The sequence below is a fragment of the Kosakonia sp. MUSA4 genome, from assembly GCF_013085925.1.
GTDB lineage: Bacteria > Pseudomonadota > Gammaproteobacteria > Enterobacterales > Enterobacteriaceae > Kosakonia > Kosakonia sacchari_B.
In genome coordinates, this window is the sequence record NZ_CP025697.1 from 5,345,115 (window position 1) to 5,401,222 (window position 56,108).

The window sequence follows — 56,108 nt, forward strand, 5'->3', positions numbered from 1 at the left end:
CTACGACCATTCGTTTCAGAGCATCCTGTATCAAAACACTATCACCGGTTGAAGCAAATCCAGAAAGATCACATCAGCATGAATTTAATGGCGTTAAGGAATTAAAGAATTTGTTAGGTCCAAATTCATTTCAATGTGACGCCAGATTTTCTATTCGAGGAACACAAATAGAAAAATTAGCACAAGTCACTTGGTATGATGCGCGTGCATCACATCCATCAAGATCAGAGCATCGGCTATACTTTACCCCAAATGAAGTAATGAATAATGCAATTGCGGGCGATAATATAATTGTAGGGTATGATAATAGCGATAACCTACAAATCATACTAATAAAAATTGGTACCCCATCCCATGAGGGGATAATTGAAAACTGGCGAAGAAATTAGTTATGCCTGGTTTTATTTACTGATGCCAGTATAAACCTGGCATCAGACATTATCTCTAATGAGTTTCCTGACAATATCCGCATGATTAACAATCAGTTAAAATAACCGCCAAAAATATAATTAATGTTTATTATTTTTTGAAATATTGTAGGCATCTTAAAAAGATTAATTTATAAAAAATCTGGTAATAATATTTTGATACTATGTTTTCTGGAATTTTTTAATTCTTTAAAGATAAGAACAGGGAATTTATTCTTCTTTTCCCTGTTTCATCTCCAAACGCATCCTACAAGCCTCTTTCACCCACTTACTAAAATTCCCTTTTCCGGCTGCTTTCTCAATCTGCTCCAAAAGCTCGTCCTCAAAGCGGATGTTCTTCATCGTGCTTTTAGATCGATCAAAATTCAGCTTTTTCTTCTCTTGCATGGTAGGTACCATTTCGGTTAAGTTATATTCACGTGGTACCTACCACATGAAACCGGACTTCATAAACAACGCCCCGATGTGCAGCAACACAACCGGAGCGTCTAACCATCCCCAACTATCAAGGAGTTGATAATGGCTGATCCGCATTCTACCCCAGACTTTACGCCCACCGGAACCGAGCACAGTGTAATTGTGCGCTATCGCCCGAATCAGGGCGACACCAGTACGCCGTGCATTATGATTTCCGGCAAGTGGCTGCGCGATGCCGGGTTTGATACCGGGCAACATCTGCTGGTGAAAGTGATGCAGGGTTGCATTGTGCTAATCAAACACAGCGAGAAGGAAGAGTGGCTGGCAAGCGAGCTGGATAAAACCCGCAGGCAACTCAGGGAAGTGAAAAGCGTCATGAAAAACGCCTATCTGCAATCAAAGCCTAACTGAGCGCCCTTTCTCCTTTATCTTCATAGTGGTTGCACTAATGAAATGCAGTATGAGTATCTGGCATACTGCATAGCTTATTCAGCAACAGAACGCATATCGCGGAGGCGGCATGGCAGATGAACGCTTAACCCAATCCCCGGCAGGTGAATTTATCATGTTCGCCAGCGGTGACGGGAAAGTACGCGTTACATGCCGCTTCGAGCATGAAACCTTGTGGCTCCCGCGGCGTCCATTGCCGCACTTTACCAGGTCACCCCGCAAGCTATAACCCAACATATCAAAGCCATTTATGAAGAGGGACAAAACGCAACCTGTAAGCCTTACTTACAAGTTCAACAGGAAGGGACACGGCAGGTAAGTCGCAACACTCTTCACTACAGTTTGCCAGTCATACTCGCTATCGGCTATCGCGTTCGCTCCGTCCGCGGCACACAGTTCCGCCAGTGGGCAACCCAGACGCTCCAGGAATACCTGATTAAAGGTTTTGTGATGGATGACGAGCGGCTGAAAAACCCGCCAGTCGGTTCTTCTGCTGTGCCTGATTATTTCGATGAGATGCTGGAACGCATCCGCGATATTCGGGCCAGTGAGCGCCGGGTATATTTACGGGTTCGGGAGATCTTTGCGTTAGCCGCCGATTACCAGCCGTCACTCAAAGAAACGACGCTATTTTTTCAGACTATCCAGAACAAATTACATTTTGCCTGTACCGGCCTTACCGCTGCTGAGCTTATTCATCAACGGGCTGATGCTCGTCAGCCCAATATAGGGTTAAGTAAAAAATTGCATAAAGGCGACGTTTATATATTATAAAATTGATTTTTATTTTTAACACTCGCGATTGTCAATGGGGATATAGAATACCCCCGAAATGTTATGATTCATCAGTTTTTTATAATCACGACCGCATTTTTTTCAAGCGCATAAAAACATGACCATCCCAGCGCAGATCATATTTTATGTTTCCGATACCGGATAAGCCAAGGTTATTGGCGATAATATTAAAAACAGCCTCGCACGAACAGGCATTATTTTTTCTCAGCCTGTAAACCCCTTCATTAACATCAAATAAATAAACTGACCCGCCACAATTTAGCAATGCCGTAGAATGTGAAAAGCTGGAAGGGGTATGTTCAAGGGGATGCAGGATCCTTTCGCTTAATGCTGTGGATATAACAATGGCTGTATTATTATATGCAGGGACATTGTTCAGAATACATTCCATGTGAAATCTCGCAGCAGTATCGCCCGCCAACTCATAATGTAATCTGTAGCCGGCTCGCTTTGCTAATAAATCCTCCTGCCTGTTTAGCGTTTGCAGAAGTTGTATACGCCCCTCTGTTGTTCTGTGCATTTTTATGGCAGCATTTTGTACATAGTTACCAAAATCAAAAAAACGCCGTTTGTCATTAATGGCAAATCCAACTGTATTTTTATCATTGGCAATTTCTCGCAGCGCATCAGAAGTCCAGTACAGCGAAGAACCGAAGCAAATTCCATTAAGCTGATGTTTATCAAGATAATTATTATAATCTCTATTAATATCGACGCACTTCTCAAATCCATTTAGTATTTCAGTCATTTGCATTGCACCTTAATTTTATAACTTATTAATCCGTTAAAGAAGACATTCAGATCGAATTGCATGGCTGAAAACTATATAATCATGCACTGTAAGAATCTTCTAAAAACGCTTTAAATAAGAATTACAATAAACACTAACGTGCTTAACACAATGATTTCCATTTCATGATTTGTTATTTGCGTTACGACGCAGTGCAAACAGCATTAACAATGCAATACAGTATTTTCCCTTCACCTCTAATGAGAACACCCTGTATTTGCAAGGGGAACGATAATAATTGAGGATGAAGAAAATATTACCGCATTCGCCAAACGCGCCCGGCCAGAAAGACACACTCCGTAGCATAAACCTCACCAACGTTACCCGCGCAGAAAACAACCAATATCGGGCACCACCGTGATTTATCACTCAGGGCGTTCAGGAGTAACATAGGCACTCCAAAAACCAATAGATAACCACCAACAGACAACAACCGATGAAACGCTCACTTTTTATCGTCGCCACCGTTTTTTACTTCAACACCACTTTTGCCGCAGCGCCGTTACCGAAAGATGTCAGTGATTTCCGCACGCTTGCTGAGCAGTGTGAACATTTTGCCAGTGAACAGGACAGCGATCTCGATGAGCAACAGCAAAAAGCGCTGGATGCCAACCTTGAAGCTACCTGCGGCAAAGCCGTGGCTCAGCTCAAAACGTTACGGGAAAAGTATAAAAACGACGAGGGATTAATGAAGATCATTAATGCCTATGATTTCTGATCGCCTCTGCGGGTGTGACTACATCATGAAAGGTGCCAACAGAATCTCCTGGTGCATTATAGCGGTAGTGCGCCAGGCGACCTGAACGGTTTTGCGAAGAAGGCTTATTGCGTATGCATTAACAAATGTCGGGTAGGGGGAACAGGGAGAGTGTAGCGCGTCGGGGACCTGACCATTTTCAACTCGTTGCTGTCTTTACGCTCCTGAAAGGTAGCCTCCGGTACAACTTTGCCGGCAATACAGCAAAAACAGTCATTCCAGTTATTGTAGATCTGGATCAGTTCCGCGACACTGTTTAACCCGAGTTTCCGCAGGATCGCGTTTTTGTAATTACTGACGATTTTCTTATCCAAACCGAGCGCTTGCGCAATGTCATCACCCGCCTGGTAATCCAGCAGCATGAGTAAAATCTTATGTTCCGTTTTATTCAGGTGAATTTCCCGGGTGATATCAAATTTTGTTTTTCCTTTCAATAGCTTAATGGTTTTCTTAAGCTCATGCTTCAGAAAAGACAAAGAGGAAGATTTATCCACTTTTATGAATCGTGAACATATAAACGAAGGAAAACTTTTTTCTTCACTCAGGATTAAAATGAGTTTATCAACACTAAAGAATAATATTTGTTCATCCCCACGATCGTACGCAATCAATGTATGTGTTGCGCAAGGATTAATCGCTTTGAGCAGTATATCCATGCCCATCACAAAGTAACTATCCTTTGAGATGATATACATATTCAGCCTCCCGATAAGGTTATTTCTCGCCTCGTCCACATGACTGATACGTTTGTCAGAGTAATGTTAACGTTTGCCGCAGGATTTATCTTTCACATTGAAAAATAAAGGTTTTCAACCCATCACATTATTAATAAATAATGCCTTTAGGTATTCTGATCTACCGTCTCGCCTGCACCATCCGAGTTGTTAATAATACATTATATTTCCGTTAAAAACTTCGCAAGCTAATCGGTAAAATAAAACGAAAAAAATAACTGGAATATATCAAGGCAATGCACTATGAGAACTGAAACACTTATTCATACGGAATTTTGTAACACCGTATTAATTAACAGGTTGATTAACATATCTTAATTATTAAAAAAGAAAAAAAAGGATGAAGGGAAAATTTTATTTTCTAATTTTTGCTACCTGTCGAATAGTCACCTACTAAAATTAGTTATCTTTTTCTTAATAGCAAGAATACCGATCATGTTTTAGGATTTTTCATGTGGCAAGTCAGTGATTAAGAAATTAATTAACAATTGCAGATTACACAAAGCTGACAAACGCCGTTGTTAACCTGCTTCTTAAATTTCCCCTGTAATATTAATGTAATATAAAAAGCGAACTGTGCTGCACAGTGCCAGATCAAAGATTGCACCGCCCGGAGAGAACGCTTACATTCGAAAGACATGCCTTGCTTTTCAAACTGTTATTGTTCGGGGAGTGTTATGTCTTTCGCTGATCCTACAGTTATCACTGTCACTCATCCGGAGTGCTGCTGATGGCGATGCCCAAACTGCGTAACGGGTTGCCGCTGCTTATCCTCTCACTGCTCTTTGTCGCCATGATGGAGCTGGTCCATCTGCCCGCTGCGCTCCTGCTGGGGCCGATGTTTGCCGGGATTATTCTCGCCATCCTTAACCGGCCTGTGGTGGTAAGCAAAACCAGTTTCGGCGTTGCGCAGGCGGTGGTCGGCGCGATGATCGCTCATGCCATTCCCCCTTCGGTGTTCGGTCGCATTGCTGCCGACTGGCCGCTGTTTATCAGTTGTATTGTCTCGGTGATTTTCGCCAGCGCCATTCTCGGCTGGATTATGGCGAAACTACAGGTTTTTCCAGGCTCCACGGCAATCTGGGGTTCGTCGCCGGGCGCGGCAGCAGCCATGACCATTATGGCGGAGAGTTTCGGTGCCGATGTCCGCCTGGTGGCATTTATGCAGTATCTGCGGGTAATGATTGTGGCGCTGGTCGCGGTGCTGGTAACCCGCATATGGATGGGCGCGACCAGCCCGGATCACGCGGTCGCGACATTTACTCTGTTCGGTCCGGTACGCTGGCTGCCGTTTGTCGGTACGTTGCTGGTAATCGCGGTAGGTTATCTGATCGCCCGGCGAGTAAAACTTCCCTCCGGCCCGATGCTGATAACGTTAATACTGGGAACCATTATCGAAGATACCGGGGTGCTGTCGCTGGAATTGCCGCCGTGGCTGCTGGCGCTCTCCTACGCGGTGATTGGCTGGAGCATTGGGCTGCGCTTTACGCGGGAGATTGTCTGGTACGCCGCCCGCGCACTGCCGCGCGTGCTGCTGTCGGTGCTGACACTGGTGGCTGTGTGCTGCGGCTTTGCATTTTTGCTGGTGCAGTTCGCTGGTATCGATCCGCTCACCGCCTATCTCGCCACCAGCCCCGGCGGAGCAGATACGGTGGCGATCATCGCCTCTTCAAGTCACGTTGATATCTCGTTTGTGATGGCGATGCAGACCGGGCGCTTTATTCTGGTGCTGATCACCGGCCCGGCGATTTCACGCTTTGTGGCAAAGAGGCTGGGAGCATAACCCCGGCAAGAACGTCAATGCCGGGACGACAATCACTCCGCAGCCAGACGCAGCCTTTCGATCACCTCAGCCACTTCACGGCGCGCGTCGCCTTGCAGCGTCTGTAATGGCGGTGGCAGACACGGTGCCGCTACCACGCCCAGCAATTCGGCAGCAGTTGCGATCACGCGCATGCTGCCGCCATAACGATTGAACAGATCCCACAGCGCCGCCAGCGCGTCGGAATGCGCCCGTGCCAGCGCCATGTCGCCGGCCTGCGCCGCGCGGGAGATGGCCAGCGCCGCTTGCGGGAACAGTCCGCCCAGCACCGAATACCAGATCCCGCAACCGGCGCTCAGGCCGTCAACCGCGATGGCATCGCCGCTGATGCCGAGCGTAATATGTGCCGGAATGAGCCCCCGCAGCGCTGCAATCCGCTCCAGCGCGGCAATGGGAGGAATTTTGATCGAGCCGACATTGGGTAACTGGGCGATGCGGGCAAGCAGCGCATCGCTGAAGGTGAAATGCGTTGCACGAGGATTATCGTAAACGCAGAGCGGCACCGACAATTCGCGAGTCACCGCCGCGTACAGGCCAAAGACTTCCTCTTCGGTTAACGCGTGATAGGAAACCGGCGCCAGCAGCACCGCGCTAACACCCGCTTTTTGCGCATCCTCCGCCAGCCACAGCACATCGCGGGTACGCAGTGCGCCAATCCCGGCAATCACCGGCACCGCGCCGGAGTGTTCCGTCGCCAGGCGCAGCGCGGCGGCGCGTTCATTACGGCTGAAATAGGGATAGCAACCCGTCGATCCTAACGCGCCAATCGAATCCACCCCGGCCACGCGGAGCCTCTCGATCAGTCGAACGTATGCCGCTTCATCCAGCCGCTCGTCAACCAGCGGCGTCAGCGGAAATGCGCTCAGTCCCGTGAAATCCATGCTTTACCCCCTTCAGAGTCAGAAACCCAGCGCTGTTTTCTCACAGCAACAGCCTGGCATCATACGTTGCAACCCGGCGATCGGTTCGTCGCCTGCCTCACATAATGCGGCCAGCGGCATCTCCGGCAGACTTTCGAGGATGAACCACCGTTTTCGCCGCCAACCGGAACAGCGTAGCGCAGGCTGATAGCGTTGTAGAGATCCACCTCCCGGTCAATGGCCGGTACCACGCTGTGGCGCAAACCGATATCCCGCACCACTATGCCAACGACAGCGCGCAGCCGGTGGTCTTTACCATGACGGTCAGCGAACGCCATTCATGAATCCCGCTCATAACGTCATTATGATTTAATGACGTTATCATTTGTGTCGCTCTGATTAAGATAACGTTCCGCCTTTGTCGGCACCCTCCTCGTTACTGAATCAGGATCCTATGACCAACAAGATACACGGGCCGCTATTCCTCGCGATCCTCAGCGCGCTGATGGCCTTTACTTCTCTGTCGACAGATATCTATCTGCCCGCTATGCCGCTGATGGCCAGCGAGCTGCAAGGGGATATCGAACTGACCATTACCGGTTTCTTAATCGGCTTCGCGCTGGCGCAACTGGTATGGGGGCCGATCAGCGACGCCATTGGCCGCCGTCGGCCGCTGTTTATCGGTATGCTGCTGTTTATTATCGGTTCCGCTGGCTGCGCCCTGTCGACGGACATTCAGCAAATTGTCTTCTGGCGCGTATTCCAGGCCTTTGGCGCCTGTACCGGGCCGATGCTGGCGCGAGCGATGATCCGCGATCTGTTCGCCCGCACCCGCGCTGCGCATATGCTCTCTACGCTGACCATCATTATGGCTATCGCCCCGATTATCGGGCCGCTGGCGGGCGGGCAAATCATTAAGATCACCAGCTGGCACGCCATTTTCTGGCTGCTGGCGGTGATTGGCGGGCTGATGTTTCTCTCCCTCTATGCGCTGCCGGAAACCCTGCCGCCGGAAAAACGGGTCAACACCTCGCTGGCGGGCGCGTTTACCAACTATTTCTCGCTGCTGCGCAATCGCGCCTTTATGCGTTTTACGCTGTGCCTGACCTTTTTCTACGTTTCCGCGTACGCGTTTATTGCCGGGTCGCCGTTCGTCTATATCCGCTATTACGGTATCGATCCGCAATATTACGGCTGGCTGTTCGCCATCAATATTGTGGGGCTGATGGGGATGAGCATGGTGAACCGGCGGCTGGTGCAGCGCCATCCGCTGGAACGGCTGCTGAAAATCGCCGTGGCGGGCGCGGCTGTTGCAGCCGTCGCACTGGCGCTGGTGGTGAAACTGCAACTGGGCGGCATTGCTGCGGTCGTTATCTGCGTGTTCCTGTTCTTCTCGATGAACGGCATCATCGCCGCAACCTCCACCGCCGCGGCGCTTGATGCCGTGCCAACCATTGCCGGGTCAGCCGCCGCATTAATGGGTTCCTTGCAGTACGGCAGCGGCATCATTTCCTCACTGCTGCTGGCGTGGTTTCGCGACGGCACGCCGTGGACAATGGCGTGGATCATGGCACTCTTCACGCTCGCCAGCGCGGCGATAGTGCTGCGCCGCCATTCATGATTCAAGCTCATAAGCTCATGCCGATTTCCCCCGATAGTCGCAGGTCATTGGCAGGGCTATGATCGCTGTTCCCGGAAAACGAGCGGAGCGTCAATCACGCCAGCCACCACCGATTTTCCGCCCGGTGAGTAAACTTAACGATAAGACCCACACTGGAGAAGACCATGAAGATCACCCGCAATGCTTCCGTTCCTTCCGCGCAAGGCCCGCAGGAATATTTCACTGGCCGCGTGCGGATCGACGCGCCGTTTAAGGCCGAAGAACCTGCCCGCGTAGGCGGCGCAACCGTAACGTTTGAGCCGGGCGCGCGCACCGCATGGCATACCCATCCGCTCGGCCAGACGCTGATCGTCACCCACGGCAAAGGCTGGATCCAGTGCGAAGGCGAAGCCATTCAGGAGATGAACCCGGGCGATATCGTCTGGATCCCTGAGGATGTTAAACACTGGCACGGCGCGACGGCGGATACTGCCATGACCCATATCGCCATCGCCGAGTCGTTAAATGGCAGCCCGGTGACCTGGCTCGAACAGGTTACCGACGAGCAATATCGCGGCCGCTATACGGCGTGAAAACGGGTATGTAAATCCTGTTCAAATTGCTCGCGCAGCGAGGCGGGAGAAAGAATGCCGATGTCCGGCAGCCAATAGCGCAGCCAGCGAAACAGCGTATGCGGATCGCCGATCGCCGTAGAGAGCGTCAGGCTGCCGTCGTCGTGGTGTTCAATAATGCGTTGCGCGGGGAACAGCGCCCGGCGGGTGACATATTCCGCGGCATGCGCCGATACGCTCAGTACCGTCTCCACCCGCGAGCCAAAGCGAATACCGGCATGACTTTCCAGCTCGGCGACCACGTCAGCGAGCAGTTCAAAGCGCTGGTCGGTGCTGGTTAGCCGCTCAATACGCGCCACTTCGAACGCCTTTAACTGCCCTTTTTCCATCGCCGCCAGGTACCACAAGCCGTACTGGTTAATCAGCCGGTAAGGCTGCGCGCGCCGGGCTTTGTCGCGGTAGCAATATTCCACTTCTGTACGCTGGCTAATGGCCTGATTTAACTGGTTAAGCAACGGCTCAAGCTGCTGATTTTGCCGGCTGCTCGGTGCGTGAAAGGCAATATTGCTGCGCTGTTTCATGCTGTTACGCAGCGATTGTCCATCCTGGCGCGGGAAGAGATGCGCCACGCCGGTAAAGTCGGCGAATTCCACCAGATGACCGCTGTGTAATGTCGGAAGAAGGTGGGCGCTGAGTTTATAGCGTCCTGGCGAAACCTGATCGAGGATATGTCCCAGCCGCGCAAGGTCGCGGTAAGCCGTGCGTTCCGTTATGCCGAATTTATCGCACAGCCACGCCTTATCGATGGTTTTGCCCTGATAGAGCGCAGCGAAAATTTCGCACAGCCGCTCAATCAACGGGTCGTGTTTTCTGTCGTGACTTTCCTTCATTGCTGCGGGTTCCGGAATAAAGTCTCACAAGACGTTAAAAGTACAGCCTGACCATCGCGCCACGGCCCGAAGTTTCAGGTAAGACCTTGTTTTTGTTCATAGGGATTAACGGCAAAAAACAGGAAAACTAAAATGAAATTTCCGCGTGCTATGCAATTCCCTGATTCTATTAAGGGAAAGATAAATGTCCTCGCAGAGAGGAGATGCCAGTGCAGGGTAATTGCCGCCTGCCGCTTCGCTAACTTCAACAAACCATCAACGAATCTGCCGCTTACGTTGTTCATTCCCCGTGCGGAAAAGATAATCGTTATTTACTTTGGTATATAACGAGAAGCATGATGAAAACAATGGCAGGCAAGTATGCAGCGGTAATGGCGCTGGCGGCGTTTAGCGCTACGCCCGTTCTGGCAAAAGATATTCGCGTCACTTATGCCGGTTCGATGGGTAAAGTGATGGATCAGGGGCTGGGGCCGGTGTTTGCGAAAGCGGAAAATGGCGCCTGGCAGGGCCAGGGACAGGGCGCTTACGGTATGGCGCGTTTGCTGGCGAGCCATAAACTGACGGCAGACGTGTTTGTCTCCATCAACCCTGGCCCCATGCAGATCCTGAAAGATGCAGGCTTAATCGATGATGCCGTCCCGGTCGCCAGCACCAGCATGGTGATAGCGTACAGCCCGAAAGGCAAATATGCCGCGCAGTTTGCCGAATCCAGTAAACAGCATGATGCCGGCTGGCTGAAGCTGCTGGCGCAGAAAGATATTCACTTTGGTCGCACCGATCCTTATGTCGATCCGAAAGGGCAGAACATTGTCTTTACCCTACTGCTGGCGGAAAAATATTACCACCAGCCGGGCATGGCGCAGAAAGTGCTGGGCGACCTGCAAAACCCGGAACAGACTCACCAGGAAGGCGGCCTGCTGGCGCGCCTCGAGAGCGGCCAGATTGATGCCGCAGCCGGTTACGAAAGCGAAGTGCGTTCCGCCCATCTGCCGTATGTTGCGCTACCGGATGAGATCAACCTCAGCAACCCGGCGCTGGCGAAACAGTGGTATGACACCGTCAGTTTCACCATTAAAGACAGCGCAGGCAAAGATCAAACCCTGCACACGCAGCCGATGGTGTTCTACGCGGCAGTGCTAAAGAACGCGCCAAACGGCACCGATCAGGCGAAGAAATTCGTTGAATTTATGCAAAGCGCGCAGGGGCAGCAGATCCTTAATCAATATGGTTACGCCGCGCCGAAAGGCGACGCGCTGTACCGCTGATGCACCAGGCCGGGCGTATGGCGGGCTGGTTGTCGCTTCCCGCATTACTGCTGTTGTGCATTCCGTTTGTTACTCTGCTGCATGAAACGCCGTGGGGCCACTTCCGCCTTGCCTGGCGGGATAACAATGCGATTGCCGTGTCGCTCGGCCTTGGGCTGCTGGCGCTGTGCCTGATTATCCTGATCGGCCTGCCGGTGGCCTGGTGGCTGGCGCGGGCTACCGGGCGCAAACGTCTGATCGCCGAGCTGCTGGTGATGGTTCCGCTGCTGACACCGCCGCTGTCGATGGGCATTTTGCTGGTTTCCGCATGGGGGCCGTACGGCCTGTTTGGTCAGTGGCTGTCGCAGGTCGGCATGACGCTGGTCAATAATCCTGCCGCCTTTGTGCTGGCGCAGCTTTACGGTGCGCTTCCCTATTTTATTGTGGTGGCGCGCAGCGCTTTTAGTACCGTACCGAAAACGATCCTTGAAGCCGGGCAGACGCTTGGCGCGGGCGGCTGGCAGCGCTTTCGCTATCTGGCGCTGCCAATGGCAATGCCAGGGCTGGCTTCGGCGGTCGCGCTGGCCTGGGTGCGGGCGGTTGGCGAGTTCGGCATTGTGATGATCTTCGCTTACTTTCCGCAGGGTATTCCGGTCAAGCTCTACACCAACCTGCAAAATGACGGCGTTGATTCCGTTTATACCCTGCTGTGGCTGCTGCTGATCGTCACGCTGCCGCTACCGATGGTCTGTATGGCGCTGGGTAGACGGGCGCAGGTGAATCAGCTTTGAGATAAGCTAACTCTTGCCGCATTAGCGCAACCTGTTCGCATTACCATGGAACGGAGAGGGTAAAAAAATAAGGCTCCCTGTGGGGGCCTTACCTCTCTACGTAAAACTTATCAGGCGGTTTTGGCGAATTTCGCCTTCTTTGTCAGCCCTACAATATCCATCTCTTTGTTATTTTTACCGAATTTCGCAAGCTTGTTACTATCAATGGCGGACCAAAAATCTTCAGAGCGTTTGGCTGCGGCCATCGCTTTTACGGAATCGATTTTTTTCTTTTGCGTGATCATAACGCCTCCTGTCCGGCTTTCAGCCATGACGCAATACTATCTTATCCCTGCTCACTTAACAAACAACCGGCTCGGCACATAACGGTACCCGTTACTCTTCGTCAGCAACGATTCCATTCATTTTCCGTCGAATAGTATCAAGTATATCAATTACTTCCGCTGACATTCTGTTATGAGCGTTTGCAACATGCGCAAAACCATATGCTCTATAATGTGGCTGAGCTGCAACGATCGGATCCTGAAGGTAAACCTCTTCAATACCCACCATGTCGCAAAAAGTTGTTGAGTAAATAAGCGCGATTACCAGCACATTGCCTGTTAAAACCGTGTCTTCATGAGCAATAAAGTTTTCGAGCATACAAATAGCAAATTCGTTACGTCGAAAATCATATTTGCAAATAATAACGGCGTGCAGCGAATCAGGAGCGACCCAATCGGCAATTTTTAAATGAATGTCCAGGATCCCATCATCGGCAAAGCCTCTGTAGTGCTGCATTGCCCACGTCCAGTTGAGGACACTTGAGTCAATCTTCTTTTCAAGGCGAGCCCTGTCATCTTCACTCAATACCCCAACAGAAAGCGTATCCCACCCGAAGCCGTTAATAATTTTCTGGGTCGTCTCAAGGCAGAAATTATGAATCTCTTGAATCGATAAATCGCTCACCCGTCCATCCTTATTAGCAATGCGTCCTGGAGGGCATCATAAATGAGCGTCGTTCATATGTTAACCAGGTGACGGTCAAAAACCGGCCCGGCACGCTTTCCGTCGCCGGGCCGCTGAGGATCAATCACCCGCTTTGGTCAGGGTTGCCAATTCATCAGCAGAGAGGTTTAACGCTACGGCAGTGACAAAGCTTTCAACGTGGGCAATGTTGGTGGCGCTGGCGATCGGCGCGGTGACGCCCGGCTGGTTAATCAGCCAGGCGAGCGCGACTTCGGCCGGTTTTACGTTGTGTTTTGCGGCAATGGTTTCCAGCGCATCAACAATGGCGAAACCGCGTGGATTCAGGTATTTGGCAATGCCCTGCCCACGCTGGCTCTGGCTGAGATCCTTTTCGCTGCGGTACTTCCCGGAGAGGAAACCGGAAGCGAGGCTGTAGTAAGTCACCACGCCGATATTCTCCCGCACTGTTAAGTTCTGCAACGCGCCTTCAAAACCGGAACGATCGTAAAGATTGTATTCCGGTTGCAGCACCTGGTAACGCGGCAGCCCTTTCGCATCCGCCACTTTTAGCGATTCCGCCAGTTGCTCCGCATTGAGGTTCGACGCGCCGACGGCGCGGATTTTCCCCGCTTTCAGCAGCTTCTCATACGCGCCAAGGGTTTCCTCATACGGCGTGTCGTTATCCGGCCAGTGAGAGAAGTAGAGATCGATATAGTCGGTTTGCAGACGGCGCAGTGAATCCTCAACCGCCTGCGCTATCCAGCGGGCGGAAAGCCCTTTTTTACCCGGTTCGCGCAGATCGGCACCCACTTTGGTAAAGAGCGTCACTTTGTCGCGCGCGCCTGGATGCGCCGCCAGCCATTTGCCGATAATGGTTTCTGATTCGCCGCCTTTGTTGCCCGGCGCCCATGCCGAATAGACATCGGCGGTATCAATCGCGGTAAAGCCGCGTTCGAAAAGCGCGTCCAGCAGGCTGAAGCTCTGCTTTTCATCTACCGTCCAGCCAAAAACATTACCGCCGAAAACCAGTGCGGGGATCTGTAAACCAGTCGTACCCAGTGAACGTAAAGCCATTTGCTCCTACCTCCGTGAAATAGCGTATCTGTTTACGCAAAGACTTTAATCCTGGTCTGCTGAGCCGTACGTTTTTTGGTCATCCGTGCGGTTTAAACACCGGATGCGTCTGCAACAGCGCGGTGATCGGTCGCAGATTCTCGCGCAGTACGCTATGCAGGTGGCGGATGGCCGGGTTGAACTGTTTGCGGTGCGGGCACACCAGATTCAGCGGCGCGGCTTCGCCAGCATGCTGCGGCAGCAGCACTTCCAGCCGGCCTGCCAGCACATCCGCGCTGATGTCGATCCAGGATTTATAGACGATGCCCATTCCGTCCAGCGCCCAGCGGCGGGCAATATCCGCGTCATCACACAGCATACGGCTTTTAACAATAAGCTGACGCCGCATGCCGTTTTCCGGAAAGCTCCATTTGTCATACACCTGGTTGTTCATGGTGAATAACAGACAGTGGTGATTTACGACTTCATCCAACGTTTTTGGGCGACCGTGTTGCGCCAGATAATCAGGGGAAGCGGCCAGCACCCGTCGATTATCCTCGGCCACCGGCAGCGCGACATAGCTGCTGTTATCCAGCACGCCGTAGCGAATGGCAATGTCTACCGGATCGCGAAAGACATCGCTTATCTGATCGGAAAGCGACAGGCGCAGCGAAATTTTCGGATACTGCTGGCAAAAACGGGTGATCAGCGGCAGCAAGACATTGCGGCCAATGTCCGAAGGAACGGCAACGCGCAGCTCGCCGCGGATCTCGTTATCGCCGCTGTGCAGGCTCTCAGCGCCTGCCTGCACCACTTCCAGCATCTCCTGGGCGAAGGGCAGATATTTCTCGCCTTCAGCGGTCAGACGCAGGCTGCGCGTCGAGCGCACAAACAGGCGCTTATCCAGATCGCGCTCCAGCCGGTTGACGGCGGCGCTGACCTGGCCCGGCAGTAATCCGGCTTCTCGCGCGGCATTGGAAAAACTGCCCAGCATTGCCGAGCGAACAAACAGCGTGACATCTTCCAGGCGAATCATGGTGGCTCCCGTAGCGCAAAAACCCTTCTGTTTTGCCAGAAATCCCTGTGGCGGGAAATGTTATTTTCACTCCACGAGTGAAAGTGCTGCCTTTTTACACCGATTTATCTGGTTATGTTTTGCGTTTATGCTCGCTGCAATCAACAGTACCGTCCCTGATTTGTTTATATTTCCATCCGGAGAGAAAAAATGACCCTTGATGATGCCGTCGTTGCCCGCCATACCGTAAAAGCGTTCGAACCCGGCCAGACGCTGCCGCAGGATAAAATCGAAACGCTGCTGAACGTGCTGCAAAACAGCCCTTCTTCCGTTAACTCGCAGCCGTGGCATTTTGTCGTTGCCGCTACGGCGCAGGGGCGCGAAGCCATTGCTAAATCCACCACCGGCGCTTTTTCCTATAACGAGCCGAAAGTCCTGAACGCTTCTCATGTGATTGCGCTGTGCATCCGCAGTGATATTGACGACAAACACCTGCAAAACGTCCTCACGCAGGAGCAGAAAGATGGCCGCTTTGTCGCAGAAGGCGCGCAGGCGGGCCAGGATAAGAGCCGCCGTTCCTACGTCGATATGCATCGCTATGAACAGCGCGATCTGCCGCAGTGGATGGAGAAACAGGTGTACCTGGCGTTAGGCGGCCTGCTGCTGGGCGCGGCGATGCTCGGCATTGACGCCACGCCAATGGAAGGTTTTGACCAGCGCGCACTGGATCTGTCGCTGGGCCTGCGTGAAAAAGGGCTGACCAGCGTGGTGCTGGTCTCGCTCGGCGTACGCAGCGAAAAAGACTTCAACGCCGCCCTGCCGAAATCCCGCCTGCCGCGCGACGAAATCTTCACCTTTATCTAATCCCGACAAGCCCGGTTCTGGACTGCGCCGCAAAAGTTGGACACCCAACTGAGTAAGGTGCAGTCCATTCGCCGGGCTTTTTTATTGTCTGTATTTTGAGCCTTATCACATAACCTCTTTTTCTCCCACTCACGGGCATGTTTCTTAAAAGTAAAATTCTGCCGTTATTTTTGTTAAAAATCACACGGTTTGTAAGGTTTTATTGATCGCGCACGGGATTCAGGTCGTGTTTTATACCCTGACTTAGATTATTCGCATTTTTTATATAATCTCCCACGGATGATCCCCCGTTTTATTCCTCTCATAGTTATTCCGTCAGCAGGTCGCAATTTTTTAATCCGTAACGTTGCCTGTCATTATTATTTTAACTGCTGGAATACAATGTTATGAACTCTACAACTGAACAGATCACCCTGAAGAAAATATCATGGCGAATCGTCCCCTTCGTGATGTTTGCCTATTTTATTGCTTTCTTCGATCGTATAAATATTGGCTTTGCCGCCCTCACCATGAACCAGGATTTAGGTTTTTCCTCCACGGTATTTGGTATTGGCGCGGGGATGTTTTTTATTGGTTATTTCTTAACGGATATTCCGTCGAACGTTATTTTGCAGAAAGTCGGGCCGCGTATTTGGCTGGCGCGCATTATGGTGAGCTGGGGAATCATCGCCGCTTGCATGATGTTTGTTGAAACTTCGACCGGTTTTTATATTCTGCGTTTCTTATTAGGCGTTGCCGAAGCCGGTTTTTTTTCGGGAATTATTCTTTATTTAAGCACCTGGTTCCCGATTAAACGCCGCGCACAGGTGATTGCCTTTTTTATGGCCGCCGCGCCGATCTCGTCAATGCTCGGTTCACCACTGGCCGGAACCATCCTCAGCCTGCACGGCGCTTTCGGCCTGAAGGGCTGGCAACTGATGTTTATGCTGGATGCCGTGGCCGCGATCCTGCTGGGTATTTTCACCTTTTTCTACCTGAATGACCGCCCGGAGAAAAACCGCTGGCTGAATAAAGAAGAGACCCAGTGGCTGATTACGACGCTGGCGGAAGAGAATCAAAGCAAAGCCAGCGGCGCAAAAACCAGTATCTGGAAAGGGCTGACCGATATCCGCGTTCTGACGCTGGCAGTGGTCTATTTCGGCACCTCGGCAGGCCTCTATTCGCTGAATATCTGGTCGCCGCAGTTTATAAAATCTTTCGGTCTCAGCACGCTGCAAATTGGCTTTATTAACGCTATTCCGGCCGCGCTGTCGATTGTCGCGATGATCCTGTGGGCAAGACACTCCGACAAAACCAAAGAGCGCACCTGGCATGTGGTCAGCGCCTGCCTGTTCGCCTGCCTGGGTTTTGTGCTGGCCGGTTCGGTTCACAGCCTGCCGCTGGCGATCTTCGCGCTGGTGATGGCGAACGTTGGCATCTCGTCCTGTAAACCGCCGCTGTGGAGCATCCCTTCGCTGTTCCTCAATGGCCCGGCAGCCGCGGCGGGGCTTGCGGCGATCAACTCAATTGGCAACCTCGGCGGCTTTGCCGGCCCGGCGGTCATCGGCTGGCTAAAAGAGACCACCGGCGACTTCTCGCTCGCCCTCTACTGCGTGGCAGGCATGCTGGTGGTGTCCGCCGTGTTAACCCTCTCTATCGAAATCAGCCGTAAACGCAAGGCGATGAAAAGCTCATTAGCCTGAGATAAAAAATGGAGCACATTGTGAGTACATCTGAAGCAATTTCGTCCTTAACGGACGTGATGACCCGCTTTACCGGGTATGTCGGAAAACGTCTGCCAACAGACGTAATGAAAAAACTCGAAGAGCTACGTGACGCAGAAGACGCGCCGCTGGCGAAAGCGATTTATGACTCGATGTTTGAGAACCAGAAACGGGCCGATGAACTGGATCGCCCGTGCTGCCAGGACACCGGCGTCATTCAGTATTTCATCACCTGCGGCGCGAAGTTCCCTTACTTAAGCGGGCTGGAATCCATCCTGCGTACCGCCACGCTGGAAGCGACAAAAAAAGCGCCGCTGCGCCATAACGCGGTGGAAACCTTTATCGAGAAAAATACCGGCACCAATACAGGCTCCCGCGTGCCGTGGCTGGACTGGGATATCGTTCCGGACGACGACAGTTGCACCATCGAAGTCTATATGGCGGGTGGTGGTTGCTCGCTGCCGGGCGCGGCCAAAGTGCTGATGCCAGGCCAGGGCTATGAAGGCGTGAACCAGTTTGTCTTTGACGTGATCACCTCTTACGGCGTGAACGCCTGCCCGCCGCTGCTGGTTGGCGTGGGCGTTTCAACCTCTGTCGAAACAGCGGCGCGCCTGTCGAAGAAAGCGATTTTGCGCCCGGTGGACTCCTCACACCCGAACCCGGACGCCGCCAAAATGGAAACGCTGCTGGAAGAGGGGCTGAATAAAGTAGGTCTGGGGCCGCAGGGACTGGGCGGTAACGCCACGGTGATGGGCGTCAATATTGAATCCTCTGCGCGTCATCCATCGACCATTGGCGTGGCGGTCTCAACCGGCTGCTGGGCGCACCGTCGCGGCGCAATCCGTTTTAACGCCGACCTTTCTTACGAAATTCTTTCCCATCAGGGAGCTGTATTATGAAAAAAGTACTGACGACGCCGATTAAAGACGAAGATTTACTCGCCCTGAAACCGGGCGAGGTGGTGTATCTCACCGGAACACTGGTCACCTGCCGCGACGTTGCTCACCGCCGCCTGATCGAGCTGAAACGCGAACTGCCGGTCGATCTGAACGGCCTTGCGATCTTCCACGCGGGCCCGATCGTGGTGGAAAAAGGTGAAAACGAATTCGAAATGATCTCCATCGGGCCGACCACCAGCATGCGCATGGAGAAGTTCGAGAAAGAGTTTATTGAACAGACCGGCGTGAAGCTGATTGTCGGTAAAGGCGGCATGGGGCCGAACACGGAAGAGGGTTGCCGTACGCATAAAGCGGTTCACGCGGTATTCCCTGGCGGTTGCGCGGTGCTGGCCGCCACCTGCGTGGAAAAAATCGAAGATGCCCAGTGGCGCGATCTCGGTATGCCGGAAACGTTATGGGTGAATAAGGTTAAAGAGTTTGGCCCATTAATTATTTCCATTGACTGCGAAGGCAATAACTTATTCGAAGAGAATAAGAAGGTCTATAACGCGCGCAAGCTGCCGATTATTGAAGAAATTAATCAGCAGATTAAGTTCATTAAATAACTCGCCCTTCAGGCACAGGTATTATCATGAAGTTACTGAGTTTTGTTAATCCGACATCCGGCGAAAAAACATGGGGCTGCATCGACGGCGTGCAGGTTTTTGATTTGGGAAAACGCTTATCAGCTTATTTCCCGGATCTGAAATCCGCCATTGCCGGAAATGCGCTGGCAGAACTGCCGTCAATTATTCCGGCACAGGCCGATTTTCACGTCGATGAAATTCATTTTCTGCCGGTCATCGAAAATCCGAATAAAATTTTCTGTGTCGGCATGAATTACATGGAGAAACGCATCGAGTTTGAACAGACAATCGATGCGCCAACGCTGTTTGTTCGCTTTCCGGATTCTCTGGCGGCCCACGGCGACGTGGTGTGCAAACCCGACAGCAGCAATGAGTTTGACTACGAAGGCGAACTGGCAGTAGTGATCGGCAAACCGACGGACAATGTCCGCCGTGACAAGGCGTTAGAGCACATCGCCGGTTATAGCTGTTTTATGGATGGTTCGGTGCGTGATATGCAGTACACCTGGTTCACATCCGGTAAAAACTGGCGTAAAACCGGCGCGTTTGGGCCGTGGATGGTGACCGGCGATGAGATCCGCGATCCGCAGGATTTAGCCATCAGCACCTGGCTGAACGGCAACCGCGTGCAGAACGACACCACCCGCAACATGATCAACTCTGTCGCTATGCTGGTGGAGTATATCTCCCGCTTCAGCCCGTTACAGGCGGGGGATGTGATCATTACCGGTTCGCCGGGCGGCGTGGGGAAAAAGCGCACGCCGCCGCTGTTTATGCAGGAAGGCGATGTGATCGAAGTGGAGATCGGCAAGATTGGTCGCCTGGTAAACCGCGTCACCGCGCTGTCAAATGCGGTGGCGTAAGGCATAGCGTGTAGGCCGGGTAAGCGTAGCGCCACCCGGCGAAATTGCCGGATGCAGTGGTATAAGAAATCATTTAGCCCCGGCAGATCATGCCCGGTGGCGCTACGCTTACCGGGCCTACAACTACGCGTCGCTACCGGCTTTTAATACAAACCGGAAATCACCGGCAGTTCATCCATGACGATTTTCATCATATTATCCCGCGCTTCGTCCCGCGCGCCCTTCACCCACACCGCCGACATCGGCAGCTTGCTGCGGATATTTTCGTAGCCCTGGCCTATCGGGATAAATTTGATATTCAGCGCCGCCATGCGCATCACCCAGCGCGGCATCACCGCCGCGCCAAGCTCCGCCGCCACCATATTAATAATGGTCTGCTTTTCATCAGCAATCTGGATTAACTGCGGTTTAAACCCGGCATTGTCGAACAGGCTCAACGTCAAATCATAGCTGTGCGGACGCACGCGTTTTTCCGGCACAATCAGCGGAATATCACGCAGATCGGCGACGTTGATCTCACTACGGCTCGCCAGCGGATGCTTGTCAGAAATCGCCATCACCACATCTTCGTAAAACAGAAACTGGCTGACCAAAGAGCTGTCCATAAAGTTTTGCGGACGGATAAAAATCAGATCCAGCCTGCCGGTTTTCAGCTTCGGCAACAGGCGCGAGGATTTATCTTCCAGAAAGCTGATCTCCACGCCCGGCCACTGTTCACGAAAGTGGTGCAGTACATGGGGGATCAGGCTGACCGCCGCGCTATCAATAGCGCCAATGCGCAGCCTGCCGGCATTCTGTCGCGCCAGCTTCTGAAAGCATTTTTGTACGTCATCAGCCCGCTCCACCAGCTCGCGCGCTTCCGGCAGAAACAGCGCACCATGTGGTGTCAGCGCGACATTGCGCGTCGAACGCGTCAACAGACGCGTACCGAGATCCTCTTCGAGCAATTTAATGTAGCGGCCAAGGGCAGAGGGCAGCATATCCAGCTTTTGCGCGGCGTGCCCGAAGTGCAGTTCGTCCGCCACGGCGATAAAACACCTGAGCTGATGTAATTCCACCGGCACTCCTCGCGTTAGGCCTGATTTTTTATGCGCTTATAATAATGTTTCTCCGGGCGCTATCACACATTTCTGCCATGAATATGTGACCACAAACCAGGCTATGTTCGCCGGTATTGCGCAGGGGTTTGCTGGTAACGTTGCTTAAACGCGCGGGAAAACGAAGAGAGTGAGAGAAACCCGCAACGTTCTGCAATGGCATCGACCGTCAGACCACGCTGCTGGTGCAGCAAACGCGCGGCCTGCGCGAGGCGGATTTGCGTCAGCCAGCTTTGTGGCGTCAGGTGATAACAGCGGGAAAAATGGCGGGCGAAGGTTGCGCGGGAGAGAAAGCAGCGCTGTGCCAGCGTCTCCAGTGTCCACGGCTGCGCCGGATCGGCCAGCACCGCCAGTACCGCAGGCGCGAGGCGCGGATCGCTCATCAACCGCAACAGCCCGGCTGGCGGCTCCTGCGCTGCCAGTAAAATACGCAGCAGCATCGTTAAAAACGACATCGCCAGGCTTTGTACCATCTTCGCGCCGCCGGGCTGGTTGCTCAGGCTTTCACGCACCAGCATCGCCAGCAGGGTTTGCAGCTCCGGGAAATCCTGCTGCCCGTCAGTATGCAAATGGATAACATCGACTTCATGGGCAAACAGCCAGCCGCTGTGCGGGCCAAAATGGAACTCGCCGCATAACACTTCCACCGCGCTGCCTTCGCCTTTCGCGACAACCTCCGTCAGCGTGCCGTTGTGCTGGCTGGCCACTGGCGCAAGGTGTCCCCACTCAATCAGCCCCTGCAACAGATGCGGAGAACCGTGCGGCAGCAGCAGCACGTCCCCGGCGCGCACATCATAGATTTTCCCCGCCACATTCAGCCGCGCTTCCCCTTTCAGGATCACATGCCAGGGCACCGCGCCGGGCGCGAGCTGAACGTGATCGGCCTGCCAGCGCCCGGCGAAACGGCAGTGAAGATTCACCGCGCAGACTGGCGCAAGCAGAGTCAGCATCTGGCTAAGAGTATCCATCTTTCTCCTGAGACGATAAGACAAAAAACAGAGACGATTTGGCGCATTCTACACCGTCCGCGCAGCCTAACATAAGCCCAACGCCGCCACTGCGGCCCTCATTTAACACTGAACAGGAGCGAATCATGAGCCGTTTAACCCACATTCAGACTGAAGAAGCCACTGGTAAAGCCGCAGAATTATTTGCTGCCATCAAACGCGCAATGGGCAAAGTGCCAAATGCTTATCTGACCATCGGCAGCCATTCGCCGGAGGCGCTGGGCCAGGCGCTGCAACATAACGCCATGCTGACGAAAAGCAGCCTGAACGCCAAAGAGCGTGAAGCCATTAACCTTGCCGTCAGCGAAGCAAGCGGCTGTGATTACTGCCTGGCCGCCCACACGCTGGTAGCAAAAGGTGCGGGCTACAGCGAAGAGCAGATCCGGCAGTTGCGTCGCGGGGAATACCCGCAGGATGCGCGCATTGATGCGCTGGTGAAATTCGTGCAAACGCTGGTCACCACGCGCGGCACACTGGCTGACGACACCGTTGCCGCCTTTCGCAATGCCGGTTTCGACGATCGCCAGGTGGTGGAAACCATCAGCGCCGTCAGCGCGATTCTGTTCACCAATATGATTAACCGCGTCAATGATACGGTGGTGGATTTCCCGAAAGTGAATTGATCAACCCGGGAGGCTGAGGCCTCCCTTTTTTATTGCGCCGACTCCACCCAGTGGCACGCCACCTGATGGCCGGGCCGCAATTCGCGCAGTTCCGGGATTTCAGTGCGGCAGCGTTCCGTTGCCAGCGGGCAGCGGGAAGAGAAGCGGCAGCCGGAGGGCGGGCGCGATGGATCGGGGATTTCCCCCTGCACCACTGCCACGGGCTCGCTTTCCGGGTCGAGCGTCGGCACCGCCGCCAGCAGCGCCTGGGTGTAAGGGTGCAGCGGCTGGCTGAACAGCGCATCGCGGCTGGCGGTTTCCACCAGTTTCCCCAGGTACATCACCGCCACGTCATCACACAAATGTTCCACGACACCGAGATCGTGAGAGATAAACAGGAAGGTGACGCCGTGGTCATCGCGCAGATCGGAAAACAGATTAATGATTTGCGCCTGAATGGAGACATCCAGCGCCGAGATAGGTTCGTCGGCGATAATAAAATCCGGGTTGAGGATCAGCGCGCGGGCAATGCCGATACGCTGGCGCTGGCCGCCGGAGAACTCATGGGGAAAGCGATTGTAATGCTGCGGCGCCAGGCCACAGATTTTCATCACCTCCAGCACCTTGTCGCGCAGCTCCGCTTTACTGCACAGCTTGTGTTCCAGCATCGCTTCGCCAATCGCATCGCCAATGCGAATGCGCGGGTTCAGCGAGCTGTAAGGATCCTGAAACACCAGCTGGATTTTCGGGCGCAGCGCGCGCATCTGTTTCGGCGTCAGATCCTGCAACTCCTGACCGCGATACTTCACGCTGCCCGCCGTTTTGTCATACAGCCCCAGCAACGTGCGTCCGACGGTGGTTTTACCGCTGCCGGATTCACCCACCAGGCCAAAAATGGTGCCGGGTCGAATGTTAAAACTGACGCCGTCCACGGCGCGTAGCTGTCCGGTTTCCTGACCAAATAGCCCGTCGCGCAGCGGGAAGTGCTTTTTCAGACCGTCCACTTCAATGACATATTGCTGGCTCATGCGACCGGCTCCGCTAACTCACTGTGAATACATGCGGCTTGCCGCGTTTGCCCGATCAGCGGCGGAATGCCCGCGCGGCACTGCGGCGTGGCGCGTTCGCAGCGATCGTAGAATGCGCAGTACGGCGGCAGTTCGGCCAGATCCGGCACCTGGCCGGGAATCGAATAGAGGCGGCGTCGGCGCTCGCCCGGAACAGGGCGCGACGCGATCAGCCCTTTGGTATAAGGGTGCTGCGGGTTGCGCAATACGTCGGCGGTCGGGCCTTGCTCAACGATGCGCCCGGCGTACATCACCACGACGTGTTCCGCCATCTGCGCGATAACCCCCAAATCATGGGTGATCAGCATCAGCGCCATCTGCTGCGCCCGCGCCTGATCGCGCAGTAAGCGCAGGATTTGCGCCTGCACGGTGACATCCAGCGCCGTGGTTGGCTCGTCGGCAATCAGCAGTTTTGGCTGGCAGCTCAGCGCCATGGCAATCATGATGCGCTGCAACATGCCGCCGGAAAGCTGGTGCGGATAGCTGCTCATCAGGCTCTCCGCCCGCGCCAGCCCGACATCGGCGATCAGTTGCGTGGCGTGCGCCCAGGCCGCTTTCGGCGTTTCACCGCGATGGCGAATCAGCGGTTCACAGAGCTGCTCGCCGATGGTCAGCACCGGGTTGAGCGCCGTCATCGGCTCCTGAAAAATCATCGCTAACTGGTTACCGCGCAGATCGGCCATTTTCGACGGCTTCAGGCGCAGCAGATCGGTGCCCTGAAAGCGGATTTCTCCGCCGTCGATACGCGCAGCCTGCGGCGGTAACAGCCCCATCAGCGACATGGCGGTCACGCTTTTGCCGCAGCCGGATTCACCCACCACGCCAATGGTTTGCCCGGCCCGAATGGCAAATGAGACATCCTGTACAGCGCGCACGCGCCCCTGCTCGCTGGCGAAGGAGATGGATAAGTTGTTAAAGGTAATTAGCGGCTCGCTCATTTCAGGCTCCGTTTCATCTTCGGATCCAGCGCATCGCGCAGGCCATCGCCCAGCACGTTAATGGCGATAACGGTCAGAAAAATGGCGATACCCGGCGGCATCCACAACCACGGGCGACGCTGAAAATCGATCAGGCTGTTGGCCGCGTCCATCATATTGCCCCATGAGGGCGTTGGCGGTACGACGCCAAGGCCGAGATAGCTGAGCGCGGATTCCATCAGAATGGCGTTAGCCACCGCCATCGTCGCCATCACCACCAGAATGGGAATGGTGTTTGGCAACAGATGGCCGAACAGGCGGCGGCGCGAAGAGAGGCCCAGAACCTGCGTCGCCAGCATAAAATCGCGTTCGCGCAGCGAGAGGATTTGCCCGCGCACCAGCCGCGCCAGCTTCGGCCACTCCAGCAGGCTGAGCATTACCACCACCATGTAGATGCGCGAATCGGACGAGAAATCGAGCTCTGACAACATCGCCCCGGCGACAATCAGCAGCGGCAGGCTGGGGATCGTCATCACCAGATCCGCGAGGCGCATAATCAGTTTGTCCGTCCAGCCACCGGCATAACCGGAGACCGCGCCCAGCAGGTAGCCCAGCGCCACCGACAGCAGCATGGTCAGAAGACCAATAATCAGCGAGATACGCCCGGCAAGCAGCAAGCGGGTATAAATATCGCGGCCAAGAAAATCGGTGCCCAGCCAGTGCTCTGCGCCAGGCGGTTTGTTGATCATCAGCGCGTCGGTGGCATCATCTTTCCACGGCGACCACACCGGCCCCAGCACGCACCAGATGGTCATGACCACCAGCAGAACCAGGCACAGCATCGCCAGATGATTATGGCGCAGCGCTTTCCACGCCTGGTGCCACGGAGAGGGCGTGGCCTGTGCCAGCGCCGGAATTTCCGCCTTGCGCAGGCGGCGATTCGTTGAGAAAAGGGAACCGAACATCACGACCTCACGCGAATGCGCGGGTCGGCCCACGCGTACAGCACATCGGCAATCAGGTTGCCAACAATGGTTAATACCGCCAGAAACAGGGTGAACCCCATCAGCACCGGGTAATCGCGGGCGGCCAGCGAATCAATATGGATATGCCCCGCGCCCGGCCAGTTAAACACCTTTTCAGTGATGATCGCGCCGGAAAACAGCCCCGGCAGCTCAAAACCGAGCAGGGTGATGATCGGCAGCAGCGCATTGCGCATCGCATGTTTGAGGATCACCGTGCGTTCGCGCAGCCCTTTGGCGCGCGCGGTGCGGATAAAATCCATCTTCACCACGTCCAGCATGCTGGCGCGGAAGTAGCGCGTCAGGCTGCCCGCCTGCAACATCACCAGCGCCATGACCGGCAACACCAGATGCGCCGCAACCTGCATCACCCACGCCCAGCCGCTATCGTCGCTGCCGGTGTTGGTCATGCCGCCCACCGGCAACCAGTGCAGATCGACCGCGAACCACTTAATCAGCAACAGGCAGAGGAAAAAGGTCGGGAAAGACATGGCGGCGAACACCGCCACGCTCACCAGATGATCGAACAGCGAATTGGGTTTCAGCGCCGAGGCAATGCCCACCGCCAGCCCGATACCCCAGTAAAACACCAGCGCAACGCTTGCCAGCAGGAACGAATTCCAGATGTACTGGTTAAGTAGCTGACTCACCGGGATTTGGTATTGCAGCGAGAACCCCAAATCGCCGCGCAGCAACTGGCCGAGCCAGTGCAGATAGCGGGTGAAGAGCGGTTGATCGAGGCCATAAATGGCTTTCAGTTCGGCGGCGCGGGCGGCGGTAAGGGTAATGTTACCGTCGATAAAGTCGCCCGGCGTTTTCGCGAACAGCATAAAAATAATCAGTGATGCGAGCAGCAGCATGGGCAGGGTTTGCAGCAGTCGCCTGAGGATAAAATTTCGCATAGCTTTCTCATGACAACTGCCGGGGAGCCCCGGCAGTTGTTAGTGTTACTTGACGATTTTCACATCCGGCAGGCTACCGGTCAGTCCGTTGTAGATATCCGGCTTAAAGCCGGTGACGCGGGCGCTACTGGCCGACAAAATCTCGCGGTTACCCAGCAGAATCGCCGGCGGATCGTTCGCCAGCACTTTATACAGCTGGTGATAAATCGGTTTGCGTTTTTCCACGTCCAGCACCGCATTGCCTTCGTTGATCAGCTTATCGACCTGCGGATTGTTATAGCCGGACTCTTTCGCTTCCGTGCTGTAGTAATCCCACACGCCATCATGCGGATCGTTGAGTGTGCTGGTGCTGAAAGAGGCCAGGTCATAATTGCCCGCTTTTCGCTGCGCCATCAGGGCGTTGAAATCCACCACCTGCGGTTTCAGCAGCACGCCAATCTGCTGCCAGTTCTCTTTGGCGATGGGGATCAGCGCATCGTTCAGCACTTTCTTGCTTACCAGCAGCGTCAGCTCCAGGCGTTTGCCGTCTTTCACGCGGATGCCGTCCGGCCCCGGTTTCCAGCCCGCTTCATCGAGCAGTTTCTTCGCCTGTGCCGGATCGAATTTGTACGGGTTCACGCCGTCGGTGTTATACGCCCATGAAATCGGGGCGATAGGCTCAATCGCCACTTTGCCGTAGCCCTGATAAACCACATCAATCAGTTTCTGGCGGTCGAGGCCGTAAATCAGCGCCTGGCGCACTTTCACGTCCTGCAACGCCGGGCGACGCACGTTAAATTCCACTTTGCTGTAGTCGCTGGAGCCGTACAGGTTGATATTGGCGAAGCCCAGCATTTTCAGTTGTTCGATATCATCCGGGCGCGAGGTGAACGCGTCGTAATCGGTTTCGCCGGTCTGGAACAACTGGAAGTTGGTGGACGGGTTGGTCACGCGGTAGATAAAGCGCGGCGTCGGCGGTGTGCCACGGTAGAAATGGGTGTTGGCGTGGAAACGAATTTCCTGGCCCGGAATATATTTTTCATAGACATACGGCCCGTTGCCCAGCGGCTTGCCGTGCAGCGTGCGCAGATAATCGAGGTTGCCGCGCTGATACTCTTTACCGTAATACGCTTTCGACAGCACCGGGCCGCCGATTTTCGCCAGCGTTGTCGCGCCCGGCTGCGTGGTGGTGACCTGTAAGGTTAGCGGGTCGATCACTTTCAGGCCGCTGACGCTATCGGCTTTCCCGGCTTTATACTCCGCGCCGCCCGCAATATTGGCGAGAGTGATGTCGGTATCGCCATCATATTTCGGGTCGTACAGCACGGTCAGGGTAAACGCCACGTCTTCGGCGGTCAGCGGCGAGCCGTCGCTGAAAGTCAGGTTCGGACGCAGCTTAATGGTATAGACCTTGTTGTCCGGGCTGACGCTCCAGCTTTCCGCCAGGCCTGGCACCAGATTGCCGTGGCTGTCCCAGTCGATCAGGCGTGAGAAAATCACGTTGGTGACGTTTTCGTCCCAGCCGTTAACAAAGAAATAGGGGTTAAAAATGCCCTGCGGTTCAGAGATGCCTGCCACCACTGTGTCTTTACGCAGCTTAGCCGCCGCCGGAATTTGGCTGGCATCAGTGGCTGGCGTAATGCCCTCTTTTAAGGGTTCATCGGCGAAAGAGGCTGAAGAGAAAGCCACCAGGCTGCTGAGTAACGCGATTTTCAGCGCCAGAGTAAAGCGCGTGGGTTTTGTTTTTAAGCTATTCAGTAAGCTGGACAAAATTGCTCCCTCATCAAATGATTGCGTGGAATTTACAAATCATGACGAACGATAAAAGCCGCACCGCACCCTGTCTAACAACGAAAAAATCTGGCTTATAGCAAATCGTCATTAGCAAATTTATGGCAAACCAATGGCATAAATTTGCTAAGCGGCATACAAACCGCATCGTGCCGACGGGTTGAAGAACTCGCGGCTTTATTTCGCGCATGATTTCCACGACTCAGGCCGTTTTATCACAGTGAAAATACGCGCCTGAAAAAGAAAACAGGCAAACAGAAAGAAGCGCTTCCTGTTTGCCTGTGGCTGCATGTCTGGTGAGTTACGTTACTGAGGAATAACGTCCATCGTACAGAACTTTGTGATGTGCTTGTTGGCTAATTATATTCAGAGCTGATAAGGATCCGCTGATTTAAGTCATCAAACTCATCAGCAAGATAATTCACTTCAAACATTCCAAGTTTAATTAAAACATTACCTCTCTTATCATTGAATGCGAGAGAAAGATAAACACAGCCATTTGACTCGACCAGTGTTGTTCTGTCAGGAGTCAGCGTTGTATTGCTTTTATCTAACATAATATTCTCCATTAATATTCCAGTAATTCTCTTCGGCCTTCTATTGCCGACAGTGCTCCGTCAACCAGAGCAAACAATTCATCCTCGCCGGGGTAAACGATAATTTCAGGGGTAATAAAGCTGATGCGTTTACGAATGTCATTAATCACTCTGCCGCTCCAGGCAACGCCTCCGGTGAGGATAATGGCATCGACGCGGCCCGCGAGAACAGCCGCGCATGCGGCGATCTCTTTTGCGACCTGGTAAGCCATCGCCTCAAGCACCTCTAACGCTTTTTGATTTCCATCGCTAATGAGCTGCTCAACATCGCGAATGTCTTTCGTGCCTAAATAGCCAAACACACCGCCTTCGCCAATGAGCTTTTTCTTCAGCGAATCATAGGTATATTCGCCAGAAAAACATAAGCTTAATAAAGCCAGGCAAGGGAGGCGACCCACGCGTTCCGGCGAGAACGGTCCATCGCCACCTAATGCGGAATTCACATCAACAATCCGGCCATCGCGGTGAGCGCCAACGCTGATACCACCGCCGAGGTGCGCAACGATTAAATTCAGGCTGGCATAGGGTTTTTCCACCTGAATGGCGTAACGATGGGCAACCGCTTTCTGGTTAAGGGCATGAAAAGCGCCTACCCGTGATATTTCCGGCATGCCGGAGATTTTAGCGATGGGATCACACTCATCGACCACCACCGGATCGACGGTATAAGCCATATTCTCTTTATCAGCGTCTTTTGCCAGTTCCCAGGCCAGAATTGCGCCGAGATTTGAAGCATGTTCACCGTTAAGACCCACGCTTGCATCATGTAAATAGGCGTCGTTAATACGGTAAACACCACTTTCAAGATAGCGGACCAGCCCGCCGCGCCCGACAAACAGATCCATATCTTTGGTTCTGAAACCATGCTCATGCAACATGCCAAGAATGATTTCTTTGCGGAATTGTTTTTGTTCCAGGATATTTGAATACGGACCTAACTCAGCTTCATTATGGCTATATGTCCGGCAAATCAGTTGCGTCCTGTCGTTATAAATCGCCAGCTTGGTTGAGGTTGATCCAGGATTAATGACCAGAATATACATAACTAGTCCTTACACTGAGCTATCGCACAAGCAATAGAAAAATACTTCGTGGTGGCCGTGTCCGAGCGCGAAGTAAATACCACGGGAGCGGAAGTGCCTGTCAGAACACTGGCGCTTGAAGCGCTGCCGAGCTGCATCACGGTTTTATAGAAGACATTCGCGCTGTTAACATCGGGCAGCACGATTAAATCAACATCGCCGCCGACCCGCGTATCCAGCCCTTTATGCCGGCAGGAATCGTGGCTAAATGCCAGATCGACAGAAAGCGGCCCTTCAACGATGCAACTATCGAAACGTTCTTCGCTTAATTCCGCCGCATCTATCGTTGCCTGGATTGCTGGCGTGGCATGTTCCACGGCGGCGATGAGGGCAACTTTCGGATTACTGATGTCCAGCCGATGGAGTAAATCCACCGCCTGCGTAACCATGATTTTTTTATCCTGTTTTGTCGGGGAAATATTAATTCCGGCATCAGTAATAGCGAATAATTTTCTATAAAAAGGGCTCTGAATAAAAGCCAGTTGCGTGACCAGACTGGATTCAGCAATCCCGAAGGTCTTATTGAGGATGGCCCGCAGATAAACAGGGCTGTCAACCAGGCCCTTCATTAAAATATCGGCCTTTCCTGACTTCACCAGCTCCACGGCTTTATTACACGCTTGCGTTTTGTCGGGAAGATCAATAATTTCAACTTCTCTAATATCAAAATCCAGACGCCCGGCAATGGTGACGATTTTTTCACGGCAACCAACTAAAATAGCGCGACCTAACCCCTGCACAACGATCATCCTGATCGCATCGAGTGCAAAAGCATCCTCCGCAGCAGCTACTGCAATGGTTTTCTGACTTTTTCTCTTGGCTAACTCTAAAAATGAATCTAGCTGCTTTAGCATAATGGAATATCCTGAATACTCACTAAAAGCTCAGCAGGTATGAGCCATCATACCTGCTGAAATGCGGCAATCACTTGCCTGTTAACACATATGCTGGCCACCATTAATGGCAATATTAGAGCCGGTGATATAACCCGATTTATCACCACAGAGATATAACACAAGCTCTGCGATTTCATCGGCTTCACCAAGACGACCAACCGGAATTTGCGCTTTAATACTGTCCAGCACATCATCCGGAATCGCCTGCATCATTTCCGTGTTGATATATCCTGGAGAAATGGTGTTTACGGTAATGTTTTTACGCGCGACTTCCTGAGCCAGCGCTTTGGTAAAACCGTGAACACCTGCTTTAGTCGCAGAGTAATTCGCCTGGCCAAACTGCCCTTTCTGACCGTTAATGGATGACATGTTAATTATGCGACCGCGTTGGTTGGTTAACATATTATCAATCACCGGCTTGGTCATATTAAACATGCTATTCAGGTTAACCTCAATCACCGCATCCCACTGGGATTTATCCATTTTCTTAAATGTTGCATCCCGGGTGATACCTGCATTATTAACCAGCACATCAATGTGACCGTATTTATTCAATACCGAGGCAACGGCAGCCTGGCATTGTTCATAATCACTGACATCACAGACAACCGTATCGATTTTTTCAAAGCCTGCCGCTTTTTGCGTTTCCGCCCAGTCGTTCAGCCGACTGGCATCATTATCAAACGCAACGACCTGGTAGCCTTCTTTAAGAAACCGCAGGCTAATTTTTTCACCAATGCCCCGAATTCCGCCCGTTACCAGTGCAACTTTTTCTTCCATGACCTGTTTCCTGTATCAAATAAAATTCCGGATCGCAGCGTTAATCCATCTCAACCGTGACAGCAATACCCATGCCGCCGCCAATGCATAATGTCGCCAGACCTTTTTTACTTTTCCGGCGTTGCATTTCATGAATTAACGACACAAAAATACGGGCGCCAGACGCGCCAATAGGGTGACCGAGAGCAATGGCACCGCCATTGACATTCACTTTTGTCAGATCCCAGCCCATTTCGCGGTTAACCGCGATAGCCTGCGCCGCAAACGCTTCATTGGCTTCAATGAGATCAAGGTTGCTGACCTGCCAGTTTGATTTTTTAAGTACATTTCGGGAAGCTTCAATCGGCCCGGTTCCCATTAATTCCGGTGCGACGCCAGAGGTCGCAAATTCAACGACCCGGCCAAGCGGCGTAATACCCAGTTCTCTGGCTTTTTTCGCAGTAGCCAAAATAACCATGGCCGCGCCATCATTTACCCCGGAAGCGTTACCGGCGGTTACGGTTCCCTCTTTCTTGAAAGCCGGGCGTAATTTTGCCAGCCCTTCACGTGTGGTTTGCGGACGCGGAAATTCATCTTTTTCAACTACGATGGTCTCTTTACCGGGTTTGATAATAACAACCGGCGCAATCTCGCTGACAAAACGGGAAGCCTCAAGAGCAGCAGCGGCTTTACGCTGCGAGGCAAGCGCAAATTCATCCTGCTCTTCACGCGTAATGCCATATTTCGCCGCGATATTTTCCGCAGTCATCCCCATGTGATAATCATGGAATGCATCCCATAATCCATCATTAACCATGCTGTCCTGCATTTCCCAATTGCCCATTTTCATTCCATTACGGGAGTGAGGAAGAATATGCGGCGACTGACTCATATTTTCTTGCCCGCCCGCAATAATCAACTCAGCTTCACCGCACTTTAATGATTGATATGCAAGCTGTAATGCTTTCATTCCTGAGCCACAAACTTTATTAATTGTCAGCGCGGGAACATCCTGTGAAATACCAGAGTGAATTAATGTTTGTCGCGCTGGATTTTGCCCGCACCCCGCCGTTAAAACCTGACCAATGATAACCTCATCCACCTCGTTTACTGAAATATGAGATTTTTCAAGAAGTGATTTAATCACGATAGATCCCAGTTTAGGTGAGGATATATTGGCAAGGGAACCATTAAGCGAGCCAATAGCTGTCCTTGCTGCACCAAGTATAACAATATCAGTATCCTTCATTATTTTAGCCTTTCGCTTAATTAAACTACGAGAATTTTTATCCCAATTAGGTGAAAGGGTACTTTGATTAATGTCAATGTTTGAGTAAAAGCTGATCCATACAATTTATTCAATGTTCACTGTGAATTTTATATAAATACGGCGATTTCAAGATTGATAGTATTTAAATTCGATAATTCTTATCGCTGCTCACAAAGGATGTTTACATGATATATTTAAATGGAGGTTTTTAAAAAATGACAGAAAGAACCGAATGTTTACAAACAGGACAAACAGCGCAATTCACAAAAAAAATCACTGAAGAAGATGTGATAAATTTTGCAGAGGCATCAGGTGACATGAACCCCGTCCACCTTGATGATGATGCGGGTAAGAAAAGTATATTTGGCCAGCGTGTTGTTCACGGAATTTTGGTAAGCGGTTTAATCTCTGCGGTTATTGCAAATAAACTCCCCGGTAAAGGCTCTATTTATTTGGCGCAAGATCTTAAATTTACCAAACCCACTTTTATTGGCGATACGGTGACAGCAACCGTAGAAATTATTGCTATTGATACGGAGAAAAAACGGGTCAATCTGAAAACCACCTGCACAAACCAGCATGGTGATGTTGTTATTAAAGGAGAAGCACTTGTGTTATCTCCCGCCGTAAAACACTGACCGGAGATAATACATTATGAAACCGATTATTCAGGGCAATGTGGCTAAAAACTGCCACCCGGAAGGGCTGCAAAAAGCCATTGATAAACAGATTGCCTATGTCGAATCACACGGCGAGATCTACGGGCCTAAAAAGGTTCTGGTGATTGGCGCATCCTCCGGTTATGGGCTGGCTTCACGTATTGCGCTGGCTTTTGGCGGTGGAGCCGACACCATTGGCGTCTCGTTTGAAAAAGGCCCCGGTGAAAAAGGCGCAGGCAGCGCGGGCTGGTATAACAACGTTCTGTTTCAGCGACGGGCGAGTGAGAAAGGGCTGATCGCGAAAGACTTTATTGCCGATGCTTTTTCCGATACCACACGGCAAAACGTGATTGATTTTATCCAGCAAGAATTTGGCGGGAAAATTGATCTGGTGGTGTACTCCGTTGCGTCTGGCATACGTCTTCATCCTGACGGTACGCGTTATCACTCAACGCTGGGCGTTCGCGGCCAGGCTTTCTCCGGCCCTGGTTTTGAACTGGAAAGTCAGCGCATGGTAGAACAGACGCTGGAGCCGGTTACCGAACAGCAGCTTGCCGATACAATTAAAGTGATGGGTGGCGAAGACTGGCAGCGCTGGATCACCATGCTGGAACAAGCTGATGTATTAGCCGAAGGATTTAAAACGGTTGCCTATTCGTATATTGGCCCGGAATCAACCTGGCCGCTTTATAAAGATGGCTCTTTGGGTGCTGCAAAAGCGCATTTACATAACACCGCCGATGAAATTAATGCGCAGTTGCAACGTATCAGCGGCCATGCTTATGCGGTTATTTGTAAAGCGCTGGTCACCAAGGCCAGTGCGTTTATTCCGGTATTTCCGCTGTATATCACCCTGCTGTATAAGGTCATGAAACAAAAACGGTTACATGAAACCTGTATTGAGCAAATGCACCGGCTGATGCTGGATCATCTTTATCCCCCCCTTGGCAACGTGTCTACCGATGCCCAACGGTTGATTCGCATGGATGATTATGAACTTCGCCCGGATGTGCAAAACGCGGTGGAATTACTCAGAAAACAGGTGACTGCGGATAACTTTAAGATCATCGGCGATTTTGCCGGTTATTTGCAGGAGTTTCACGAACTGAACGGCTTTGGCATGGCGGGTGTGGATTATTCGGATGAACTGGATATTCACACGCTGGTTAAAGAATATAGCCTTGCGTAACGTCTGAGATGCCACTAAAAAAGCCTCCGCATGGAGGCTTTTTATTGATTAGCGCTTACCGACTTCAGGAATAATTAAATCGCCGCGCACGCGGTACGAGCCCAGCACGCTCTGCGTTTTCTCATTCAGCCACGCCACAATGCGCGCCGCCATCGCATCCATTGAATATTCAATCGCCGGGATAGTCGGGATCCCCGGTAAATGCAAAGAACCAGCAAGGCTGAAGACCATAATGTCGCCCGGCACGGATTTATTGAACGCCTGTAGCTGCGGGATCACGCGCTGCGCTTCCTGCTCGTCAGCCACCAGCAGCGCGTTAAAATTCAGCGTGGTGGCGTTATTGAGCAGCACCTGCAACGCCACCGATGAACTGGTGTCATCCATAAAGACCAGGTTGCGGTTAAACGGCAGGAAATTGTTTTCCAGCGCCAGCTTGTAGCCGTGCAGCACCTGCTCGGCCGCTGCGGTATCGGGATGGATAAGCGCAATCTGTCTGCGGCCTTGGCTAATCAGGTAGTTGCAGGCGGTTTCCGCCGCAAAAGCGTGATCGAACTGAATGCTGTTGGGTGTCGAATCGATGGATTCTTCGCAATCGACCAGAATCACATTTTCATCTTCAATTTTCAGCGGGAAACGCGCGCCGATAATCAATACATCGTCGCACAGCCCGCAGGTCAGTTCATCCAGCGCGCTCATCACCCCGGCTTTGGTATTGGCGAAGCGCAACAGCAAATGCTTTTGGCTCTGGCTGAGATGTTTTTCCAGCGCATACAGGTAACCGGTGGTCTGGTTAATATTCTCCTGGGCGCAAATCACCCCGATGCAGCCTGTCGACTGGCTGAGCAATGACTGGGCGATAACATTGGGCCGATAATTCAGCTCTTCGACCGCTTTCAGTACCGCGAGGCGACTGGCTTCCTTAACGCCGCGCGAACCACTCAACACCCGTGAGACTGTGGCTTTGGAGACCCCAGCTAAACGTGATACATCGTTGATTGTAGACATCTTTCTCCCCTGAGCGGCGCGTAGCCTGCGCCTGAAAATTCGTCCTGCAAAATCGGTTCAATCTATAACCACTCGCAGTATAGCGGTTTCCCTTTTTGATGGAAACCGATTTTCCATTTCACCTCTTTTGCCATCAACGAAGCGCAAAATTCCGTGATGTAAATCCAATAAAAATGCCTTATGGGCAATAGATATTGATAGCTATCACACTTCTGTGGAGAAAAAATGGAAACCGGTTTCCATATGATATCCAATCATCCCCGCAATAACTTTTTACACTTCGAGGATGGTTAACGATGTTCAGGATTATGTTGTGCTGCTCTGCCGGGATGTCCACCAGCTTGTTGGTGAGGAAAATGCTTGAGGCGGCGAAGGAACGGGAGCTGGAAGTGGAGATCGACGCGTACGGTGTTGCGGAATTCGACACGCAATTTCCGCGTTATCAGGTCGTGCTTCTCGGACCGCAGGTTAAGTACATGTTAAATACGCTGTCAGAAAAGGCCGCCGCACACGGCATTCCGGTTCAACCCATCAATCCGATGGATTACGGCATGCAACGCGGTAATGAGGTACTGGACTACGCTTTGTCGCTGATTGAAGCGGCGCATTAAAAAGGTGTTCTTATGAGTTCCTTATATCAATCAATGATTACGGTTATTGAGCAATCCATTACGCCGCTGGCCGGTCGTCTTGGACAGCAGAAGTACGTTATCGCCATCCGCGACGGTTTTACCGCTGCGCTGCCGTTTATGATCATCGGCTCCTTTATGCTGGTGTTTATCTTCCCGCCGTTTTCCGCCGACACCACCGTCGGTTTCGCCCGCGCCTGGCTCGATTTCTCTACCGAATACCGCGCGCAACTGATGCTGCCGTTTAACCTCAGCATGGGGGTGATGACGTTTTTTATCTCCGTCGGCATTGGCGCCAGCCTCGGCCGCCAGTTTAACCTCGACCCGGTGATGACCGGCCTGCTGGCGTTTATGGCGTTTCTGCTGGTTGCCGCGCCGTATGCGGATGGCAAAATCTCCACCCAGTATCTCTCCGGCCAGGGCATTTTTACCGCCTTGCTGACCGCCATCTACTCGTCGCGCGTTTACGCCTGGCTCAAACAGCACAACATCACCATCCGCCTGCCGAAAGAGGTCCCAACCGGCGTGGCGCGTTCATTTGAGATTTTGATTCCGGTGGTGGTGGTGATCGGTACGCTGCACCCGCTGAACCTGTTTATCGAAGCGCAGACCGGGATGATCCTGCCGCAGGCGATTATGCACCTGCTGGAGCCGCTGGTTTCCGCTTCTGATTCCCTGCCCGCCATTCTGCTCTCCGTGCTGCTGTGCCAAATCTTCTGGTTCGCCGGTATTCACGGTTCGCTGATTGTCACCGGCATCATGAACCCATTCTGGATGGCCAACCTCTCCGCCAACCAGGCCGCGCTGGCGGCGGGCGCTGCATTGCCGCATGTCTATCTGCAAGGTTTCTGGGATCACTATCTGCTGATTGGCGGCGTGGGTTCGACCTTACCGCTGGCGTTCCTGCTGCTGCGCAGCCGCGTCGCGCATCTGCGTACCATTGGCAAAATGGGCGTTGTGCCAAGCTTCTTCAACATCAATGAACCGATTCTTTTCGGTGCGCCCATCATCATGAACCCGATGCTGTTTGTGCCGTTTGTCTGCGTGCCGCTGGTTAACGCCGTGCTGGCTTACACCGCGACCAAAATGGGCCTGCTGGCACAGGTGGTTTCGCTGACGCCATGGACAACGCCTGCGCCAATTGGTGCCTCATGGGCGGCGAACTGGGCCTTTAGCCCGGTGGTGATGTGCCTGATTTGTATGGTGATGTCTGCCCTGATGTATCTGCCATTCCTGCGGGCGTATGAACACTCGCTGATGAAAGCGGAAGAACAAAAAGCGCAGACCAGCGCACCGATGACGGAAACCGTCCGCAGTAACTAAGCCGTAACGCATTAGCAGTAACGAAAAGGAGTCGGTAATGAAATACGAATTTCCCGCAAACTTCTGGTGGGGCAGCGCCTGCTCGGCACTGCAAACCGAAGGGGAAAGCCAGCAAGGCGGTAAAAGCGCCACCACCTGGGATACGTGGTTTGCCCGCGAACCGTGGCGTTTTCACCAGCAGATTGGGCCGCAGGAGACCTCGACGTTTTACCGCCACTGGCGGCAAGATATCGCGCTGTTGAAACAGCTTAATCACAACAGTTTTCGTACTTCGCTGAGCTGGTCGCGCCTGATCCCGGATGGAACCGGTGAAGTGAACCCGCAGGCTGTCGCCTGGTACAACGACGTCATCGACGAACTGCTGGCGCAGGGAATTACGCCGTTTATTACGCTGTTTCACTTCGACATGCCGATGGTGATGCAGGAGAAAGGCGGCTGGGAAAGCCGCGAAGTGGTTGAGGCTTTTAGTCGTTACGCGCAAATCTGTTTTGAACTGTTCGGCGATCGGGTGCAGCACTGGTTTACCTTTAACGAACCGATCGTGCCGGTCGAAGGCGGCTATCTGTACGATTTCCATTACCCGAACGTGGTGGATTTCAAACGCGCGGCGACGGTGGCGTACCATACGGTACTGGCTCATGCCAGCGCTGTCAGAGCGTTTCGCGCCGGGCACCACTCCGGCGACATCGGCATTGTGCTGAACCTGACGCCGTCTTATCCGCGCTCGCAACATCCTGCGGATGTGAAAGCGGCACACCACGCAGATTTGCTGTTTAACCGCAGTTTTCTCGACCCGGTACTGCGTGGCGAGTATCCCGCTGATCTGGTGGCGCTGCTCAAAGAGTACGATCAGCTCCCCGCCTGCCAGCCGGAAGATATCTCGCTGATTGCAGAAGGGAAAATCGACCTGCTCGGCATCAACTATTACCAGCCGCGGCGGGTAAAGTGCCGGGACAGCGCGGTCAATCCCGATGCGCCATTTATGCCGGAGTGGTTGTTTGATTATTACGAAATGCCAGGCCGTAAAATGAACCCGTATCGCGGGTGGGAAATTTACGAGCCAGGTATTTACGATATTCTCACCAATCTGCGTCTGAATTATGGCAACCCACGCTGTTTTATTTCTGAAAACGGTATGGGCGTCGAGAATGAAGAACGCTTTATTGAAAACGGACAAATTAACGATAGTTATCGTATTACCTTTGTTCGCGATCACCTGAAATGGCTACATAAAGGAATCAGCGAAGGCTGTAATTGTCTTGGTTACCATATGTGGACATTTATTGATAACTGGTCATGGTGTAACGCATATAAAAACCGCTACGGTTTTGTGCAATTAGATCTGGCAACTCAGCAACGCACTATTAAGAAAAGTGGAGAGTGGTTTGCCGCCACTGCCACGCTTAATGGTTTTACTCAGGAATAATGATGATGGTCGCACTTGAAGAAGCGGTAATGGAAATTATCGTCAACGCCGGACAGTCGCGAAGCCTGTGCTTTGAGGCGCTGCGCTCGGCCAGGGAGGGCAATATTGAAGAAGCCCGTAGCCTGCTGCGCGAGGCCGATGGTTATTCACGCCAGGCGCACAAAATGCAGACGCAATTGATTGAGCAGGATGCAGGTGAAGCTCGCCAGCCAATGACGTTAATTATGGTGCATGCCCAGGATCATTTAATGACATCATTACTGGCCCGCGAATTATCTGAAGAAATCATTCAACTGCATTCATTATATCGACAGTAATAAATGGAGAATTGATTACGGTAAATCTTAATTAATCTGTACCCGACTCTACAAAATAAATATTAGTTTTTGGTGATGGCAATATTTTTACCCTGCCAGCGCAGGGTAACTATTGTCTGCGAATAACTTACTAAATTGAGATAACCATGAGAATAAATAAAATACTTCCAGTGGCGCTGGCGGTTGCGGCCACCCTTTGCTCTGGCTCCGTCTTCGCACAAGAATTTACGCAAGAGCAAATCGATGCCATTGTCGCCAAAGCGGTCGATAAAGCGCTGGCGGAACGGCAGGCCAAAATGGATGCCGCCATCAATAAAAAAGCAGATGTCATTGTTGAACCACAAACCACCGCCCAGGAACCGGATAAAGCCATTCCTTACGGCGTGAAATTCAGCGGCTATGCCCGCTACGGCGCGCACTTCCAGTCTGGCGATCAGAAATATGTCGGCGTCGATGGTTCCTATAATGGCGCCTCCGCCATTGGCCGTCTGGGTAACGAAGGCAACGGCGGCGAATTCCAGCTCTCCAAGGCATTCAAAGGCGATAACGGCGCAATCTGGGACGTTAACGTGATGTTCGATCACTGGGGCGACGAAGTTAACCTGAAAAAAGCCTATGCCGGGGTAACCAACCTGCTGGCCTCGAACCCGAATGCTTACTTCTGGGCGGGACGCGACTTCCACCAGCGTCCGCAACAGGGCATTAACGACTACTTCTGGATGAACCATGATGGTCAGGGCGCCGGGGTGAAAAACTTCGATATTGGCGGCGTGCAGTTTGACGTAGCCGCCGTGGCGGCCGTGGAATCCTGTAGCCCGGAAGTACTGGAGGATGAAGCCAACCCATCACGCATCACCTGTACGGGCAGTTCGAACGTGGGTGATAAGGGTAACTATGCCGTCACCTCGAAAATTCACGGCATGAAGGTTGGCCCGCTCGATCTGGAGATCTATGCCAACTACGGCTTTGATTCCAAAGCGATCGAAAGCGAAGACCGCCAGCGCGCCTGGCAGGGCGGCGTGGTGCTGAGCCACACCAATGACCACGGCGTGAACAAAGTGATCGCCCGTTATTCCGATAACGCGGACAACAGCGTATTCAACAAAACCGACGATCTGACGGCGATTTACGCCAGCTTCGAAGGCAACTACAAGTTCAGCCAGCAAACCCAGGTGGAATACCTGCTGGCCTTCCACGATTACGATAACAGTGCCAACAAAGCCGATAACCGCCGCAACTACGGCGCGATTATTCGTCCGATGCACTGGTGGAACGATGTCCATTCAACCTGGCTGGAAGCCGGTTATCAGCGCGTCGATTATGACAATGGCGGCGATAACCACGGCTGGAAACTGACGCTGTCGCAGAACATCTCGATTGCGATGGGTCCGGAATTCCGCCCGATGCTGCGCTTCTACGTGACCGGCGGCGAAGTGGATAACAAACGTACCGCGCGGGTTAATGGCACCGACGACAGTACGCTCGATTCGTTTAACGTCGGCGCGATGTGGGAAGCCTGGTTCTGATGATACTGCGGGGGCGGCGAACCTGCCGTCTCCGTTTCTCATGGCGGAAAATATATTCTCGCGAGAAGATAAATATCTTTTTTATCCAATGTTACTTATCGTAAAAATGCTACAGAATTTACCTTAAGGTGTAGCAATAACTTTCTCTTTTCATTTTTTATGACTGCTAAAGACGCCAGTGTAAATATTTAGCAAGCTATTTAATTTAATTAGTTAGTCATTTCTTCCAGAAAGCGCCTCGCTTTAACGCGAATTGTTCCTGTTACAAAACATTCCTTCATACCATACCCGTTTATCTATAACCAAATTGCCACTCAATGAAATTACCGAACTAATAATGGTTGAAGGAGTTTCTCTTATGCAAAAAATATCCCGAAGAGGCTTCATGGCTTTTGCTGCGGGCAGTACGGTCGTGTTAGCTGCGGGACAAGCGCTTGCGCATGACAACACCGTAAAAACTTATCCAGTTGGACAACGCGATCCCGGACCACACGATCCTATTCGTGAAGGAGAAAATCCGGATATCGTAAATCCCCCCGCAACCGATAGTGGTACGTTACCGAATCTGCGTTATTCCTTCAGTGATTCACATATCCGTAAAGGAAGCGGAGGCTGGACCCGGCAAGTTACCCAGCGCGAATTAGGCATATCCACAACCATTGCTGGTGTGGATATGCGACTGAACGCGGGCGGGATCAGGGAACTTCACTGGCATAAGGAAGCCGAATGGGCATATATGCTCTATGGAAATGCACGGGTTACCGCGTTTGATACTAAAGGAGGATGGTTTGTCGATGATATTGGTCCTGGCGATATATGGTATTTCCCGTCAGGTATTCCGCATTCCATTCAGGGTCTCGGCCCCGATGGTTGTGAATTTCTTTTAGCGTTTGATAGTGGTGGATTTGATGAGGACAGTACATTCCTGCTCTCTGACTGGTTTAAACATATTCCACCAGAAATATTGGCGAAAAACTTTCAGGTTCCTGTGGCAACATTCGCTAATCTCCCTTCGCCCGCGAACGAATATATATTTGCGGGTAATGTGCCCGGTTCACTTTCATCGGACAGTATTAAAGGGTCAACGAAATCAGATATCGCCTTCACCCATCACATGCTCGGCCAGGACCCCATAAAAGCGCCGGGAGGAACGGTCAGAATAACGGACTCATCTAATTTTCCGGTGTCTAAAACCATTTCCGCAGCCTTAGTTGAAGTACAACCCGGCGGGATGCGAGAACTCCACTGGCATCCGAATAATGACGAATGGCAATACTATCTCGAAGGCGAAGGAAGAATGGGCGTTTTCGCGTCGTCAGGCCAGGCCAGAACGTTTGACTATCGGGCCGGAGATGTGGGCTATGTTCCCTTTGCTATGGGGCATTACATCGAGAATACCGGGGACTCGCCGCTGCGTTTTCTTGAGCTGTTTAAAAGCGATTACTATGCCGACATTTCACTCAATCAGTGGCTGGCAAACACACCGCCGGAGTTAGTGAAGCAACACCTGCAACTCGATGATAATTTTATGAAGGCGCTAAATCTGCAGAAAAACCCTCTCGTAAAATAACCGACTCACACGCAATTTACTGCTCTATCAGCAAGAGGTCGTCTGAAACGACCTCTGCTTACGCGGCCACACGGCTGGGAGTTCGGTACACTACCAATCAACTCTTCAACGCTGCCGATCTCGCCGTCACGCTTTTACCCGCACTTTCGCCGCCACCAGCAGCGCCGTCAGCAACATCAGGCTGCCGGAAAGCACCAGCGGCGACAGCAAACCATAATGATCCAGCGCGAAACCGCCAATCGCTGCGCCGCAGGTATTGGCAAGCTGAATCACCGCCACCTGAATGGAACCGGCTTTTTCCGCCTGATCGGCAAGCGTGCGGGTGATCCAGGTTGACCAGCCCACCGGCACCAGCGCAAAACCCAGACCCCAGATGATGGCGATCCCCGCGGCAACGACTTTATCGCTGCCCCACAAAATCAACACCAGCGCGCTGACAGCCAGCGTCAGCGGTGCAAGGGCGAGCGCCATTTTGACCGAACGCTTCATCACCATGGAAGAGAAGGACGTTCCGACAAAGCTGGCGATACCAAAGCTCAGCAGCACCAGCGTTAAGCCATCAACGCTAAACCCGGCGAGGTTCATATACACCGGGCGAATATAGGTAAAGAACGAGAACTGCCCGGCGAAGACCATAAAGATGGCGATCATTCCCGCCAGCACACCGGGGCGTTTCAGCAGGCCAAACATGTTCTCGTGATGTTCGGTTTTACCCGGCAGCGATGGCAGCGCTCGCCATACCCAGAGAATGCAGACTGCACCCATCAACGCCGCGCCGTTAAAGACATTGCGCCAGCCGATAATGCCGCCGAGGAAACTGCCCAGCGGTGCGGCGATCACCAACGCAATCGACACTGCGCCAAAAATCACCGACAACGCTTTCGGCACGGTACGCATCGGCACCAGACGTATGGTCAGCGAAGCCGACATCGCCCAAAAACCGCCGAGCGCCAGCCCCAGACAAGCGCGGCCTGCCAGCAGCAGCGTAAAGTTAGTGGCAAAGGAGACCAGCAGGCAGGAGAGAGTCAGCAGCACCGCGAAGGCGATCACCACATAACGCCTGTCGGCGGCGCGGATCACCGTAGTAATAAACAGGCTGGCGAACATAGCCACAAACGCGGTTACCGTGACGGTTTGCCCGGCAACGCCTTCGGAAACGCCTAAATCCAGCGCCATTGGTGTCAGCAGGCTCACCGGTAAAAACTCCACGGTGATCAGACAGGCAACGCAAAAAGCCACCGCGAAAACGGCTGACCAGTTAGGACGGGTTACCGCATCCAGCGGAGATTGCGCCACAGTTTGCTCACTCATTTGTCACCTGCTCAGTTATTCGTCGTGAAGGTCGCGCAGTGTAACATTCATCATCTGTGACGCAATTAACAATTCAACAACTCATTTTATGATGGGGGATCAGTGCAGCCAGTGGACGCCCTCTTGCGGGATAAACTGGGCGTTATAACGCAGCTGGAAGTTATTCAGTTCGATGGTATCCGGCTCCAGCTCGCGTAAAAACCCGAGCGCCAGACGCACCTGCGCATCGGTTATCGGCGCGGCAAGCCGCGCTTTTTGCATCAGCCGGTGCCAGTATTGCAGGTTCTGTTCGCTGCTATCGACGATGGAAACCTGCCAGATCAGCAGCACCTGCGCCGCATTTTGCAGATGTGCTTCATCCGGGCGCGCCAGGTAACTTAAGTACTCGTTGCCCGCCGTTTTGCCCATCTGATCCATCATCGATTCCACCGGAACAGGTTGAATGTTAAGCCGGTCGGTGAGACGGCGGATCGCCCGCCGGGAATCAGAGGTTAACACTCTGAAGCCAATCACAAAAACAACCACCAGCGTTGCCAACATCAACCAAATCATACCTGCTCCCGGTGCGTAAAAGAGGCTCATCATACGGGGAAATCCCCTCTGACGCACAGCCGTAAAGACAGCCGTAAGCCGACAGTTAATTATCGGCTTACCGGGCGCTTCGCATAAATAGCGCGATTACTCGAAGAACTGCCCCAGTTTGTTAAACACGCCCGGATCGCTCTGGTGACGGATGATTTGCACCACATCTTCCAGTTTGTCGATCTGGCTTATCATCTGCTCCAGCCGCTGGTCGTTGGCAACCTGTAGCCAGATGCGGCTCTGTTCGCCATTTTGTAGCGGTAAACAGAGAATGCCTTCCACGTTGAATGCCCGGCGCGCAAACAGCCCGCAAACATGCGTCATGACGCCCGGATGGTTACGCACGGTGAGTTCGAGAATGACGTTATCAGTTGTTTGCATGGCTTATTCCCCCACCATTTCTGTATTTGCCGCACCCGGCGGTACCATCGGATAAACTTTTTCTTGCGGGTCGATACGGACATGGATCAACGCCGGGCCTGGACGGGCGATGATCTCCTGCAACGCGGCCTGCGGATCGGCGGCGGCGTTTAAATCACACGTTTGCAGGCCGAAACCTGCGGCGATCTGCATAAAATTAATCATCCCCGGATAGGTTGCCGCAAACACGCCCGATTTATAGAACAGGCTCTGCTGCTGGTGAACCAGCCCCAGCGCTTCGTTGTTCATCAACACGATCTTCACATCGAGGTTATTCTCTGCGGCAGTGGCCATTTCCTGAATATTCATCATCAGGCTGCCGTCGCCGGAGAAGCAGATAATTTTGCGATCCGGGTTCGCCAGCGCGGCGCCAATGGCGGCAGGAAGCCCAAAACCCATGGTGCCCAGCCCGCCGGAAGTCAGCCACTGACGCGGACGGTTAAGCGGATAAGCCTGCGCCGTCCACATCTGGTGCTGACCCACATCGGTGGTAATAATGGCGTTATCGTCAACACAAGCCGCAACGGCGTTGATCAGACCGTAGTGGCTCAGCGGGTCGCCGCCCTGCGGAATGGCGCCCGGAAACTCGCGTTGCAGTTGCTCAACCGTGTTACGCCAGGCGTGGCGGGAGTGCGCCTCAACGTGCGGGATCAGCGCGTCAAGCACTTCGCCGACATCGCCCTGGATCGCCACATGCGCCTGCTTCACTTTGCCCAGCTCCGCGCGGTCGATATCGACATGAATAATTTTGGCATTCGGGCAGAACTGCTCTGTTTTACCAATCGCCCGGTCATCAAAACGCGCCCCCAGAACCACCAGTAAATCCGCCTCTTGCAGAATAAAGTTGGTACTGCGTGCGCCGTGCATCCCCAGCATGCCCAGCGACAGCGGGTGTTGCTTCGGCAGCATGCCGAGCGCCATCAGCGTCATGGTGGTCGGCAGATTGGCTTTCTCCGCCAGATGACGAATCTGCTGCGGCGCATTGATTACCCCGCCGCCGAGATAGAGCACCGGGCGCTGCGCGGCATTGATCATCTCTGCGGCTTCGCGCACCGCCTGCGCATTCCAGGCCGGGGCAGGGGCTTTGTAGCCTGGTTCCGGCAGTTCGCTGAGGGTGATTTCCGCCGTCTGCACATCTTTAGGAATATCTATCCACACCGGGCCAGGACGGCCAGACTGCGCAATGCGAAACGCATCGCAGATCACCTGCGGCAGTTCGGCGATGTCACGCACCAGGTAGTTGTGTTTGGTGATGGGGATAGAGATGCCGTAAGTGTCCACTTCCTGGAACGCATCAGTGCCGATCATCGAGGCGGGTACCTGGCCGGTAATGCAAACCAACGGGATGGAGTCGAGGCGCGCATCGGCGATGGCGGTCACCAGGTTAGTCGCACCCGGCCCGCTACAGGCCAGACAGACCGCCGGTTTACCCTGCGTACGCGCCATGCCCTGCGCAATAAAACCTGCGCCCTGCTCGTGGCGCGCCAGCACATGGCGAATCTGTTTGCTCTGGCTGAGCGCGTCGTAAAGCGGCAGAACCGTACCGCCAGGAATGCCGGTTACCGTGGTGATGCCCTGTCGTTCCAGTAAATGAACAATCAGTTGCGCGCCAGTGTAGCGCGTGGGTTGTGATGTGCTGCCCGAACTTGCCATGCTCCAGTCCTTTTCTTCTGGGCCAGCTTTCCGGAGGGGGGAGAACGAAAAACCCCGCCGGTTTGCGCCGGCGGGGTTTTGGAATCGTGTGTTGTTCCGGACCCTACGGCGCATTGCCGACGACCACCACCACACGCACGACGACCACCGCGGCGTTATGCGCGGTTTTTAGTAGGTTCATCGACATTGTGGAAGCGTTCATTAGGGACCTGTCTGTCATGTAATTAACAGGATTTATACAAACACAGGATCTCGTCGCCGACAACTGCTTTTTACGCACCCGCAGAAAACTGCACGGCGGATCACGTTTGGTTATGCAGCCGCTGAAAACAAAAAACCCCGCCGGAGCGAGGTTTTTATACAGTTTTTTGCGGTTGGTGGCCGCAAACACACTGCGTTACGTCAACAGGGAAACTATACGCGGAAACAGGCAGCCGTGCAATTTTCAGGCGTTTTTTCCCGCATTGAGTATGGATCAAGGTCAAAATTTCGTCCAATTAATGCTGTATATATAAACAGCATTAATATATACTGACCTTGCTAATCAGTGTGCAGGGGCCGCAACTCTACGGCGCAAACAAGTCCTGGCTGAAACGGGTGGTGCCGTCAGCGCCTAAACCCCTAAGCGAGCACACTGCGTTACGCCAACAACACGGCTGACAACAGGCAGCGGAAAGGTAAGCCAGCCGGTGCTCCTGAACCAGAGGAGACGCGTATGAGCGGAATGGAACTGTTTATTCTGATCCTGAAACTCATTGTTGCTTTGTTGCAACTGCTTGAAGCTGTCCTGAAATTCCTGCGTTAATTCAGGTTCAAGCCGCACCAAAGAGGGGCGGGCAACCGCCCCTCTTTAACACCGCTAATCTGGTATCCGCTGCGGGCGGCATGTTACATTTTGTTGACAACTCACTCGCCCGGGCCACCATGACACTCTCCGTTTTCTGCATTTTGCTGTTTGCCGCTCTGCTTCATGCCAGCTGGAATGCCATCGTGAAATCCGGCAGCGACAAACTCTATTCGGCGATTGCCGTCAGCGGTTCCGCCGCGCTGATTGCGCTGATTTTGTTACCTTTCTCGCCACAGCCGACGCTCGCCAGCGTGCCTTATCTCGCCGTCTCGTGCGCGTTGCAGGTGGTTTACACGGTGCTGGTGGCGAAAACGTACCAGGTTTCGGATATGAGCCAGACCTATCCGCTGATGCGCGGCACCGCGCCGCTGCTGGTGGCGCTTATCAGCGTGCTGATCCTCGGCGATTCACTTTCTGGCGTGGCGTGGGGCGGTATTGCCGTGATCTGCCTGTCGATACTGGCGATGGCGTTTAACGGACGCACGCAGTCCCGCAAAGGGATCTGGCTGGCGCTGATCAATTCGGGCTTTATTGCGGGTTACACGCTAGTCGATGGCACCGGCGTTCGTCTTGCCGGTTCGGCGCTGGGCTACACATTATGGACCTTCTTCCTTAACGGTTTTTGTCTGTTGTTCTGGGCGATGCTGGCGCGGCGGCAAGAGGTGACGCGTTATCTGCTCGTCAACTGGAAAAAGGGCATTCCCGGCGGCATCGGCACCATGGGTTCTTACGGCCTGGCGCTGTGGGCGATGACGCAAGCGCCGCTGGCGGTCGTTGCTGCGCTGCGCGAAACCTCGATTCTGTTCGGCGCGCTGATTGCCTTTGTTCTTCTCAAAGAGCAGGTTGCCGGGCTGCGGATTGTTGCCGCCTGTGGCATTGCCGCTGGCGCAATCCTGCTGCGCCTTTCCTGAAACTTACTGGCAACAAAAGTTGCCGAATGTTGTCTATAAAACCTGCCTCTCTCCTTCCTGTCTTTGCACCGGGTAATTGTGGTTCTGTCATCTGGCTGTGCTAGATTTCTCCGGCATTAAGGCTGTATCGCAGCCATATATTCTTTAATCTTCCATTTTTTAAAAGTAATCATCGACATGAAAAGGCAGAGAAACGTCAATTTGTTATTGATGCTGGTGCTTCTGGTGGCTGTCGGGCAGATGGCGCAAACCATCTATATCCCGGCGATAGCGGATATGGCGCTCACCCTGAATGTTCGCGAAGGCGCGGTGCAAAGCGTTATGGCAGCGTATCTGCTGACTTACGGCGTCTCCCAGCTCTTCTATGGCCCACTGGCGGACAGAGTCGGTCGCCGCCCGGTGATCCTTGCCGGAATGAGCATCTTTTTGCTGGCGACGCTGATCGCCATCACTACGCACAGCCTGTCGATGTTAATTCTGGCCAGCGCCTTACAGGGCATCGGCACCGGCGTGGGTGGCGTGATGGCGCGAACGCTGCCGCGCGATCTGTATGCCGGTACGGAACTGCGTCACGCCAACAGTTTGTTGAATATGGGGATTTTGGTCAGCCCGCTGCTTGCGCCACTGATCGGCGGCGTACTGAATACACTGTTTAACTGGCGCGCCTGTTTTATCTTTTTGCTGGTGCTGTGCCTGGTCGTCACTTGGAGTATGGCGCGCTGGATGCCGGAAACCCGACCCAAAGACGCGCCGCGCATCCGCCTGCTGGCCAGCTACAAAACCCTGTTCGGCAATGGCGCATTTAATTGCTACCTGCTGATGTTGATTGGCGGTCTGGCCGGAATTGCGGTCTTTGAAGCCAGCTCGGGCGTGTTGATGGGTGGCGTGCTGGGCCTGAACAGTATGACGGTCAGCGTCCTGTTTATTCTGCCGGTGCCAGCGGCCTTTTTCGGCGCGTGGTTTGCCGGGCGGCAGAACAAGCGCTTTACCTCGTTGATGTGGCAGGCGGTGATCTGCTGCCTGGCGGCCGGTCTGATGATGTGGATCCCGGGCATTGTCGGGGTGATGAATATCTGGACGCTGGTCGTACCCGCCGCGCTGTTTTTCTTCGGTGCCGGAATGCTGTTCCCGCTGGCGACCAGCGGCGCGATGGAGCCATTCCCGTTTCTGGCGGGCACCGCGGGCGCGCTGGTTGGCGGGTTGCAGAACATCGGCTCTGGCGGCCTGGCGTGGCTCTCTTCGCAACTGCCGCAGAACGGCCAGTTTAGCCTTGGGATGCTGATGACGCTGGCCGGGCTTTTAATTCTGTTGTGCTGGCTGCCGCTGGCGACGCGCTTTTCTCGCCATGAACCGGTGATTTAACCTCATGATGGCCCGGCCTCGCGTCGGGCTTGTCGCACTCCGGCGCAATCATCATTTTCAGTAACGGCTCCGGCCCTGGCCGCCATGCGCCCTCTTCCCCGTCATAAAATTGCGTATCGGTATTGATCGCATAGGGAATTTTCACCTTATTCAGTTCGCAGGCCATAAAGTGGGCGAAAGCCATTTGCGATTCTGTGGGCGCATTTTTAATGGATTCGCCAACCGCCCAGCCGCCAACCCAGCTGGCATGCCCGGATTTCTGCTGCCAGCGCACCGCCGTATTAATCCGCGCGCGAATGGCGGCTTTTTCCGCCGCCGTGCCCGATGTCCACGGATATTTACCGTTATTTTTCAGCGGCCCCCACGGAAAAATGTGCCACTCGGCCAACAGATAGTTCTGGCTGTGTGGCGGCAGTTTCAACGAGGAGAGATCTTCCGGCGCGGCGCGCAGGCGCGGGGCAATAAAAATCATGCGTTGAGCGTCGATATCATGCAGGGTGCGCACGACATTTTCATAAGCACGATTCAGGGCAGGCAAATCGCGGTTAAGTTTGTCAGCCGGTTCATAAATCACATCAAAACCGAGCGTCGGGTGCTCAGTACCGAAAAAGTTCGCTACCGTTGACCACCACGCCACCAGTTGCGCTTCGTTTTTGGCGTCCGGATCGGCTTTGAAGCTGTCTGCCTGATAGGCAATCACCGGGATCATCCCATACTGTTCGCAGGCCTCCACCAGTTTACGCAGGTGGATCAGCCGCGCTTCCGTCATGTTATCGGCAACGCGAATGCGCACATGACGGATACCGGCGTCGTAGAAATCACGCACAATCAGCGGGTCAAACTCGCGAATACCCCGATCGGTACGCGCCCAGTCGACATCCATCCCCACCCCCAGCTTTTGCGCATATTGCGCCGCCGTCAGCGGAGTATCAGCGGCAAACACAGAGGTTCCCGCCAACAGCATAACAACTGCAATCAGTGGCTTTAACACAGTTGACCTTGTGAAAATCAGGGATGAATACATGTATTTAGCATGCTTGCGTTTACACGTGTAGCAGCAAAACGTAATAAATTCTCAAAACCGCGGCCCACTTGCACCGCTGACCGATTCCTGTTTTCTTTAACGCTCCGATTCTTACGAAAACGAACCGATGAAAAACGCCGACATTCAGAAACTCATCCAGCAGTTTCCGCTTATAGAACAGTTGATCGCGCTGAAAGAAACGCAGTGGTTTAACCCTAATAGTACCTCCGTTGCACGGGCTTTGCCGCATGTTGGCCTGACACAACAGGATGTTAGCGATGCCCACGCGCGGCTTGCCCGCTTCGCGCCGTTTATTGCACAGGCTTTCCCGGAAACGGCGGCAAGCCGCGGCATGATTGAATCTGACGTGGTTCCGATCCCGGCAATGCAGCGCCGCCTCGGCCCGGATATCACCGGCGAGCTGTGGCTGAAAAAAGACAGCCATTTGCCGATTTCCGGTTCTATTAAAGCGCGCGGCGGCATTTATGAAGTGCTGACCCACGCGGAAAAACTGGCTTGCGCCGCCGGATTACTGACGCCGGAAGACGATTACAGCAAGTTGCTGTCGCCTGAGTTTGCCCGTTTCTTCAGTCAGTACAGCATCGCCGTTGGCTCGACGGGAAATCTGGGGTTGTCGATCGGGATTATCAGCGCGCGGCTCGGTTTTCGCGTCACGGTGCATATGTCGGCCGATGCCCGGGCATGGAAAAAAGCGCTGCTGCGCAGCCACGGCGTAAACGTGGTGGAGTATGCCGAAGATTACGGCGTGGCCGTTGAGCAGGGGCGCAAAGCGGCGGCGGCGGATGCGGACTGCTTTTTCATTGATGATGAGAACTCCCGCACCCTCTTTCTGGGCTATGCCGTCGCCGGACAGCGCCTGAAAGATCAGTTCACACGGCTTGGTAAAGTGGTGGATAACGCGCACCCGCTGTTTGTCTATCTGCCGTGCGGCGTCGGCGGCGGGCCTGGCGGTGTCGCCTTTGGTCTGAAGCTGGCGTTCGGCGACGCGGTACACTGCATTTTTGCCGAACCGACGCATTCTCCCTGTATGTTGCTGGGCGTGTATACCGGGCTGCATGACGGCATTGCGGTGCAGGATCTGGGGATTGATAACCAGACGGCGGCCGATGGTCTGGCGGTCGGGCGCGCTTCCGGCTTTGTCGGACGGGCAATGGAGCGGCTGCTGGACGGCTTCTACACCGTTGATGACAACACGCTTTACCAGCAACTCGGCTGGCTGGCGCAGGAAGAGGGCATTCAACTGGAGCCATCGGCGCTGGCAGGAATGTCCGGGCCGCAGCGGATTTGCAGCGACAGCGGCTATCATCAACTGCACGGCTTTAGCCCGGAACAACTGACGCAGGCCACCCATCTGGTATGGGCGACCGGCGGCGGAATGGTGCCCGCCGATGAGATGGCGCGCTATCTGGCGCAAGCCCGCTAAATCAGCCGCTCCGGCGCAGCCAGGCCATCAGTTCGACAGGAGAGCGCCGTTGGCGCAGCAGATCGCGCATCACGCGCATATGCGGCGCGCTGTGGCTGAAAAAGTGGTGATAACCATGGCACAGCGCGCTTCTTCCCTCGACGAAGCGGTGCTTCGGGCAGTCGCCCCGGCAAAAACGCAGCACGTCGCAACGCAGGCAAACTTCGCTGAGGCTGGCTTTTTTACTCTGCCCGAAAGCAGTAGCTTCGTGGCTGGCGTTGAGGGTTTTAATTGGGATCTGATGCAGATTGCCCAGCCGATAATCTGGGGCGACATAGTGATCGCACTGGTAGAGATCGCCGTTCGCCTCCAGCGCAAAAGCGTGGCCGCAGGTCTCGCCAAAGCTGCACATTTGCGACGGATAGCCGCTCCAGACGCCAAGCGTGGAGTCAAATAACTGCACGTAAACGCGGCCAATATCTTCCCGCGCCCACATGTCGAATACCGCAGTAAGAAAGTTTCCCCAGGCTTCGCCGCTGACCGATTCGGCAGACAAGCGCCCCTGCGCGTCCTGCTCCACCAGCGGAATAAACTGCAAAAACGGCGTTCCGAGCGCGCGTAAATAGCGATACAGGCGCAGCGGCTGCTGGCTATTGAGATTATTGACAACGCACAACAGGTTGTACTCGACCTGATGTTTCTCCAGCATCGCAATGGCATTAATCACTTTCGCATGTGATGGTTTACCGCTGCGGTTTACACGGTACGCATCATGCAGATCCGCCGGGCCATCGATGGAAACGCCCACCAGCCAGCCGTGGTCGTGAAAAAAACGGCACCACTCCTCATTCAGCAGAATGCCATTCGTCTGGAAGGCATTTTCAATACGTTTGCCGTTGGCGTGCTTTTCTTGCAGGGCGGCAACGCGCTGAAAGAATTCCAGCCCGCAGAGCGTCGGTTCGCCGCCCTGCCAGGCAAACGGCACGCTTTCGCCCGGCTGGGCGTCGATTTGCTGGAGAATAAACGCCTCCAGCGTGGTGTCATCCATAACATTTTGCTGCGGTTTTTCGAGGTAAAAACAGTAGCGGCAGTTAAGGTTGCAGCGCGAACTGGCGGGCTTAGCCATAACGTGGCAGCCTGGCATGAAACGTCCTCACAAGATAAGAATAAGCTGACGGATATGCGTTACAGCAAACAGTAATGCGAGGGAAAGCACCGCGAGGGAGATCAATAATTTGTCACGTATTGCGCCGGGCAAGGCGAAATCGCTTTTATTGACGTCCATTAAGATACGCTTATGGGTATAGCGCCAGAGCAGTAGCGCGGCCAGCGCCAGAATAATGAGCGAGATCCAGAAAGGCATACCCGAATGTTGCCAGTTATGCCTGACCGCCAGCGCCATCAGTGCGCCGTAGCCGAACAGCGTGCGCAGCCATGCCAGCGATGTCCGTTCCGGTTGCAGGCCAGGATCCGTTTCGCGCCGGGCTTTACGGTTATCCGGCATAGAACACCAGCACCATCACCACCAGCGCAACCGCCAGTAGCGAAACGCTTATCACCATCAGCACGCGGGTATAGGGCAGATCTTCTTTCAGGCGCATCGCTTTTTCATTGCGCAGCCAGCGCAGATAGCCATAGAGCGCCAGCGCGCCGGAGAAGAGACACAGCAGCAGCGCCAGCACTTCACGGATCAGCGGCGTGGCAAACTGCGGCGCTAACTGGTCCAGCCCAACGCCCGCCGCGAGAAACCCCAGCGCGGTGCGGATCCAGGCAAGAAAAGTGCGCTCATTCGCCAGCGAGAAGCGGTAGTCCGGCGCTTCACCGACGCGGGAAATTTTCATCTGTTCTCCTTCCACATTGATAACCCTGCCGGCGTTACCCTTTCTTGCAGCGGTAAAGGGAAAACCGATCCGGCCAGGCCTTCAAAGTAGCGGATAAACTGACGCTTTTCGACCCTTTCACGCAATGGAAAGCCGGCACCCTGACGGTGCCGGGCAGGAGAATTAATGCAGCGGCGGCCAGTACGCTTTGTTCGCTTCCAGTAGATCGTCGAGAATCGCTTTCGCCACCGTCGCGCTGGGCACGGTTTTCGACAGCGTGATGGCCTGCCACAACTTCTGGTAGGAGCGCTGTTCCCAGGCATCGACCACCAGTTTTTCTACCGCTACCTGCTGGCTCATCAACCCTTTCTGGAAGTGCGGAATATCACCGACTGTCAGCGGTTCCGGGCCGTTTTTCCCCACCAGGCAAGGGATTTCCACCATCGCATCGGCGTCAAAGTTATGAATTGCGCCATTGTTTGGCACAATCAACAACATGCGCTCCTGGGTGTTAAAGGCGATGGCAGTAGCCAGATCGACAATGTAAGAAGCATGTTCGTCAATCTCCAGCTCACCGGCGGAAGATTTCCCGGCAGCAATAATCGCCCGACAGGCACCAAACACCTGCTTCTCACGATGATCCATCACCTCATTGGCACGCGTACGTTCCGGATTGCTGTGGGCAACCACGTAGTCCGGGAAGAAGTAATACTTCAGATAAGTGTTCGGCATGGTATCCGGGTCGAGCGCCTGCACATCTTTCGCTTTGGCGAACGTATCGTTCCAGCTCGCTTCTGTATGCGCGTTGTCCGCAGGCGGAACATAACCGTGTTTCGCCACATATTCGCGCAATTTCGGCATCAAATCGTTACCGTTCAGATCTTCAATCGATGTCCACCAGCCGAAGTGGTTAAGCCCGTAGTAGCGTACCCGCATCTCTTTGCGGTCTTTCAGGCCGACAATTTGCGCCATCCGTCCTTCAATGCCGATAGGCATATCGCAGATGTTAAGAATTTTGGCCTGCGGGCGCAGGCGACGCGTGGCTTCCGCGACAATCGCTGCCGGGTTGGAGTAGTTAAGCATCCACGCATTGGGCGAATATTTTTCCATATAATCAACCAGCTCCAGCACGCCGCCAATAGAACGCATGCCGTAAGCGATACCGCCAGGCCCGCAGGTTTCCTGGCCTAATACACCGTGGCGCAGCGGGATTTTTTCATCTTTTTCACGCATCGGGTATTTGCCGACGCGGATATGCGCCATCACAAAATCGACGTCGGTAAAGGCTTTTTGCGGGTCGGTGGTGTAGCTGAATTCAATCTCCGGTGCCTGCTCCTGCAGGATAATTTTGCAGGCTTCGGCGATGGTTTCCTGGCGCGCGCCATCGTTGTCATAGAATTTCAGCGCCCGCAGCGGGAAGCGATCGCGGTTAGCCAGCAACATCAAAACGATACCGGGAGTAAAGGTGCTGCCGCCGCCGGCGATAACCACTGAAAACTGTTTCATGATACTGCCTCCGTCATGGTGGATGGTTCATTGGTCAAAGGGGTTTTCATCAGGGATTCAAGCTGGTCGCGCAGCAGGGGAACATGCAGGCCGACAATCACCTGGATGGCGTTGCCGCGTCGCACGACACCGTGCGCGCCCAGCGCTTTAAAGACGTCGTCGCTTTGGGTTTTCGCCGTATCGACCAGCGTGATGCGCAGCCGCGTCGCGCAGTTGTTGATGCTTTCGATGTTTGCCGCACCGCCCAGCGCCTGCAAAAATCCGGCGGCCTGGCCCAGCGAGTCTTTCGCTGCCGCCGTGGTTTGTCCGCGCGCCGCCTTGTAATCGGCTTTGCTGTAGAGTTTGATTTCACTCTCTTCCCGGCCGGGGGTTTTCAGGTTTAAGACGGCGATCAGCGTGCGGAAAACGACGAAATAGAGCGCGGTAAAGCAGAGGCCGACGGCAATCTGGGTGAAAACCGTCGCTGCATGGTTATGGAACATCGGGATCCAGTTTTG

General features: G+C 53.5%; 59 protein-coding genes and 2 pseudogenes (2 of these 61 cut by a window edge). 27 read left to right on the forward strand and 34 right to left on the reverse strand.

The window, feature by feature from the left end; all coding sequences use genetic code 11:
• Positions 1-389 carry the 3' portion of a type II restriction endonuclease gene (locus tag C0557_RS25365; protein WP_208662236.1) on the forward strand. It extends 4 nt beyond the left edge of the window, so the window shows 389 of its 393 coding nt (coding positions 5-393); its start codon lies beyond the left edge, outside the window; it ends in the stop codon at positions 387-389.
• Positions 390-638: 249 nt separating this feature from the next.
• Here C0557_RS25365 and C0557_RS25370 read toward each other — a convergent pair whose 3' ends face one another.
• Complete coding sequence (locus C0557_RS25370) at positions 639-815, reverse strand: YlcI/YnfO family protein (RefSeq protein WP_208662238.1); 177 nt, start codon at positions 813-815, stop codon at positions 639-641.
• 132 nt (positions 816-947) lie between these two features.
• On the opposite strand from C0557_RS25370, the gene C0557_RS25375 reads away from it, so the two are divergent.
• Positions 948-1,256, forward strand: coding sequence for a SymE family type I addiction module toxin (locus C0557_RS25375; RefSeq protein WP_208662240.1), 309 nt, complete (start codon positions 948-950; stop codon positions 1,254-1,256).
• Between the two features lie 109 nt (positions 1,257-1,365).
• Positions 1,366-2,063, forward strand: a pseudogene (rhuM, locus tag C0557_RS25380) (RhuM family protein); the annotation flags it as partial.
• 91 nt (positions 2,064-2,154) lie between these two features.
• On the opposite strand, the gene C0557_RS25385 reads toward rhuM, so the two are convergent.
• Entirely contained in the window at positions 2,155-2,838 is a 684-nt protein-coding gene (locus C0557_RS25385; protein ID WP_208662242.1) for a hypothetical protein, read from the reverse strand.
• A gap of 478 nt (positions 2,839-3,316) precedes the next feature.
• Here C0557_RS25385 and C0557_RS25390 point away from each other — a divergent pair, with 478 nt between their 5' ends.
• Positions 3,317-3,598 carry a hypothetical protein gene (locus tag C0557_RS25390; RefSeq protein WP_208662244.1) on the forward strand — a complete coding sequence of 94 codons (282 nt, stop codon included), beginning with the start codon at positions 3,317-3,319 and terminating at the stop codon, positions 3,596-3,598.
• 104 nt (positions 3,599-3,702) lie between these two features.
• On the opposite strand, the gene C0557_RS25395 is transcribed toward C0557_RS25390, so the two are convergent.
• Positions 3,703-4,332, reverse strand: a complete 630-nt coding sequence (locus C0557_RS25395) for a LuxR C-terminal-related transcriptional regulator (protein ID WP_208662247.1) — start codon at positions 4,330-4,332, stop codon at positions 3,703-3,705.
• 769 nt (positions 4,333-5,101) lie between these two features.
• Here C0557_RS25395 and C0557_RS25400 point away from each other — a divergent pair.
• Positions 5,102-6,154 (forward strand): AbrB family transcriptional regulator, encoded by a 1,053-nt coding sequence (locus C0557_RS25400; RefSeq protein WP_208662249.1) that lies wholly within the window; start codon positions 5,102-5,104, stop codon positions 6,152-6,154.
• A 32-nt stretch (positions 6,155-6,186) separates the two neighbouring features.
• Here the strand turns inward: C0557_RS25400 and C0557_RS25405 are convergent, their stop codons facing one another.
• Positions 6,187-7,074: a dihydrodipicolinate synthase family protein gene (locus C0557_RS25405; protein ID WP_208662251.1), complete on the reverse strand. Its 888-nt coding sequence runs from the start codon at positions 7,072-7,074 to the stop codon at positions 6,187-6,189.
• Positions 7,075-7,092: 18 nt separating this feature from the next.
• Positions 7,093-7,316, reverse strand: a pseudogene (locus C0557_RS25410) (hypothetical protein); the annotation flags it as partial.
• Between the two features lie 191 nt (positions 7,317-7,507).
• Between C0557_RS25410 and C0557_RS25415 the strand changes: the two are divergent.
• Positions 7,508-8,674 carry a multidrug effflux MFS transporter gene (locus tag C0557_RS25415; protein WP_208662253.1) on the forward strand — a complete coding sequence of 389 codons (1,167 nt, stop codon included), beginning with the start codon at positions 7,508-7,510 and terminating at the stop codon, positions 8,672-8,674.
• A gap of 164 nt (positions 8,675-8,838) precedes the next feature.
• On the forward strand, positions 8,839-9,246 hold the full coding sequence (locus tag C0557_RS25420; RefSeq protein ID WP_208662255.1) for a cupin domain-containing protein: 408 nt from the start codon (positions 8,839-8,841) through the stop codon (positions 9,244-9,246).
• Here the strand turns inward: C0557_RS25420 and C0557_RS25425 are convergent.
• Entirely contained in the window at positions 9,234-10,115 is an 882-nt protein-coding gene (locus tag C0557_RS25425) for a YafY family protein (protein ID WP_208662263.1), read from the reverse strand. The two genes, C0557_RS25420 and C0557_RS25425, sit on opposite strands and share 13 nt — an antisense overlap.
• Before the next feature lie 371 nt (positions 10,116-10,486).
• Between C0557_RS25425 and C0557_RS25430 the strand changes: the two genes are divergently transcribed.
• Both C0557_RS25430 and C0557_RS25435 read left to right on the forward strand, forming a co-directional pair.
• Positions 10,487-11,380 carry an extracellular solute-binding protein gene (locus tag C0557_RS25430; RefSeq protein ID WP_208663119.1) on the forward strand — a complete coding sequence of 298 codons (894 nt, stop codon included), beginning with the start codon at positions 10,487-10,489 and terminating at the stop codon, positions 11,378-11,380.
• Positions 11,381-11,397: 17 nt separating this feature from the next.
• On the forward strand, positions 11,398-12,150 hold the full coding sequence (locus C0557_RS25435; protein WP_208662265.1) for a molybdenum ABC transporter permease: 753 nt from the start codon (positions 11,398-11,400) through the stop codon (positions 12,148-12,150).
• 110 nt (positions 12,151-12,260) lie between these two features.
• Here C0557_RS25435 and C0557_RS25440 read toward each other — a convergent pair whose 3' ends face one another.
• From C0557_RS25440 to C0557_RS25455, 4 genes are all read right to left on the reverse strand, one after another.
• Positions 12,261-12,434, reverse strand: a complete 174-nt coding sequence (locus C0557_RS25440) for a hypothetical protein (protein ID WP_208662267.1) — start codon at positions 12,432-12,434, stop codon at positions 12,261-12,263.
• A 91-nt stretch (positions 12,435-12,525) separates the two neighbouring features.
• Entirely contained in the window at positions 12,526-13,098 is a 573-nt protein-coding gene (locus C0557_RS25445; protein ID WP_208662269.1) for a hypothetical protein, read from the reverse strand.
• Between the two features lie 120 nt (positions 13,099-13,218).
• Positions 13,219-14,172: an aldo/keto reductase gene (locus tag C0557_RS25450; RefSeq protein ID WP_208662271.1), complete on the reverse strand. Its 954-nt coding sequence runs from the start codon at positions 14,170-14,172 to the stop codon at positions 13,219-13,221.
• Between the two features lie 79 nt (positions 14,173-14,251).
• A complete protein-coding gene (locus tag C0557_RS25455; protein WP_043956046.1) occupies positions 14,252-15,187 on the reverse strand; it encodes a LysR family transcriptional regulator in 936 nt (311 codons plus the stop codon).
• 189 nt (positions 15,188-15,376) lie between these two features.
• On the opposite strand from C0557_RS25455, the gene nfsB reads away from it, so the two are divergent.
• The 5 genes from nfsB (at position 15,377) to C0557_RS25480 (ending at position 20,121) form a co-directional block, all read left to right on the forward strand.
• Complete coding sequence (gene nfsB, locus C0557_RS25460; RefSeq protein WP_208662273.1) at positions 15,377-16,030, forward strand: oxygen-insensitive NAD(P)H nitroreductase; 654 nt, start codon at positions 15,377-15,379, stop codon at positions 16,028-16,030.
• Positions 16,031-16,416: 386 nt separating this feature from the next.
• A complete protein-coding gene (locus tag C0557_RS25465) occupies positions 16,417-17,712 on the forward strand; it encodes an MFS transporter (RefSeq protein ID WP_208662276.1) in 1,296 nt (431 codons plus the stop codon).
• A 20-nt stretch (positions 17,713-17,732) separates the two neighbouring features.
• Entirely contained in the window at positions 17,733-18,632 is a 900-nt protein-coding gene (gene ttdA, locus C0557_RS25470) for a L(+)-tartrate dehydratase subunit alpha (RefSeq protein ID WP_253073762.1), read from the forward strand.
• Positions 18,629-19,237 carry a L(+)-tartrate dehydratase subunit beta gene (ttdB, locus tag C0557_RS25475; RefSeq protein WP_208662280.1) on the forward strand — a complete coding sequence of 203 codons (609 nt, stop codon included), beginning with the start codon at positions 18,629-18,631 and terminating at the stop codon, positions 19,235-19,237. The genes ttdA and ttdB overlap by 4 nt, the downstream gene beginning before the upstream one ends.
• 26 nt (positions 19,238-19,263) lie before the next feature.
• Positions 19,264-20,121, forward strand: coding sequence for a fumarylacetoacetate hydrolase family protein (locus C0557_RS25480; protein WP_208662282.1), 858 nt, complete (start codon positions 19,264-19,266; stop codon positions 20,119-20,121).
• A gap of 143 nt (positions 20,122-20,264) precedes the next feature.
• Here the strand turns inward: C0557_RS25480 and C0557_RS25485 are convergent, their stop codons facing one another.
• Together C0557_RS25485 and C0557_RS25490 are read right to left on the reverse strand one after the other, a co-directional pair.
• Positions 20,265-21,179, reverse strand: coding sequence for a LysR family transcriptional regulator (locus C0557_RS25485; protein WP_208662284.1), 915 nt, complete (start codon positions 21,177-21,179; stop codon positions 20,265-20,267).
• Positions 21,180-21,280: 101 nt separating this feature from the next.
• Entirely contained in the window at positions 21,281-22,186 is a 906-nt protein-coding gene (locus C0557_RS25490) for an AraC family transcriptional regulator (protein ID WP_208662292.1), read from the reverse strand.
• 125 nt (positions 22,187-22,311) lie between these two features.
• Here C0557_RS25490 and C0557_RS25495 point away from each other — a divergent pair, with 125 nt between their 5' ends.
• Positions 22,312-22,848, forward strand: a complete 537-nt coding sequence (locus tag C0557_RS25495) for a carboxymuconolactone decarboxylase family protein (RefSeq protein ID WP_208662302.1) — start codon at positions 22,312-22,314, stop codon at positions 22,846-22,848.
• 29 nt (positions 22,849-22,877) lie between these two features.
• Here C0557_RS25495 and C0557_RS25500 read toward each other — a convergent pair whose 3' ends face one another.
• From C0557_RS25500 to C0557_RS25545, 10 genes are all read right to left on the reverse strand, one after another.
• Complete coding sequence (locus C0557_RS25500) at positions 22,878-23,855, reverse strand: ABC transporter ATP-binding protein (RefSeq protein ID WP_208662304.1); 978 nt, start codon at positions 23,853-23,855, stop codon at positions 22,878-22,880.
• On the reverse strand, positions 23,852-24,832 hold the full coding sequence (locus C0557_RS25505; protein WP_208662306.1) for an ABC transporter ATP-binding protein: 981 nt from the start codon (positions 24,830-24,832) through the stop codon (positions 23,852-23,854). The genes C0557_RS25500 and C0557_RS25505 overlap by 4 nt, the downstream gene beginning before the upstream one ends.
• A complete protein-coding gene (opp4C, locus tag C0557_RS25510) occupies positions 24,829-25,776 on the reverse strand; it encodes an oligopeptide ABC transporter permease (protein WP_074776314.1) in 948 nt (315 codons plus the stop codon). Before opp4C ends, C0557_RS25505 begins: the two co-directional genes overlap by 4 nt.
• On the reverse strand, positions 25,776-26,735 hold the full coding sequence (locus C0557_RS25515; RefSeq protein ID WP_208662308.1) for an ABC transporter permease: 960 nt from the start codon (positions 26,733-26,735) through the stop codon (positions 25,776-25,778). The genes opp4C and C0557_RS25515 overlap by 1 nt, the downstream gene beginning before the upstream one ends.
• Before the next feature lie 45 nt (positions 26,736-26,780).
• Complete coding sequence (locus C0557_RS25520) at positions 26,781-28,484, reverse strand: ABC transporter substrate-binding protein (protein WP_208662310.1); 1,704 nt, start codon at positions 28,482-28,484, stop codon at positions 26,781-26,783.
• Positions 28,485-28,861: 377 nt separating this feature from the next.
• A complete protein-coding gene (locus tag C0557_RS25525; protein ID WP_208662312.1) occupies positions 28,862-29,062 on the reverse strand; it encodes a hypothetical protein in 201 nt (66 codons plus the stop codon).
• A gap of 11 nt (positions 29,063-29,073) precedes the next feature.
• On the reverse strand, positions 29,074-30,144 hold the full coding sequence (gene buk / locus C0557_RS25530; protein ID WP_208662315.1) for a butyrate kinase: 1,071 nt from the start codon (positions 30,142-30,144) through the stop codon (positions 29,074-29,076).
• Between the two features lie 2 nt (positions 30,145-30,146).
• Positions 30,147-31,037, reverse strand: coding sequence for a phosphate acyltransferase (locus C0557_RS25535; RefSeq protein WP_208662317.1), 891 nt, complete (start codon positions 31,035-31,037; stop codon positions 30,147-30,149).
• A gap of 81 nt (positions 31,038-31,118) precedes the next feature.
• Positions 31,119-31,859, reverse strand: a complete 741-nt coding sequence (phbB, locus tag C0557_RS25540; RefSeq protein WP_074776320.1) for an acetoacetyl-CoA reductase — start codon at positions 31,857-31,859, stop codon at positions 31,119-31,121.
• A 40-nt stretch (positions 31,860-31,899) separates the two neighbouring features.
• A complete protein-coding gene (locus C0557_RS25545) occupies positions 31,900-33,087 on the reverse strand; it encodes an acetyl-CoA C-acetyltransferase (protein ID WP_208662319.1) in 1,188 nt (395 codons plus the stop codon).
• A gap of 236 nt (positions 33,088-33,323) precedes the next feature.
• Between C0557_RS25545 and C0557_RS25550 the strand changes: the two genes are divergently transcribed.
• Positions 33,324-33,746 carry a MaoC family dehydratase gene (locus C0557_RS25550; protein WP_208662321.1) on the forward strand — a complete coding sequence of 141 codons (423 nt, stop codon included), beginning with the start codon at positions 33,324-33,326 and terminating at the stop codon, positions 33,744-33,746.
• A gap of 16 nt (positions 33,747-33,762) precedes the next feature.
• A complete protein-coding gene (gene fabV / locus C0557_RS25555) occupies positions 33,763-34,956 on the forward strand; it encodes an enoyl-ACP reductase FabV (RefSeq protein ID WP_208662323.1) in 1,194 nt (397 codons plus the stop codon).
• Between the two features lie 48 nt (positions 34,957-35,004).
• On the opposite strand, the gene C0557_RS25560 is transcribed toward fabV, so the two are convergent.
• A complete protein-coding gene (locus tag C0557_RS25560; RefSeq protein ID WP_074776324.1) occupies positions 35,005-35,961 on the reverse strand; it encodes a LacI family DNA-binding transcriptional regulator in 957 nt (318 codons plus the stop codon).
• A gap of 296 nt (positions 35,962-36,257) precedes the next feature.
• Here C0557_RS25560 and C0557_RS25565 point away from each other — a divergent pair, with 296 nt between their 5' ends.
• The 6 genes from C0557_RS25565 to C0557_RS25590 all read left to right on the forward strand — a co-directional run bounded on the left by C0557_RS25565 (position 36,258) and on the right by C0557_RS25590 (position 42,752).
• Positions 36,258-36,572 (forward strand): PTS sugar transporter subunit IIB, encoded by a 315-nt coding sequence (locus tag C0557_RS25565; RefSeq protein ID WP_043956025.1) that lies wholly within the window; start codon positions 36,258-36,260, stop codon positions 36,570-36,572.
• Between the two features lie 12 nt (positions 36,573-36,584).
• Positions 36,585-37,913: a PTS sugar transporter subunit IIC gene (locus C0557_RS25570; RefSeq protein WP_208662331.1), complete on the forward strand. Its 1,329-nt coding sequence runs from the start codon at positions 36,585-36,587 to the stop codon at positions 37,911-37,913.
• A 37-nt stretch (positions 37,914-37,950) separates the two neighbouring features.
• Positions 37,951-39,339 (forward strand): glycoside hydrolase family 1 protein, encoded by a 1,389-nt coding sequence (locus tag C0557_RS25575; protein ID WP_208662339.1) that lies wholly within the window; start codon positions 37,951-37,953, stop codon positions 39,337-39,339.
• A gap of 5 nt (positions 39,340-39,344) precedes the next feature.
• A complete protein-coding gene (locus C0557_RS25580) occupies positions 39,345-39,656 on the forward strand; it encodes a PTS lactose/cellobiose transporter subunit IIA (protein ID WP_175518632.1) in 312 nt (103 codons plus the stop codon).
• Between the two features lie 146 nt (positions 39,657-39,802).
• Complete coding sequence (locus C0557_RS25585; RefSeq protein ID WP_208662341.1) at positions 39,803-41,182, forward strand: carbohydrate porin; 1,380 nt, start codon at positions 39,803-39,805, stop codon at positions 41,180-41,182.
• A gap of 358 nt (positions 41,183-41,540) precedes the next feature.
• Positions 41,541-42,752, forward strand: a complete 1,212-nt coding sequence (locus C0557_RS25590; protein WP_074776328.1) for an oxalate decarboxylase family bicupin — start codon at positions 41,541-41,543, stop codon at positions 42,750-42,752.
• A 126-nt stretch (positions 42,753-42,878) separates the two neighbouring features.
• Here the strand turns inward: C0557_RS25590 and nepI are convergent, their stop codons facing one another.
• The 5 genes from nepI to ivbL all read right to left on the reverse strand — a co-directional run bounded on the left by nepI (position 42,879) and on the right by ivbL (position 46,920).
• The gene (gene nepI, locus C0557_RS25595; protein ID WP_208662343.1) at positions 42,879-44,063 is read right to left on the reverse strand and encodes a purine ribonucleoside efflux pump NepI; all 1,185 of its coding nucleotides are present in this window, start codon (positions 44,061-44,063) and stop codon (positions 42,879-42,881) included.
• Positions 44,064-44,162: 99 nt separating this feature from the next.
• The gene (locus C0557_RS25600; protein WP_007369421.1) at positions 44,163-44,615 is read right to left on the reverse strand and encodes a DUF1198 domain-containing protein; all 453 of its coding nucleotides are present in this window, start codon (positions 44,613-44,615) and stop codon (positions 44,163-44,165) included.
• A 126-nt stretch (positions 44,616-44,741) separates the two neighbouring features.
• Positions 44,742-45,026 carry an acetolactate synthase small subunit gene (gene ilvN / locus C0557_RS25605; protein ID WP_064562571.1) on the reverse strand — a complete coding sequence of 95 codons (285 nt, stop codon included), beginning with the start codon at positions 45,024-45,026 and terminating at the stop codon, positions 44,742-44,744.
• Positions 45,027-45,029: 3 nt separating this feature from the next.
• Entirely contained in the window at positions 45,030-46,718 is a 1,689-nt protein-coding gene (gene ilvB, locus C0557_RS25610) for an acetolactate synthase large subunit (protein WP_208662345.1), read from the reverse strand.
• A gap of 103 nt (positions 46,719-46,821) precedes the next feature.
• Positions 46,822-46,920, reverse strand: coding sequence for an ilvB operon leader peptide IvbL (ivbL, locus tag C0557_RS25615; RefSeq protein ID WP_139227959.1), 99 nt, complete (start codon positions 46,918-46,920; stop codon positions 46,822-46,824).
• Positions 46,921-47,433: 513 nt separating this feature from the next.
• Here ivbL and tisB point away from each other — a divergent pair.
• From tisB to emrD, 3 genes are all read left to right on the forward strand, one after another.
• Positions 47,434-47,523, forward strand: a complete 90-nt coding sequence (gene tisB, locus C0557_RS25620) for a type I toxin-antitoxin system toxin TisB (RefSeq protein ID WP_064562565.1) — start codon at positions 47,434-47,436, stop codon at positions 47,521-47,523.
• 119 nt (positions 47,524-47,642) lie between these two features.
• Positions 47,643-48,476 (forward strand): DMT family transporter, encoded by an 834-nt coding sequence (locus tag C0557_RS25625; RefSeq protein ID WP_208663123.1) that lies wholly within the window; start codon positions 47,643-47,645, stop codon positions 48,474-48,476.
• Between the two features lie 177 nt (positions 48,477-48,653).
• A complete protein-coding gene (gene emrD, locus C0557_RS25630) occupies positions 48,654-49,838 on the forward strand; it encodes a multidrug efflux MFS transporter EmrD (RefSeq protein ID WP_208662347.1) in 1,185 nt (394 codons plus the stop codon).
• On the opposite strand, the gene C0557_RS25635 is transcribed toward emrD, so the two are convergent.
• Positions 49,741-50,802 carry a cellulase family glycosylhydrolase gene (locus C0557_RS25635; RefSeq protein WP_208663125.1) on the reverse strand — a complete coding sequence of 354 codons (1,062 nt, stop codon included), beginning with the start codon at positions 50,800-50,802 and terminating at the stop codon, positions 49,741-49,743. The two genes, emrD and C0557_RS25635, sit on opposite strands and share 98 nt — an antisense overlap.
• A 187-nt stretch (positions 50,803-50,989) precedes the next feature.
• Between C0557_RS25635 and C0557_RS25640 the strand changes: the two genes are divergently transcribed.
• Positions 50,990-52,306 carry a D-serine ammonia-lyase gene (locus tag C0557_RS25640; protein WP_208662349.1) on the forward strand — a complete coding sequence of 439 codons (1,317 nt, stop codon included), beginning with the start codon at positions 50,990-50,992 and terminating at the stop codon, positions 52,304-52,306.
• A 1-nt stretch (position 52,307) separates the two neighbouring features.
• Here the strand turns inward: C0557_RS25640 and C0557_RS25645 are convergent, their stop codons facing one another.
• The 5 genes from C0557_RS25645 to C0557_RS25665 all read right to left on the reverse strand — a co-directional run.
• A complete protein-coding gene (locus tag C0557_RS25645) occupies positions 52,308-53,411 on the reverse strand; it encodes an anaerobic sulfatase maturase (RefSeq protein WP_371813219.1) in 1,104 nt (367 codons plus the stop codon).
• A gap of 27 nt (positions 53,412-53,438) precedes the next feature.
• A complete protein-coding gene (locus tag C0557_RS25650) occupies positions 53,439-53,789 on the reverse strand; it encodes a DUF202 domain-containing protein (protein WP_007369412.1) in 351 nt (116 codons plus the stop codon).
• Positions 53,779-54,126, reverse strand: coding sequence for a YidH family protein (locus C0557_RS25655; RefSeq protein WP_074776336.1), 348 nt, complete (start codon positions 54,124-54,126; stop codon positions 53,779-53,781). Before C0557_RS25655 ends, C0557_RS25650 begins: the two co-directional genes overlap by 11 nt.
• A gap of 162 nt (positions 54,127-54,288) precedes the next feature.
• Positions 54,289-55,611: a 6-phospho-alpha-glucosidase gene (locus C0557_RS25660; protein ID WP_007369410.1), complete on the reverse strand. Its 1,323-nt coding sequence runs from the start codon at positions 55,609-55,611 to the stop codon at positions 54,289-54,291.
• A protein-coding gene (locus C0557_RS25665) for an alpha-glucoside-specific PTS transporter subunit IIBC (RefSeq protein WP_208662359.1) crosses the window boundary here: on the reverse strand, positions 55,608-56,108 show its final stretch. It continues 1,116 nt past the right edge of the window; 501 of the gene's 1,617 nt are visible here — the last part of the coding sequence; its start codon lies off the right edge, out of view; its stop codon occupies positions 55,608-55,610. The genes C0557_RS25660 and C0557_RS25665 overlap by 4 nt, the downstream gene beginning before the upstream one ends.

Coding starts and splice junctions, on each gene's coding strand:
- C0557_RS25370 (WP_208662238.1), bottom strand. CDS start 815: ATGCAAGAGAAGAAAAAGCTGAATTTTGATCGATCTAAAAGCACGATG.
- C0557_RS25375 (WP_208662240.1), top strand. CDS start 948: ATGGCTGATCCGCATTCTACCCCAGACTTTACGCCCACCGGAACCGAG.
- C0557_RS25385 (WP_208662242.1), bottom strand. CDS start 2,838: ATGACTGAAATACTAAATGGATTTGAGAAGTGCGTCGATATTAATAGA.
- C0557_RS25390 (WP_208662244.1), top strand. CDS start 3,317: ATGAAACGCTCACTTTTTATCGTCGCCACCGTTTTTTACTTCAACACC.
- C0557_RS25395 (WP_208662247.1), bottom strand. CDS start 4,332: ATGTATATCATCTCAAAGGATAGTTACTTTGTGATGGGCATGGATATA.
- C0557_RS25400 (WP_208662249.1), top strand. CDS start 5,102: ATGGCGATGCCCAAACTGCGTAACGGGTTGCCGCTGCTTATCCTCTCA.
- C0557_RS25405 (WP_208662251.1), bottom strand. CDS start 7,074: ATGGATTTCACGGGACTGAGCGCATTTCCGCTGACGCCGCTGGTTGAC.
- C0557_RS25415 (WP_208662253.1), top strand. CDS start 7,508: ATGACCAACAAGATACACGGGCCGCTATTCCTCGCGATCCTCAGCGCG.
- C0557_RS25420 (WP_208662255.1), top strand. CDS start 8,839: ATGAAGATCACCCGCAATGCTTCCGTTCCTTCCGCGCAAGGCCCGCAG.
- C0557_RS25425 (WP_208662263.1), bottom strand. CDS start 10,115: ATGAAGGAAAGTCACGACAGAAAACACGACCCGTTGATTGAGCGGCTG.
- C0557_RS25430 (WP_208663119.1), top strand. CDS start 10,487: ATGGCGCTGGCGGCGTTTAGCGCTACGCCCGTTCTGGCAAAAGATATT.
- C0557_RS25435 (WP_208662265.1), top strand. CDS start 11,398: ATGGCGGGCTGGTTGTCGCTTCCCGCATTACTGCTGTTGTGCATTCCG.
- C0557_RS25440 (WP_208662267.1), bottom strand. CDS start 12,434: ATGATCACGCAAAAGAAAAAAATCGATTCCGTAAAAGCGATGGCCGCA.
- C0557_RS25450 (WP_208662271.1), bottom strand. CDS start 14,172: ATGGCTTTACGTTCACTGGGTACGACTGGTTTACAGATCCCCGCACTG.
- C0557_RS25455 (WP_043956046.1), bottom strand. CDS start 15,187: ATGATTCGCCTGGAAGATGTCACGCTGTTTGTTCGCTCGGCAATGCTG.
- nfsB (WP_208662273.1), top strand. CDS start 15,377: ATGACCCTTGATGATGCCGTCGTTGCCCGCCATACCGTAAAAGCGTTC.
- C0557_RS25465 (WP_208662276.1), top strand. CDS start 16,417: ATGAACTCTACAACTGAACAGATCACCCTGAAGAAAATATCATGGCGA.
- ttdB (WP_208662280.1), top strand. CDS start 18,629: ATGAAAAAAGTACTGACGACGCCGATTAAAGACGAAGATTTACTCGCC.
- C0557_RS25480 (WP_208662282.1), top strand. CDS start 19,264: ATGAAGTTACTGAGTTTTGTTAATCCGACATCCGGCGAAAAAACATGG.
- C0557_RS25490 (WP_208662292.1), bottom strand. CDS start 22,186: ATGGATACTCTTAGCCAGATGCTGACTCTGCTTGCGCCAGTCTGCGCG.
- C0557_RS25495 (WP_208662302.1), top strand. CDS start 22,312: ATGAGCCGTTTAACCCACATTCAGACTGAAGAAGCCACTGGTAAAGCC.
- C0557_RS25500 (WP_208662304.1), bottom strand. CDS start 23,855: ATGAGCCAGCAATATGTCATTGAAGTGGACGGTCTGAAAAAGCACTTC.
- C0557_RS25505 (WP_208662306.1), bottom strand. CDS start 24,832: ATGAGCGAGCCGCTAATTACCTTTAACAACTTATCCATCTCCTTCGCC.
- opp4C (WP_074776314.1), bottom strand. CDS start 25,776: ATGTTCGGTTCCCTTTTCTCAACGAATCGCCGCCTGCGCAAGGCGGAA.
- C0557_RS25515 (WP_208662308.1), bottom strand. CDS start 26,735: ATGCGAAATTTTATCCTCAGGCGACTGCTGCAAACCCTGCCCATGCTG.
- C0557_RS25525 (WP_208662312.1), bottom strand. CDS start 29,062: ATGTTAGATAAAAGCAATACAACGCTGACTCCTGACAGAACAACACTG.
- buk (WP_208662315.1), bottom strand. CDS start 30,144: ATGTATATTCTGGTCATTAATCCTGGATCAACCTCAACCAAGCTGGCG.
- C0557_RS25535 (WP_208662317.1), bottom strand. CDS start 31,037: ATGCTAAAGCAGCTAGATTCATTTTTAGAGTTAGCCAAGAGAAAAAGT.
- phbB (WP_074776320.1), bottom strand. CDS start 31,859: ATGGAAGAAAAAGTTGCACTGGTAACGGGCGGAATTCGGGGCATTGGT.
- C0557_RS25545 (WP_208662319.1), bottom strand. CDS start 33,087: ATGAAGGATACTGATATTGTTATACTTGGTGCAGCAAGGACAGCTATT.
- C0557_RS25550 (WP_208662321.1), top strand. CDS start 33,324: ATGACAGAAAGAACCGAATGTTTACAAACAGGACAAACAGCGCAATTC.
- fabV (WP_208662323.1), top strand. CDS start 33,763: ATGAAACCGATTATTCAGGGCAATGTGGCTAAAAACTGCCACCCGGAA.
- C0557_RS25560 (WP_074776324.1), bottom strand. CDS start 35,961: ATGTCTACAATCAACGATGTATCACGTTTAGCTGGGGTCTCCAAAGCC.
- C0557_RS25565 (WP_043956025.1), top strand. CDS start 36,258: ATGTTCAGGATTATGTTGTGCTGCTCTGCCGGGATGTCCACCAGCTTG.
- C0557_RS25570 (WP_208662331.1), top strand. CDS start 36,585: ATGAGTTCCTTATATCAATCAATGATTACGGTTATTGAGCAATCCATT.
- C0557_RS25575 (WP_208662339.1), top strand. CDS start 37,951: ATGAAATACGAATTTCCCGCAAACTTCTGGTGGGGCAGCGCCTGCTCG.
- C0557_RS25580 (WP_175518632.1), top strand. CDS start 39,345: ATGGTCGCACTTGAAGAAGCGGTAATGGAAATTATCGTCAACGCCGGA.
- C0557_RS25585 (WP_208662341.1), top strand. CDS start 39,803: ATGAGAATAAATAAAATACTTCCAGTGGCGCTGGCGGTTGCGGCCACC.
- C0557_RS25590 (WP_074776328.1), top strand. CDS start 41,541: ATGCAAAAAATATCCCGAAGAGGCTTCATGGCTTTTGCTGCGGGCAGT.
- nepI (WP_208662343.1), bottom strand. CDS start 44,063: ATGAGTGAGCAAACTGTGGCGCAATCTCCGCTGGATGCGGTAACCCGT.
- C0557_RS25600 (WP_007369421.1), bottom strand. CDS start 44,615: ATGATTTGGTTGATGTTGGCAACGCTGGTGGTTGTTTTTGTGATTGGC.
- ilvN (WP_064562571.1), bottom strand. CDS start 45,026: ATGCAAACAACTGATAACGTCATTCTCGAACTCACCGTGCGTAACCAT.
- ilvB (WP_208662345.1), bottom strand. CDS start 46,718: ATGGCAAGTTCGGGCAGCACATCACAACCCACGCGCTACACTGGCGCG.
- ivbL (WP_139227959.1), bottom strand. CDS start 46,920: ATGAACGCTTCCACAATGTCGATGAACCTACTAAAAACCGCGCATAAC.
- tisB (WP_064562565.1), top strand. CDS start 47,434: ATGAGCGGAATGGAACTGTTTATTCTGATCCTGAAACTCATTGTTGCT.
- C0557_RS25625 (WP_208663123.1), top strand. CDS start 47,643: ATGACACTCTCCGTTTTCTGCATTTTGCTGTTTGCCGCTCTGCTTCAT.
- emrD (WP_208662347.1), top strand. CDS start 48,654: ATGAAAAGGCAGAGAAACGTCAATTTGTTATTGATGCTGGTGCTTCTG.
- C0557_RS25635 (WP_208663125.1), bottom strand. CDS start 50,802: ATGCTGTTGGCGGGAACCTCTGTGTTTGCCGCTGATACTCCGCTGACG.
- C0557_RS25640 (WP_208662349.1), top strand. CDS start 50,990: ATGAAAAACGCCGACATTCAGAAACTCATCCAGCAGTTTCCGCTTATA.
- C0557_RS25645 (WP_371813219.1), bottom strand. CDS start 53,411: ATGGCTAAGCCCGCCAGTTCGCGCTGCAACCTTAACTGCCGCTACTGT.
- C0557_RS25650 (WP_007369412.1), bottom strand. CDS start 53,789: ATGCCGGATAACCGTAAAGCCCGGCGCGAAACGGATCCTGGCCTGCAA.
- C0557_RS25655 (WP_074776336.1), bottom strand. CDS start 54,126: ATGAAAATTTCCCGCGTCGGTGAAGCGCCGGACTACCGCTTCTCGCTG.
- C0557_RS25660 (WP_007369410.1), bottom strand. CDS start 55,611: ATGAAACAGTTTTCAGTGGTTATCGCCGGCGGCGGCAGCACCTTTACT.